The 54,565-nt window shown below is 60.6% G+C and carries 61 protein-coding genes, 2 tRNA genes and 1 other RNA gene (1 of these 64 cut by a window edge); 52 read left to right on the top strand and 12 right to left on the bottom strand.

Translation table 11 applies throughout. The features are described from left to right. The 6 genes from HMPREF3227_RS11475 to HMPREF3227_RS11450 form a co-directional block, all read right to left on the bottom strand. A protein-coding gene (locus HMPREF3227_RS11475; protein WP_066513212.1) for a tyrosine-type recombinase/integrase crosses the window boundary here: on the bottom strand, positions 1-385 show its 5' end (the start). Its footprint begins 842 nt before the window's first position; 385 of the gene's 1,227 nt are visible here — the first part of the coding sequence; it begins with the start codon at positions 383-385; the stop codon falls past the left edge of the window. 117 nt (positions 386-502) lie between these two features. Beyond that, positions 503-1,354 (bottom strand): hypothetical protein, encoded by an 852-nt coding sequence (locus HMPREF3227_RS11470; protein ID WP_066513208.1) that lies wholly within the window; start codon positions 1,352-1,354, stop codon positions 503-505. A 1-nt stretch (position 1,355) separates the two neighbouring features. Further along, positions 1,356-2,162 carry a HipA family kinase gene (locus HMPREF3227_RS11465; RefSeq protein WP_066513205.1) on the bottom strand — a complete coding sequence of 269 codons (807 nt, stop codon included), beginning with the start codon at positions 2,160-2,162 and terminating at the stop codon, positions 1,356-1,358. Between the two features lie 115 nt (positions 2,163-2,277). Next, a complete protein-coding gene (locus HMPREF3227_RS11460) occupies positions 2,278-2,586 on the bottom strand; it encodes a hypothetical protein (protein WP_066513203.1) in 309 nt (102 codons plus the stop codon). Between the two features lie 104 nt (positions 2,587-2,690). After that, the gene (locus tag HMPREF3227_RS11455) at positions 2,691-3,110 is read right to left on the bottom strand and encodes an ImmA/IrrE family metallo-endopeptidase (protein WP_066513198.1); all 420 of its coding nucleotides are present in this window, start codon (positions 3,108-3,110) and stop codon (positions 2,691-2,693) included. A 21-nt stretch (positions 3,111-3,131) separates the two neighbouring features. Beyond that, positions 3,132-3,629, bottom strand: a complete 498-nt coding sequence (locus HMPREF3227_RS11450) for a hypothetical protein (RefSeq protein ID WP_066513196.1) — start codon at positions 3,627-3,629, stop codon at positions 3,132-3,134. 151 nt (positions 3,630-3,780) lie between these two features. On the opposite strand from HMPREF3227_RS11450, the gene HMPREF3227_RS11445 reads away from it, so the two are divergent. Beyond that, positions 3,781-4,020, top strand: a complete 240-nt coding sequence (locus HMPREF3227_RS11445; RefSeq protein ID WP_066513194.1) for a helix-turn-helix domain-containing protein — start codon at positions 3,781-3,783, stop codon at positions 4,018-4,020. A 74-nt stretch (positions 4,021-4,094) separates the two neighbouring features. Further along, positions 4,095-4,721 (top strand): hypothetical protein, encoded by a 627-nt coding sequence (locus HMPREF3227_RS11440; protein WP_066513193.1) that lies wholly within the window; start codon positions 4,095-4,097, stop codon positions 4,719-4,721. Here HMPREF3227_RS11440 and HMPREF3227_RS13420 read toward each other — a convergent pair. Further along, entirely contained in the window at positions 4,718-5,164 is a 447-nt protein-coding gene (locus HMPREF3227_RS13420; RefSeq protein ID WP_141759165.1) for a hypothetical protein, read from the bottom strand. The two genes, HMPREF3227_RS11440 and HMPREF3227_RS13420, sit on opposite strands and share 4 nt — an antisense overlap. 119 nt (positions 5,165-5,283) lie before the next feature. On the opposite strand from HMPREF3227_RS13420, the gene HMPREF3227_RS11430 reads away from it, so the two are divergent. Next, the gene (locus tag HMPREF3227_RS11430) at positions 5,284-5,565 is read left to right on the top strand and encodes a hypothetical protein (RefSeq protein WP_066513191.1); all 282 of its coding nucleotides are present in this window, start codon (positions 5,284-5,286) and stop codon (positions 5,563-5,565) included. A 156-nt stretch (positions 5,566-5,721) separates the two neighbouring features. Here HMPREF3227_RS11430 and HMPREF3227_RS11425 read toward each other — a convergent pair whose 3' ends face one another. Further along, positions 5,722-6,057, bottom strand: coding sequence for a hypothetical protein (locus HMPREF3227_RS11425; protein ID WP_066513189.1), 336 nt, complete (start codon positions 6,055-6,057; stop codon positions 5,722-5,724). A 158-nt stretch (positions 6,058-6,215) separates the two neighbouring features. Between HMPREF3227_RS11425 and HMPREF3227_RS13415 the strand changes: the two genes are divergently transcribed. From HMPREF3227_RS13415 to HMPREF3227_RS13410, 7 genes are all read left to right on the top strand, one after another. Then, positions 6,216-6,398: a hypothetical protein gene (locus tag HMPREF3227_RS13415; protein ID WP_141759164.1), complete on the top strand. Its 183-nt coding sequence runs from the start codon at positions 6,216-6,218 to the stop codon at positions 6,396-6,398. Further along, a complete protein-coding gene (locus HMPREF3227_RS11415) occupies positions 6,391-6,597 on the top strand; it encodes a helix-turn-helix domain-containing protein (RefSeq protein ID WP_066513185.1) in 207 nt (68 codons plus the stop codon). The genes HMPREF3227_RS13415 and HMPREF3227_RS11415 overlap by 8 nt, the downstream gene beginning before the upstream one ends. 2 nt (positions 6,598-6,599) lie before the next feature. Next, positions 6,600-7,262 carry a hypothetical protein gene (locus HMPREF3227_RS11410; RefSeq protein ID WP_066513183.1) on the top strand — a complete coding sequence of 221 codons (663 nt, stop codon included), beginning with the start codon at positions 6,600-6,602 and terminating at the stop codon, positions 7,260-7,262. A gap of 2 nt (positions 7,263-7,264) precedes the next feature. Then, complete coding sequence (locus tag HMPREF3227_RS11405; protein ID WP_066513179.1) at positions 7,265-7,510, top strand: hypothetical protein; 246 nt, start codon at positions 7,265-7,267, stop codon at positions 7,508-7,510. A gap of 103 nt (positions 7,511-7,613) precedes the next feature. Next, entirely contained in the window at positions 7,614-7,817 is a 204-nt protein-coding gene (locus HMPREF3227_RS11400) for a hypothetical protein (RefSeq protein WP_066513177.1), read from the top strand. Between the two features lie 156 nt (positions 7,818-7,973). Then, positions 7,974-8,753: a hypothetical protein gene (locus HMPREF3227_RS11395; protein WP_066513175.1), complete on the top strand. Its 780-nt coding sequence runs from the start codon at positions 7,974-7,976 to the stop codon at positions 8,751-8,753. 451 nt (positions 8,754-9,204) lie between these two features. Continuing rightward, positions 9,205-9,405, top strand: coding sequence for a hypothetical protein (locus HMPREF3227_RS13410; RefSeq protein WP_070710761.1), 201 nt, complete (start codon positions 9,205-9,207; stop codon positions 9,403-9,405). Between the two features lie 490 nt (positions 9,406-9,895). Here HMPREF3227_RS13410 and HMPREF3227_RS11390 read toward each other — a convergent pair whose 3' ends face one another. Continuing rightward, positions 9,896-10,105 (bottom strand): hypothetical protein, encoded by a 210-nt coding sequence (locus HMPREF3227_RS11390; RefSeq protein WP_066513171.1) that lies wholly within the window; start codon positions 10,103-10,105, stop codon positions 9,896-9,898. Between the two features lie 132 nt (positions 10,106-10,237). Between HMPREF3227_RS11390 and HMPREF3227_RS13405 the strand changes: the two genes are divergently transcribed. The 25 genes from HMPREF3227_RS13405 to mgtE all read left to right on the top strand — a co-directional run bounded on the left by HMPREF3227_RS13405 (position 10,238) and on the right by mgtE (position 36,884). Next, on the top strand, positions 10,238-11,479 hold the full coding sequence (locus tag HMPREF3227_RS13405) for a hypothetical protein (protein ID WP_141759163.1): 1,242 nt from the start codon (positions 10,238-10,240) through the stop codon (positions 11,477-11,479). Between the two features lie 1,426 nt (positions 11,480-12,905). Continuing rightward, positions 12,906-14,399, top strand: coding sequence for a terminase TerL endonuclease subunit (locus tag HMPREF3227_RS11385; protein WP_066513170.1), 1,494 nt, complete (start codon positions 12,906-12,908; stop codon positions 14,397-14,399). Continuing rightward, positions 14,399-15,811, top strand: a complete 1,413-nt coding sequence (locus HMPREF3227_RS11380) for a phage portal protein (protein ID WP_066513169.1) — start codon at positions 14,399-14,401, stop codon at positions 15,809-15,811. Before HMPREF3227_RS11385 ends, HMPREF3227_RS11380 begins: the two co-directional genes overlap by 1 nt. A 47-nt stretch (positions 15,812-15,858) precedes the next feature. After that, on the top strand, positions 15,859-16,965 hold the full coding sequence (locus HMPREF3227_RS13400) for a VG15 protein (RefSeq protein WP_168167180.1): 1,107 nt from the start codon (positions 15,859-15,861) through the stop codon (positions 16,963-16,965). After that, entirely contained in the window at positions 16,955-17,209 is a 255-nt protein-coding gene (locus HMPREF3227_RS11370) for a hypothetical protein (protein WP_066513165.1), read from the top strand. Before HMPREF3227_RS13400 ends, HMPREF3227_RS11370 begins: the two co-directional genes overlap by 11 nt. Before the next feature lie 119 nt (positions 17,210-17,328). Next, positions 17,329-17,829 (top strand): hypothetical protein, encoded by a 501-nt coding sequence (locus HMPREF3227_RS11365; protein ID WP_066513163.1) that lies wholly within the window; start codon positions 17,329-17,331, stop codon positions 17,827-17,829. Between the two features lie 36 nt (positions 17,830-17,865). Further along, on the top strand, positions 17,866-18,807 hold the full coding sequence (locus HMPREF3227_RS11360; RefSeq protein ID WP_066513161.1) for a phage major capsid protein: 942 nt from the start codon (positions 17,866-17,868) through the stop codon (positions 18,805-18,807). A gap of 20 nt (positions 18,808-18,827) precedes the next feature. Further along, positions 18,828-19,298, top strand: coding sequence for a hypothetical protein (locus HMPREF3227_RS11355; protein WP_070710770.1), 471 nt, complete (start codon positions 18,828-18,830; stop codon positions 19,296-19,298). A gap of 26 nt (positions 19,299-19,324) precedes the next feature. Continuing rightward, positions 19,325-19,633 carry a hypothetical protein gene (locus tag HMPREF3227_RS11350; RefSeq protein WP_141759161.1) on the top strand — a complete coding sequence of 103 codons (309 nt, stop codon included), beginning with the start codon at positions 19,325-19,327 and terminating at the stop codon, positions 19,631-19,633. A gap of 3 nt (positions 19,634-19,636) precedes the next feature. Beyond that, on the top strand, positions 19,637-19,807 hold the full coding sequence (locus HMPREF3227_RS13395) for a hypothetical protein (RefSeq protein ID WP_156452995.1): 171 nt from the start codon (positions 19,637-19,639) through the stop codon (positions 19,805-19,807). Positions 19,808-20,057: 250 nt separating this feature from the next. Further along, on the top strand, positions 20,058-20,417 hold the full coding sequence (locus tag HMPREF3227_RS11340) for a VOC family protein (protein ID WP_066513154.1): 360 nt from the start codon (positions 20,058-20,060) through the stop codon (positions 20,415-20,417). 42 nt (positions 20,418-20,459) lie between these two features. Then, positions 20,460-21,044, top strand: a complete 585-nt coding sequence (locus HMPREF3227_RS11335; protein WP_066513152.1) for a phage tail tube protein — start codon at positions 20,460-20,462, stop codon at positions 21,042-21,044. A gap of 166 nt (positions 21,045-21,210) precedes the next feature. Further along, on the top strand, positions 21,211-21,480 hold the full coding sequence (locus tag HMPREF3227_RS11330; RefSeq protein ID WP_066513150.1) for a hypothetical protein: 270 nt from the start codon (positions 21,211-21,213) through the stop codon (positions 21,478-21,480). Beyond that, positions 21,447-22,109 (top strand): helix-turn-helix domain-containing protein, encoded by a 663-nt coding sequence (locus tag HMPREF3227_RS13390; RefSeq protein ID WP_141759160.1) that lies wholly within the window; start codon positions 21,447-21,449, stop codon positions 22,107-22,109. The genes HMPREF3227_RS11330 and HMPREF3227_RS13390 overlap by 34 nt, the downstream gene beginning before the upstream one ends. Before the next feature lie 15 nt (positions 22,110-22,124). Next, entirely contained in the window at positions 22,125-27,932 is a 5,808-nt protein-coding gene (locus HMPREF3227_RS11320) for a tape measure protein (protein WP_066513147.1), read from the top strand. Continuing rightward, on the top strand, positions 27,933-28,688 hold the full coding sequence (locus tag HMPREF3227_RS11315; protein ID WP_066513145.1) for a hypothetical protein: 756 nt from the start codon (positions 27,933-27,935) through the stop codon (positions 28,686-28,688). Further along, a complete protein-coding gene (locus HMPREF3227_RS11310) occupies positions 28,679-29,554 on the top strand; it encodes a hypothetical protein (protein ID WP_066513143.1) in 876 nt (291 codons plus the stop codon). The genes HMPREF3227_RS11315 and HMPREF3227_RS11310 overlap by 10 nt, the downstream gene beginning before the upstream one ends. After that, positions 29,551-31,881, top strand: a complete 2,331-nt coding sequence (locus HMPREF3227_RS11305) for a hypothetical protein (RefSeq protein ID WP_066513139.1) — start codon at positions 29,551-29,553, stop codon at positions 31,879-31,881. The genes HMPREF3227_RS11310 and HMPREF3227_RS11305 overlap by 4 nt, the downstream gene beginning before the upstream one ends. Before the next feature lie 54 nt (positions 31,882-31,935). Continuing rightward, on the top strand, positions 31,936-32,286 hold the full coding sequence (locus HMPREF3227_RS11300; protein WP_066513137.1) for a hypothetical protein: 351 nt from the start codon (positions 31,936-31,938) through the stop codon (positions 32,284-32,286). A gap of 51 nt (positions 32,287-32,337) precedes the next feature. Beyond that, entirely contained in the window at positions 32,338-32,937 is a 600-nt protein-coding gene (locus HMPREF3227_RS11295) for a hypothetical protein (protein ID WP_066513135.1), read from the top strand. 58 nt (positions 32,938-32,995) lie between these two features. Then, entirely contained in the window at positions 32,996-33,844 is an 849-nt protein-coding gene (locus HMPREF3227_RS11290) for a peptidoglycan recognition protein family protein (protein WP_082750351.1), read from the top strand. Beyond that, on the top strand, positions 33,792-34,091 hold the full coding sequence (locus tag HMPREF3227_RS11285; RefSeq protein ID WP_369814883.1) for a holin: 300 nt from the start codon (positions 33,792-33,794) through the stop codon (positions 34,089-34,091). Before HMPREF3227_RS11290 ends, HMPREF3227_RS11285 begins: the two co-directional genes overlap by 53 nt. Positions 34,092-34,534: 443 nt before the next feature. Continuing rightward, positions 34,535-34,885 (top strand): hypothetical protein, encoded by a 351-nt coding sequence (locus tag HMPREF3227_RS11275; protein WP_066513129.1) that lies wholly within the window; start codon positions 34,535-34,537, stop codon positions 34,883-34,885. 382 nt (positions 34,886-35,267) lie between these two features. Then, positions 35,268-35,456 (top strand): hypothetical protein, encoded by a 189-nt coding sequence (locus HMPREF3227_RS11270; protein ID WP_066485986.1) that lies wholly within the window; start codon positions 35,268-35,270, stop codon positions 35,454-35,456. Between the two features lie 57 nt (positions 35,457-35,513). Next, positions 35,514-36,884, top strand: a complete 1,371-nt coding sequence (mgtE, locus tag HMPREF3227_RS11265; protein ID WP_066485989.1) for a magnesium transporter — start codon at positions 35,514-35,516, stop codon at positions 36,882-36,884. A 10-nt stretch (positions 36,885-36,894) separates the two neighbouring features. Here the strand turns inward: mgtE and HMPREF3227_RS11260 are convergent, their stop codons facing one another. After that, entirely contained in the window at positions 36,895-37,911 is a 1,017-nt protein-coding gene (locus HMPREF3227_RS11260) for a prephenate dehydrogenase (protein WP_066513124.1), read from the bottom strand. A gap of 38 nt (positions 37,912-37,949) precedes the next feature. Between HMPREF3227_RS11260 and HMPREF3227_RS11255 the strand changes: the two genes are divergently transcribed. From HMPREF3227_RS11255 to tgt, 6 genes are all read left to right on the top strand, one after another. Further along, positions 37,950-38,438 (top strand): tRNA adenosine deaminase-associated protein, encoded by a 489-nt coding sequence (locus HMPREF3227_RS11255; RefSeq protein ID WP_066513121.1) that lies wholly within the window; start codon positions 37,950-37,952, stop codon positions 38,436-38,438. A gap of 73 nt (positions 38,439-38,511) precedes the next feature. Further along, entirely contained in the window at positions 38,512-38,973 is a 462-nt protein-coding gene (locus HMPREF3227_RS11250) for a nucleoside deaminase (protein WP_066486076.1), read from the top strand. Between the two features lie 35 nt (positions 38,974-39,008). Then, positions 39,009-39,218 carry a CsbD family protein gene (locus HMPREF3227_RS11245; protein WP_066486004.1) on the top strand — a complete coding sequence of 70 codons (210 nt, stop codon included), beginning with the start codon at positions 39,009-39,011 and terminating at the stop codon, positions 39,216-39,218. Between the two features lie 83 nt (positions 39,219-39,301). After that, positions 39,302-39,389: transfer RNA gene (locus HMPREF3227_RS11240), tRNA-Ser, on the top strand. Positions 39,390-39,477: 88 nt separating this feature from the next. Beyond that, positions 39,478-41,877, top strand: coding sequence for an MMPL family transporter (locus tag HMPREF3227_RS11235; RefSeq protein WP_066513115.1), 2,400 nt, complete (start codon positions 39,478-39,480; stop codon positions 41,875-41,877). A 182-nt stretch (positions 41,878-42,059) separates the two neighbouring features. Next, the gene (tgt, locus tag HMPREF3227_RS11230) at positions 42,060-43,325 is read left to right on the top strand and encodes a tRNA guanosine(34) transglycosylase Tgt (RefSeq protein ID WP_066486088.1); all 1,266 of its coding nucleotides are present in this window, start codon (positions 42,060-42,062) and stop codon (positions 43,323-43,325) included. Between the two features lie 42 nt (positions 43,326-43,367). Here the strand turns inward: tgt and HMPREF3227_RS11225 are convergent, their stop codons facing one another. Continuing rightward, on the bottom strand, positions 43,368-44,078 hold the full coding sequence (locus HMPREF3227_RS11225; RefSeq protein ID WP_066486096.1) for a queuosine precursor transporter: 711 nt from the start codon (positions 44,076-44,078) through the stop codon (positions 43,368-43,370). A gap of 62 nt (positions 44,079-44,140) precedes the next feature. On the opposite strand from HMPREF3227_RS11225, the gene gluQRS reads away from it, so the two are divergent. From gluQRS to HMPREF3227_RS11200, 5 genes are all read left to right on the top strand, one after another. After that, entirely contained in the window at positions 44,141-45,031 is an 891-nt protein-coding gene (gluQRS, locus tag HMPREF3227_RS11220) for a tRNA glutamyl-Q(34) synthetase GluQRS (RefSeq protein WP_066513111.1), read from the top strand. Positions 45,032-45,106: 75 nt separating this feature from the next. Next, a complete protein-coding gene (locus HMPREF3227_RS11215) occupies positions 45,107-46,669 on the top strand; it encodes a cation:proton antiporter (RefSeq protein ID WP_066486016.1) in 1,563 nt (520 codons plus the stop codon). Positions 46,670-46,679: 10 nt separating this feature from the next. Beyond that, the gene (locus HMPREF3227_RS11210) at positions 46,680-47,051 is read left to right on the top strand and encodes a hypothetical protein (protein WP_066486018.1); all 372 of its coding nucleotides are present in this window, start codon (positions 46,680-46,682) and stop codon (positions 47,049-47,051) included. Between the two features lie 33 nt (positions 47,052-47,084). Beyond that, the gene (locus HMPREF3227_RS11205) at positions 47,085-47,312 is read left to right on the top strand and encodes a hypothetical protein (RefSeq protein ID WP_141681470.1); all 228 of its coding nucleotides are present in this window, start codon (positions 47,085-47,087) and stop codon (positions 47,310-47,312) included. A 63-nt stretch (positions 47,313-47,375) separates the two neighbouring features. Further along, positions 47,376-48,206, top strand: coding sequence for a Cof-type HAD-IIB family hydrolase (locus tag HMPREF3227_RS11200; protein WP_066486023.1), 831 nt, complete (start codon positions 47,376-47,378; stop codon positions 48,204-48,206). 40 nt (positions 48,207-48,246) lie between these two features. On the opposite strand, the gene HMPREF3227_RS11195 is transcribed toward HMPREF3227_RS11200, so the two are convergent. Continuing rightward, a tRNA-Ser gene (locus tag HMPREF3227_RS11195) sits at positions 48,247-48,335 on the bottom strand. A 152-nt stretch (positions 48,336-48,487) separates the two neighbouring features. Between HMPREF3227_RS11195 and ffs the strand changes: the two genes are divergently transcribed. From ffs to recR, 6 genes are all read left to right on the top strand, one after another. Then, an RNA gene (gene ffs / locus HMPREF3227_RS11190) (signal recognition particle sRNA small type) lies at positions 48,488-48,582 on the top strand. Positions 48,583-48,656: 74 nt separating this feature from the next. Beyond that, a complete protein-coding gene (locus HMPREF3227_RS11185) occupies positions 48,657-49,928 on the top strand; it encodes an aspartate aminotransferase type Ic (protein ID WP_066486026.1) in 1,272 nt (423 codons plus the stop codon). Next, positions 49,929-50,438 (top strand): suppressor of fused domain protein, encoded by a 510-nt coding sequence (locus tag HMPREF3227_RS11180; protein WP_068801402.1) that lies wholly within the window; start codon positions 49,929-49,931, stop codon positions 50,436-50,438. 76 nt (positions 50,439-50,514) lie between these two features. Then, entirely contained in the window at positions 50,515-53,352 is a 2,838-nt protein-coding gene (locus HMPREF3227_RS11175) for a DNA polymerase III subunit gamma and tau (RefSeq protein WP_066513109.1), read from the top strand. Positions 53,353-53,399: 47 nt separating this feature from the next. Continuing rightward, on the top strand, positions 53,400-53,777 hold the full coding sequence (locus HMPREF3227_RS11170) for a YbaB/EbfC family nucleoid-associated protein (RefSeq protein ID WP_066486030.1): 378 nt from the start codon (positions 53,400-53,402) through the stop codon (positions 53,775-53,777). Positions 53,778-53,839: 62 nt separating this feature from the next. Then, positions 53,840-54,499, top strand: coding sequence for a recombination mediator RecR (gene recR / locus HMPREF3227_RS11165; protein WP_066513107.1), 660 nt, complete (start codon positions 53,840-53,842; stop codon positions 54,497-54,499). The last annotated feature ends 66 nt before the right edge of the window (positions 54,500-54,565 follow it).

Below are 54,565 nucleotides of genomic sequence, written 5' to 3'. Positions count from 1 at the left end.
TCACCATCGAGCGCTGCACCGTAGCGCACGCGTGCTCACCCCACGTCGGCCGTACGTGGGTTTCCCACACCGACAGATAGTCACGCCGTGTCTTCTCGGAGATACCGGCCTTTGAGGCGTACCAAGGCTCCCATAGGTCCTCGAAGGTGATCGCTTTCTTCTCCTTGGTGATCCACGTCCCTTCGTCCTGCCCCACCTCCACGCGCGAGCGGTGCAACTCGGCAGCGTCCTGGGACACGAACGTCTCCGAGACCCACTCACCGCCTTCTTGCCAGCGCACCTGCCAGCGCCGGCCAACGCCCCACCGGGCACTCGGAATCTTCTTCGGCGCGCCGGGGCTTTTATCGGGGTTCTTCTTTGTCCAGAGGTCTACAACGTAGGCCATGGGATACACTTCTTTCTTGTCAGAGTGAACTCATGCGAAAAACGTAAGAGTTGCTTTGATGGAGCCTCCCTTCACCTGGTCCGCGACCAAACTTTCCAGGTGAGGGGAGCGTGCTTTTTAAGAGGCTAAGCGCCTATTGAGTGAGGCAGCATGCTGAGGAATTTCTTCCATCGTCAGCATCGAGATATTGAGATCGCCACAGAATTCACGGAACTGCTGGAAGTTCTTCTTCTGCGCTGACGAGTTCGGCGATGTGGTGACAGCGACGATATCCAATTCGCGAGGAACAAAGATTAAAGTCTCACCAGCAGTAAGCTCACCGCCCGCCTGCTGCAACTTGTCCACCTTGAGCGTCCAAGAATCAATGGCCGCGCGCGTGATATTCGCATCAGAAGACCGGAAGTTAAATGCCTGATTAAGCTCGATAACTTCCTCATCATCGACAACCGCCAAAGTTAGATCCAGCTCGCGCCGGGCAACTTGGACGTCGGCGTCAAAGATGGTTGCTTTTTCCAGGCTTGGGAGTTGCTCGTATTCTCTGCGGATAAAGCGTCGTACCTGTCTGACGTCTTGTTGATGCTTGCCGGTGGGGGCTTCGCCAATGAGGGTCGAAAACAGTAGGTCGGTGGCCTCGTTGAGGTTTGCAGCGTCCATGCTTTGCATGGGGTGAACTTTGATGAGGTTGTTCCAGTGCCCGCTAGTGAATTCGAGATAGCTCGACAGCGTATGTTGCCCGTCAAGGTTGAGCGGTTCCGTTGTCGTTGTCAGCTTCTTGAGATCGACTTTGAAATGTTGCAGGGCTCGCCGGATGGCCTCGGGAAAGTCGGAATCGTGGTGGATACCGCGGTCGGCGCGGAAACGGTTCTTTGTTTCGCCTGTTGCAGCATCGATGACGATGACACCGACGCCGATCGTGGTGATGCCCATGGGGCGGGGAACCACGCTTACGGTCCAGTAGTCGAATCTCATGTCATTGTCCTTTGCGGTGTTTGTACGAGCGTAGGAGCTCCCGAGCGTAGTCCTTGCGAGAGAGGACGTAGTTCATGAGTTTGTCAGTCTCATGCGCAGGTATTGCCCATTCTATTGGTAGTGCTTCTTGCAATTCTTCTCGTAGGGTGGTGTCGAGGTTGTCGAGTGCGTTGATGGCTTTGTCCCACGAGCTGTTGGGAATTTCGGTGCGCAGTAGGGGAATGCGTGCGGTGCCGCCTGCGCGTTCTGGTGGGGTTAGTTGCCAAGGGTAGGGCTCCGAGTCGAACCAGAGCCCGTGGTCGATGGACCAGATGGAGTTATCGTCATCGTTGTCCGTGAGGATTTGGAGGTCTTCCTGAACATTGCACAACAACCACAGTGCTATCAGCTTTGGGATGTGGTTGTAGTTGGCGTCATCGTTAACGTAGGGGATGACTCCGAACCCTTGGTGCAGTGTTGCGGTGTGGAGATTGAGTGAGCCGAAGAGTGGAGTCCCGGTGAGCCTGTATCTCCATATTGATTCTCCGATCATGTATCCGTGTAGTGACTCGGGGACGTAGATGATTTTCCAAGGGCGGATGTGGGCACCCAGGCGCAGGCCGACGATGCTTGCAGCTACTTCGTTGACTACTGCTTCGCGCCCATGTTCGCTTTCTATGCGTTTGCACCAGTATTCGTTGCCGTCGTCGGCTTTGCCGAGGAATGGCCGGGTGCCAGTGTGGAAGGCGACTCTTCCTGGGATTTGTAGGTAGGTCTTTTCTTCACGGCTGCGGCGGGCATCGATAGAGATGACGTTGTTGGAGTTCATTGCAAAGCCTTTGTGAGAGGGTAGAGCGGTTGCGGGTTGTTGGTGGCGCTGGGGGTTGATTCGGACTTAGAGAATCATGCAGCTGTATGGGCTGTGGGTTGGGATTCGGCCGGCTTCAGCCCACGGCCATAATGGCGTCGAGATTGTAGTGGTCAAGGGAACGTCCCTGTACGCCTTGACCTTGTACCTTTCGGAATTTCCGAACAACCTCTTTGCGCTGTAGCTCGCCAGAGTTAATGATGGCTTTTATATGTTCGCTAATGCTTGAACGTGAGACTGCGAAGAGTTCCGACATTTCAGCTTGGGTCATCCAAACGGTTCCATCGATGACACGGAGGTGAATTTCCGTTTTTCCGTCTTCGGTGGAATACATGACAAACTCATTTGAGCCGTCATAAATAGGCTCTAATTGCTGGTTATCCATAGTCGTCCTTACTCGAATTGCTTATGCTGTTTGACCTGGCAGTTGTAAAGGTTATTTACCTCTAGGCGAGGGGTATTAGGCGGTTCCTTGTGGTTGCTGAAAGGTTAGAGAATCATGCAGCTGTATGGGCTGTGGGTTGGGATTCGGCCGGCTTCGTAGAGTTGCATCCAGATTCGTAGCAGTCGTGGGGTAATACCTAGTTCGGCGGCGATGGCGCTTGGTGCTCCGCCGTTGTCTGCGGCGGCGTCTTCGACCAGGTCGATGTCGATGAGGTTTCGCGCGGCCCATTCATCTGCGAGGCGCTCGGCCCGCGCGGTGGAGCAATCATCACCGTTGGCGGCGTGGCCAAGCTCGTGGCCGATGGCGCAGATGCGGGTGGCGGGGTCTAGTCCGCTGCGCACGATGATTGTGCCGGTGGCGTGGTGGTAGCAGGCGTTGTAGCGGACGTCGAGTCTGCCTGTTTCTACGAGCTCCACGCCGGCCTGGTCGAGCAGGTCGTGTAGACGCTCCTCGATGGGGGACATCGGGCGCTCCTTTCTGACTTCCTACGGATGGTGTTCCTCTAGCGGCTCCGTCGCTTCCTGCGCGGCTACCGGTTCAATTCCGGCGTTGATTCGTTCAATCAGGTCGTCGTGAGAGCGGCTGTCCAAATCGTAAACGTCTGCCTGGACATCAGCCTTTTCGGCTGGGGAGGCGGTCTTCGATGTTTCGTTTACAACCGTTCCAAATGCTTGCGACCAGATTTCTTCATCCGGATTGATGCGTAGTGCCAGGGCCCGTATGAGTTCCTGGTCTGAAAGCAGCTCAGCTATTTCCCGGCCATTGCCAGCGGCCTCTTCGGCTGTGATGTATCCGGTTCTTGCCAGTGCATCGACGGGGTTTGCTCCGTATGCGCGTGCAATGGCAATGACATTTCCTTCTGATAGGTGTCCTTTGGCCAGCTGACGGTTGAGGGTGCTGGTTGTGATGCCGGCGCGGTCGGACGCCGCTTTTTCAGTATCGGATCCAACCAGCGATTTATACCAACTGATGTGATTGCTCATGCAACCCATTATGCACAATGCGTTAACTGATTGCAATATGCGGACATGTAATTAACTGGGGCAATAACGGATTGTGCAAAACGAGTTGTGCATTCTGCTTTGCGTGTGCATAATGGGATTTGTAAGCAAATTGCACAGGAAGGAGCTGGGTATGGAGTACCGCATCAAACCAGCACTAATCGACCAGATTCGGGAAGCGCGGGGAGTTAGTTCAGATGAAGCGGTTGCGGCTTCGGTGGGCATCTCTCTTGGAACGGTAAGCCGCGTTCGACGCGGTTTTGACGTCAAGTTGGCAACTGCGATCAAGCTCATGGAGGCAGCGGGAGTCACGGACATTAAATCTGCAGTCCAAGCCATAGCTGAAGAACCGACAGAAGAACCCGCCGCCTAGGCGCGCCGGGAGTTTCAGAAAGGCCGGCGCAGAGAAGCACTCTTAGGGAGCGCCAGGAATGGAGAGGAAAGCAAATGAAGACTGATATCAGACGGTTGCGTGAGAATGACAACCGGCAGCCTTATCACCGGAGGCGCATGATGATCCCGTCCGGAGATGATGGCGGGAGCATTCACCGCATGGTTGGGTTCTGGATTGGGAGCAGGGTGTATTCGGCGTCACTGAACGTCCTGCGCTCTGGGGAAGCCAATTTCATTGGAGTGGATATCGACGAGCCGGTAGACATGCTTCTCACCCGAGTCGAAGTAGTCCATAAAAAGCTGGTAGTCGGCATCGTCAAGCTCCTCAACGAGCTGGACATCCTGCCCATCGACTACGAGGAAGTTAACGTCCGATTCGATGTCCACCCGCAGCGGGTCCCTGTTATCAATTCGAAGCTCGAAAGGTACACCGTCTTTCTGGAGCTGACGCCAACACTCCCGCAGGAAGGGGTAAGCCCAAGAGTCCATCTCGCAGCGGTGACCATTTACCTCAAGAATCCACGTTTCGCACATGCCAGAAGCGTACTTCGACGCTGGAAGCGCCGCCGGAAAATCAAGAAGCTCATTGCCCAGCACAAGCGCGCAGCATCGGCTGGGAGCCCTAGAAGCCCGCTGGTTGAGCGAGACGGGTATCGGAACATAGACGAAGAGGAAAGCTAATGCCCTGGCGTAGGAAAGATGACGTCTTCGTAGAGGTTGATGCGCCGAGCGCCAGTAAGCAGAGCTTTTGCGCGCTGAGGAAGAAGTACGGGTTTGTCCTCGGAGTCGAAAACGATGCAGCCATCGGTTTCTTCCATGACTTCAAGCAGTTGCTCGACAAGCATGTCATCAACGGGAAACTCAACGTCACCAGTGGTGACAGGACTAATCCACATTGCATGTGTGTCATCGACGAGATTCTCGCCTTTCTCGCTTCGGACCTCGGGCACGAACAAACTCACATCAACTTGGAGATAACCCCCGTTGTCTCCGTCAATACCAGCAAGGGAGATGAACATCCCTTTGTGCAAGCCCTGGCGCGCAGCTTCAGCTACCGAAGCGACAACCTCGTCGGAAACTCCGAAAGCGACATCGGAGAGCGGACCAAACATCAAAACACCCATGACAAACCTTCCGAGAAAACGGGATGAATCACAGATTTTAATTCCCGCCGCTTAGTCGTGCTGGGAATTGGCAAGTCATGGAGAAACACAGGCACGAAGAAAGAAAAGGAGCCCACAGGATGGATGCCTTGAGTTGGGAGGAGCTGCAGTCACGCTCGATCCGGGACATGATGCGCGCCGGAATTGATGTGCGTTGTCGCATTGAGTTCGGTTTCGAGCCGGGCTGGCAAGACCAGGCGGAATGCTTCACCGAAATGATTATTGACGGCATTTACGGACAGGGATATCGGACAGCGCGTGAAGTGCCGTCTGAGGCCTTCGCATCGCTGGTTCTGTCGAGTTGTATGAGCTTGACCGCGGCCCAGAAGGCTGTGTTGGAACAGGCCCTACTGGTGCCGTAACGGATAGCAACCCTCCTGTGGCAGGGGATACCGCAGGAGGGAATCAAGAGAGGAAAAACTATGAGTAACCACGAAGAAACCCCCGGCGCTGGCACGCCGGAGGTGACCGTGAATCTTCCGGGCAAGAGGTACTACACCGCGAAAGAAATTGATGACCTACTTCGAGAGGTCACCGCCGGGGTTAAGGGACTCGCCGTCGGGCGTGGCACTCGGATTGATGCTCGCAGCCGGGTCGCCGAAGCGGAGGCCGCTCTCAACGAGACGCGTCTCAAGGCCAATGACGTAGAGCTGCGTCGACTCCATCCGCTCTTCCAGGTCGGCAATCGACTTCTTCGCCGTCTCCAACTCGGCAATCGCCTTAACCAGCGCAAGAGCTAACCCGGGTGCCGGGTCGCCGCCCTCAGCAAGGGCTTCCCGAATGGAATCAATCAGATCTTCGGCCGGGGCGACACCCTCAACATTCAATCCGGTTATGTGCTCGAACTTCAACATTTAAATCACCTCACTTTCCAGGGCGGCAGCCCTGAAGAAAGTGAACCACATTGTTAACCCCACAGCAGTGGAAAATCAGCACAAAACGAAAGGAGCCCCGGATGTGCCCCGGAGCCTTAACCCAGCTTATCAGGCGGGTATGCACTATTGGCCCAAACATGTGGCAGGTCACTGCCAACGGTTGTACGTGGATTGCTCGTCTTGAGGACGGCGCCCTGGTCGTCGTCGGCAAGCACAGCGGCCTTGAGCTGCCGCCCACCGTGCCACTGCACCGTACTATCACCACTCTCATCGGCGACTATGTTCGCCACCCAGCCCAGGAGGAGGCTGCTCATGTCTAAGATTCCAGAGCCTGAAAGGCTGCTGACCGTGGCTGAGTTTGCGAAGTATGTCGGCTACTCAGAGTGGTCTGTTCGTAAGTTCTGCCGCCAGGGGCTTATCCGCTGTCGGCGCCGGCCAACTCATAAGGCCAATCAGAAGGGGCTGAAGATTTTCATCCCGATTTCTGAGCTTGACCGGTTTATGCAGGAGGTGGCCTAGCCATGGAGATTAAGCACATAGTTCCGCAGGGCGTTGAGATTGTCATTGGCCAGTTGTATCTCAAGGTTATTGAGGCCGAGTATGCGTTGACTGAGCGCGAGGCTGAGCCTGCGAACCTCGAAGAGGTTGAGCAGTTGAGGAAGGATTATGCCGCTTGTAAGGGCCGTGTTGCGGAGTTGGAGAGCAAGCTGGCGCAGTGTCTTGAATCTACTGCTGATGACTCTGCTCGGGCTAAAGCTGAGCTGGCCCGGCTGAATAAGAATCTTGATTATTCGGAGAAAGCTCTGGCTGATGCGCGCAGGGCAACCGCGCGCAAATCGAATGAGGTTGATGAGCTCCAGGACAAGCTCGCCGAGACGATTAAGCGCTGTGAGGAGTATAAGGCTCAGCTGGTTAAGACTGCGCAGTCTGCGAGCCAGTCGCGTGATGCGGCTGGGAAAGCTGAGGAAACCGCTAATCAGCTGGATAGTCACGGTGTTCTGGCGGAGCGTGACAAGCTTCGCAAGACCGTGGAGCGCCTGCAGGGATGTATCACGACCTCGTCGAACCACCTGCGGCGCGCATCAATGCATTGGGAAAGCGGGGACGACGAAAAGGCGTACCGCTCAGTTGCTGCGGCTTGGAAGCTGCTTTCTAAAAACACCACTAAGGAATCGGAGAAGTAATTGTGAGCACCTTAACCATCATTGTTTACGGCATCGCCATTGTCTTCACCATCATTTGCGTAATGATCCTGAAACAGACTGTCTGTCAGCTCCAGGAGGTTGTTGCAGACCTTGACCGTGACCTCACCGTTGTGGAGGTTGTTCTGGAGGAGCGGGAGAAACGCGCGGTGGAGGACTCTATGTCTGCGCGCTGGTTAGACCCGTTCGGTGACTTCGGGATGGGGATTGGCGGGGCCGGTGTTGACTAAGGATCCGCGTTGTCCTGAGTGTGGGGATCGCATCAAGTGGGTGTGGACTCCGGCTAGAAAGCGGCTTGCACTTGAACCGGGTACTGATCCGAATGGGCGCATCATGCTGCGCCATACAACGGATTACCAGTCCGGCAGGCGCGTTACTGTCGCGGTTCAGCTGGGGCAGTATGACGCCGAAGAGGTCGCCGCCCGCGGTATCAAGCTGTGGATTGCGCACGCTGCTAAATGCTCGGCGCAGCGTCCGGATACAGAGTTACCTGCCAGCATCCTCAAGCGCATTAATCGCGCTAAGGACAAGAAGTAGCCGTATGGGGGCTCGTGACCTTGAAGACGCCGAGGTGTGGTGGGAGCGCCTGGAGCCGCAGCGCAAGATTCAGCTTCATCGCTGGATTGAGACACCGCAGAAGCTTGGCCAAATCCCTGGGCAAATGGAACTTGAGATAACCGAAAGGAGCAAATAATGGCAGGATTAACCACTGTGGGGCAGCCGCGTAGTACTGCTGTGGTCTACCTATGGGGATTCATTAACGCTATCCGTGCTGCAGCAGTTTTCACGGATAAAGATAACCCGAAAATCCGTCTAGAGTTCGTCCCTGAGCGCAATCATGTTGTCGTGACTGCCATGACAGTTGGCCAGCTTGCGGCGGTGACCGTTGAGGCAAGTTGGATCAAGTTAAGCACTGATGAAGATGCTTGCATTGAATTAACTGGTGCACAGGTCAAAGAGTTGAGGATGCTCTTTCCTTTCCGTTCTGTGAAGGACGTTGACTTAGAGGACCAGCCGATTCTTGCAATTGAGCTCACTGATTTCCGTGCGTTTTTCTACGACGCGACGGGCCTGGACTTGCATCTTTACCGGCATCAGATACACCGAGGTGAGCTTGAAGTAGCACCCTCGATTGCCAAAGTCATCACTACTCACGAAGACAGGCAACGTATGACTTCTGGAGTCTTGGAGCCGGTGATGATGAAGAATATCTTCTCTGCCTGCACCATCCTCAAGAAGCACCCGGATGTTCACTTCCTGGCCACGCAGGATAAGTGGGTAACTACCAAGGCGTTGACGTACGCCGGGGACCTGCGCGTGCTCTCTACGGTCATGCACGATGATGATCGCGACGGCAAGCTTGATGCTAAGCCGGGAGAAACTCCTTCGCCGGAGCTTGACGCAGAGGAAGCAACTGGCTCTAGTGCTGGGACCCGTCTGGTGACTGCTCGACCACCGCAGGGGGTCGCGTGAGTCTACGGGAACCGGCAACACCAGATGTTCGCCATGTGTGCAGGAGGCCTGAGCATCGCGCGAGGCCTGGTCATCCCAATGTGTGGGAGACTCCGCCGCGTGAGATGGCAAAAGACCGCACAGTGCGCGTGCACCACGCGCGCATTCTGTGTCTTGGCTGCCCTGCCCTTGATTGGTGCGAGGACCGTCTTGCCAGGCACGAGACTGCCGGTGTCTTCATCGACGGGGTAGTTGCTGCTCGTTACTGTGACGTCACACCGAGGCAAAACGTTCAATGGCAGTCCACCTGCCTTGGCTGTGGCTGCAAGCTTGTAGCGATGCGCACCTGGAAGAACCAGAGCCTGCAGTCCTCCCGAGATCATCTGGGGGAGGGGTTGTGCCGTGAGTGCTATCCGTTTCTCTCCCGCACGAGACGTCCCAACCGCTTTTCTACGTTCTTTAAGGAGGCCTAATGTCATCAACCAGGTCAGTTACTGCGATTTCCCCGGACGGGACACGAGTAACCCGTACTTTCCGTGACACTGTCATTACCAGTGTTGTCGGCACCACTAACCAGCTCATTACTACTAGCCGCACCGCTGAGCAGCAGGCTGAGGATTATGCCGCTGCCCGCCGTGCTGCAGGCTGCACTATCGAAAAGAGCTACGAATGAACCAAGAACTCCGGCAGCGAGCCGAGACTGAGATCGTTACTGCCATCTTCGACTACGAAGAAGATCCGCATAAGCGGGCTGAGAAGCACGCGGCGCGGGCACTCAACCGTCTTCTTCGCCTCCTGGCGGCACATCACCACTCCACAGGCGCGAAATCTTCCGCGGTGTCACCGTGGTGCCCGTTGATGGAGATTGGAGGGCTGCTGGCATGAAAAATACGTGTAAAGACTGTGGAAAAGAGCTTTCGAGTCGCCGCGCTGTTCGCTGTCGTGCCTGTGCGGATGCGTACCGCCATGCATGTAGGAAGAACATCTGTGCTGATTGCGGAAAATCCTTAGGGTCAGGAAAAACCCGTTGTCGTGACTGCTATGTCGGCTATCTTCGGGCCACCGAGAACCACTGTGAGGACTGTGAAACACCGATTCGCCGCGGTCAGGTGCGCTGCCGTGCTTGCTACGTCAAGCACTGCGCAGCTCATGAGCTGCCGGCTTCATTTTGCGCCCGGTGCAAAGAGCCCCTTGCTAAACGCAGCGCCAAGCACTGTAAAGAGTGCTCGATGATAGCCCGCGATGAGCATTACCGCGCGGAAAGTCAATATCTTCTTGAGGAGTACCGCTTTTTCCGGGGATTTGGATACGCCGAGGATAAAGTACACGCCTTGCTGGCCAATAAGCTCGGGCTCACCGTCAAAACTGTTCATCGTCGCCTTACTGATGCCCTCGTTGCCGCATAAGCAGCCATTACATGAAAGGACAGGCCACCTATTAGCCCGCCGAGACCACCGCCTTAGACCACCACGACCCTTAGGAGCCACAGAAAGGAGGACCACACCATGGCATGGTTGCGCATTGGTGACAACATCGTCACGCACCCCATGATGTCGAGGCTTCTTGTGGCTACCGGGCTAGACCATCAACAGAAAAACGAAGCTTTCGGAGTACTTGCCCAGATTGCTGCGGGCTCTGCTGCTCACCTGACTGACGGCATTGTTGAAATGGGTTCACTTGCCCAAGTCGCACCAGGCCGCGAGCGTGCAGTCCTCGATGCTCTGAAAACCGCCGGCATCGCAGAAGAAACCAAACTGGATGATCGCTACGTCATCCGCCTTGTCCTCAATGATGAGGAATTTGTTCACATGCGCCGCCGGGAGGAAGTCGAACAAGACCGAAACCGCGCCAAAGACAAACGCACCCCGGGCCTACTTGCCCAGGTGCGTGTCCGCGATGGAGATGTCTGTCGTTGGTGCGCCAAATCTGTATCCTGGTCCAACAGGCGTGGAAGGAGAGCCGCTACCTACGATTCACTAACAAAGCACAAGAACTCGACCGTCGACACTCTCGTGGTCTCCTGCAAGACGTGTAATTCGCGCCGCGGAAACGGCGAGGAACTACACCTTAAACCAGAGCCCGAAAACCCAATCTATAGTCAGAAAACCGTCGACTTCGTCAACAAGGATCAGTGGTGTATCGACCACGGAATCCGCATCGAGCTATCCGCCCCACAATTGCCCCTCGACATCAGCCAGGACGCAGACGGTCAAGGCAGCGCCTTATCGGCAGCACACCTTGATTCCGGAGCGCCGGCCGACGTCCAGGAGCGCAACGACGAGGCGGCTACTGCAGCACACTCAACCGGTTCGAGCGCCTTACCGGCCGGCTCATCGGTTGCAGGAGCGCGGGCCCCTCTCGATGATGAGATTCCCGAGTGGGTCACCGCGAGCCCGGAAGAAATGGAGCGCATCATGCGCACTGCAGCACACTCAACCGGTTCGAGCGCCTCAACGGCCGGCTCATCGGTTGCAGGAGCGCAGACCACGACACCGGAGAGCGCGACTACTGGTCCCCAATCCGCAACAGGCTTGAGCGCCTCAATGGCCGGCTCGCCCGCTGCAGATGACGATCCACCTAAAAACCTGGGTCGCGATCTAGGACGCTCGGGTGACGCGCCTGGGATCGTCGGGTCGGGTAGGGACGGGACGGGTCGGGTAGGGCCGGTTAGGGCAGGGCACGAGTCTGTCAAACGTCGCCGTAGAGGTTCTCGAGGTGGAAGAAGAAGGAGGTCAGTGGATGGATGATTACTTGATGGATGCTTGTGGTCGTGCCTTGGTGCGTCTGGCGTTGGATGGTCCTGGGCTTGATGAGCTTATGGAGCCGCGTCAGCCGTCGAGCGGGGAGAACGCGGGTAAGCCTCCGTCGAGGCGGGAGTCTAGGCCGCCGGTGTCTTTGCCGCTGCTTGATTTGAAGCTGAATGCTTTGGAGGTGCTGGGCTATTGGTGCGGGTGTCTGGTTCGTGCTGTGCCTGAGTGCGGTTCGCTTCCGGCTGAGGCGTCGTTAGCTCAGCGCGCGGAGTGGTTGCGTCATCGCTTGCCGTGGCTAGAGCAGGTGGCGTGGGGTCAGCGTTGTGCTGAGGAGGTCATCGCGGTTGCTCGTGTGGTCTCGGATGTGGTGTCGCCGCCTGCGGGTGTGGGTGATCCGGAGCCGTTGGAGTTTGGGACAGCTCGTCAGATCGCAGCATGGTCAGCGTTGTTGGGTAGGCCTGTTTCTCGCGCGTCGATTCGGCGGGCCGTAGCGGATGGCAGGATTACAGCTGAGATAACACCGGATGGTCGCATGCTTGTACGCCTGTCAGATGTGCTTGGTTTGTGCAGGTCAGGGAAAAGTGTTTACGTGGCCCACCCAGGGTGCTAAGCTTACGCTTGTAAGAGTTGGGCGCTCGGACTGGAATAGTTCGGGTGCCTTTTGTTGTGCTCGGGCACAAAGGGGGTGCGTAGTGTCGCGTACCGGTGATAGGGCCTACCGCAGGAAGCGTGCACGCCTGCTAGCTCAAGATGAACTGGTGTGTGCGTGGTGTGGCCTGCCGATTGATAAGACGATGAAGGCGCCGCACCCAATGAGCCCATCGGCTGATCACATTGTTCCAGTGGCTGCGGGTGGCTCCAATCTCGGAAGTCTGCAGCCGATGCATCTAGGGTGCAACAAATCAGCTGGCGCTAAAGGTTCGCGGCGTGCGCCGAAGAAGAACCAGCATGTGCGTGCGTGGTAAGCCCTGGGGAGGAAACCCTCGGCGCGCCAGGCTCGCGAGGAGGGCAGCCATGCTGCGATCCCCCTCCGAAAAATAGGGTTTAACTGGGACTTTAGCGTAATCGAGGGGGTGAATCGTGAGATTTTGCGTTGCCTGCCGCACACCTCTGAGAGGGCGGCAGACGAAATGGTGCTCGGATAGGTGCAAAAAACGTGTTCAGCGCCATCCAGAGCGCTACCCAGAACTACAGACCGGGACTGGTGGGGTACATGCCAAACCACAGGGTTTAGCTGGTGTTTTTGCTGCTGCCTCCACCAATAAGGCGCTCGAGACCTACCAAGCACTGCGCGACCGCCTGGCCCTTGAAATTGATGAGTGCGACCAACCGCGCGACGTTGCCGTCTTAGCTGCACGCTTGGCCGACATCGTGGAAAAGATTGAGCTTCTCACCGACGTAGAAAAGGAGGGCAGTGCACTTGATGACCTTCGACAGCGACGACAAGCACGACAAGACCGCGCCGGGTGAGTTGCTGGGTGCCCAGACACCTAGCTTCTTGGCCAAGCCCTCAAAGCAGGCGGTAGACCACTTCGATGGCGCCGATTTCATTGACCTGGCCGCGGCGTTTGGCTTGGAGGCGGATCCCTGGCAGGAGGGCATGGTGACTGCTGCAATGGGGCGCGATGCCGCCGGCGGGCTTGCAGCCTTCAAGGTAGGTGTCTCCGTGCCGCGCCAAAACGGCAAGAACGCCATTATCGAAATCCTTGAGCTAGGCCAGGCCGTACTACTCGGACGCCGCATCATCCATACTGCTCACGAGGTGAAAACCAATAGGAAGGCGTTTCAGAGAATCTCGGGCTTCTTCCTGAACCACAACGAGCTGAAAGCTCACATCACCACGCTTCGGCAGACCAACGGGCAGGAAGCTATCTTCCTTGATAACGGCGGTTCCATCGAGTTCATTTCTCGCTCAAAGACATCAGGCCGTGGTTTCTCCGGTGACACGTTAATTCTCGACGAGGCACAGCATTTAACCGATGAGACGTTGGAGTCATTGCTGCCGGTCATCTCACCATCGAGTGAGCCACAGCAAATCTTCACCGGCACACCGCCAGCACCCGATGACCTCTACGGCGATGTATTCCGCCGCCTCCACGACGCCGCGCACGCAGGCACTGATCCCACCCTCCTATGGGCTGAATGGTCAGCCGCCTCCACCCCGGACACCGTCGAGGTCGACGCTGACGACGAGACACTATGGCTGGCTGCGAACCCCGCACTGGGCAAGCGCATCACCATCGGTGCCGTACAAGCTGAGCGCTCAGCACTCTCAGACGCTGGATTCCGCCGCGAACGTCTCGGGATGTGGGAGCAGGAGCGCACTAGCCGAGTCCTTCCCCTTGAAGACTGGGATGCATGCGCCGACTCCAACCTCGTCGACGACGGCCAGCCCGTCGTCTTGGCCGTGGACATCGCGCCGGGTCGTGATGCTGCTTCGATTGTGGCCGCTGGTACTTCTGTTGACGGTCATCTCTGGGTGGACGTTATCGAGAACCGGCGTGGGACTCCTGATTGGGTGATTCCGCGTCTGAAGGCCATTTTGTCTAAGCAGGAGGTCAGTGCGCTGATGATTGATGTCCTTTCTCCGGCTGGTTCGCTTATCGAGCCGCTGGAGGCGCAGGGAGTGAAGGTCTCGAGGACAGGGTCAAACATCATGGCCGCTGCGTGTGGCCAGCTCTACGATGCCGTGATGTCGCACGACCTTCGACACCTTGACCAGATTTCGCTCAACCTGGCGGCTGCGTCTGCCCGTAAGCGCAAGCTTGGTGATTCGTGGGCGTGGAACCGCGCTAACGAGGACGCTGACATTACCCCGCTCGTGGCTGCCACGCTGGCGCTCACGGGGCGGACATATTCCAAGAAGAAGCGGCCGGTGCGTCCGGCCCGTCCGAAACGAAAGGTGGTGGTGTGGTAGTGAATATTGCACTTAGCGATGATGAGCAGCGCCTGGTGGGCCGGTTGGAAGATCAGTTGGTTTGCCATCTGCAGGCCAACCGCGTCCATGAGGCCTACTACGATGGGTCTTTCGCTGCCCGCTTGCTTAATATCTCCACCCCGGAGCATGTGCAGCGCATGCTTAAGACTGTGTGCGGGTGGGCTGGTACAGCTGTCGATGTGCTTGAGGAGCGCCTGGACTTTCTTGGGTTTAGTGATGAGGGGCTGCTGGATGTCTTCGACGCTAATGCGCTTGATGAAGAAGCTAGTCAGGTTCACCTTGATGCAATGATCTACGGCATTAGCTTCGTGTCTGTAACGGCCGGCCGGGAAAGCGAGCCCGCGCAATTGATCCGCGGGCATGATGCTAAGAGCACTACGGGCATTTTGAATTCACGCACACGACGGTTTGATTCCGCGCTAACGATTACCGAAAGCCGGGAAGAACACACGGTTGCCGAGTTGTGGTTGCCCGACCAGGTCGTGACGATTGAGAAGCACTTCTCGCAACCCTGGCGTGTGCTGGATCGTCAGTTTCATGGGCTGGGAATGGTGCCGCTGGTGCCTTTTGTTAACCGTCCTCGAACGGGTGCGCGCGGCGGCAAATCAGATATCACGGCAGCGTTGCGTCGATATACAGACGCCGCGGTTCGAACATTGATTTCGATGGACGTTAACCGTGAGTTCTTCTCCGCCCCACAGCGCTATGCCATTGGTATGGACTCAAATGATTTCGTCGGCCCGGACGGTGCTCCGATGTCTCCGTGGCAGGTTCTCACTGGTCGGGTGTGGACTACTGGCCCGGTGGATGAGACAGAGCGTGAGCCAAAGTTGGGGGAGTTTGCCCCGCAACCAGCTGGCCCGTTCTTGGAACAGATTGAAGGGCTAGCGCAGCTCGCGGCTGCCGAAGCTGGCCTACCCGGGCATTACTTTGGGCTGCGAGGTGATCAGGCTACGTCAGCAGATGCTATTCGCGCGATGGAAGCACGCTTGGTCAAGCGCGCGGAGCGACGGCAAAAGTCGTTCGGGCGTTCATGGTCTCAGGTGGGTCGTCTTGCCGCTGCTGGTCGTGCTGGCCAGTCTGTTGATGAGCTATCAGCTGTGGGTGTTCGCTGGGGCAATCCGGCTACACCAACGGTTGCGGCCACGACAGACGCTGTGGTCAAGCAGGTTCAGGCTGGTGTCCTTCCGACGAATTCACGTGTGGGTTGGGACAGGCTCGGCTACACCCCGCAGGAGCAGCGCATCATGTTGCAGGAACTAGCGCAGCAGCAAGCAGTCCAGCGAGTGTCACTGTTGGCAGGTGCAGCCCAAGCAGACGAGGGACCGCCTGCACAGTCTGATGACGTTGTGGCAGCTGCTCGTGCTAACCGTGTGCCTGGGGGTGAGTAATGCCAAACTATCGGCGTGATTATGCGGCGTCCTTGGATGGGCTGCGCATGTTGGCTCAGCGTGACCTCTTGGCCTGGTGGAAGCGCACTGAAGGGCTGGGATTCATTGCCCAGAAGGAGCTACTCGTGGAGCCATTTGCGGCGGTTGTGCAAGCATACGGCGAGCAGGCGGCGTATTCCGCGGCAGATTACCTGTTTCTAGACCGATCCCTAGATGACACGCTGCGTGAACTGGAGTATCCGGAGGTCGCTGACCCCGTAGGGTTTGCGCAGGCCCAGGCCGCGTATAAGTCGGCAATGTGGGTCGACGATGTTGATGATGCCGAGGCGCGAGCCTTGGCATTGCAGAAGCTGCAGGGGATTACGAACCGGCTTGTGGTGGCACCGGCGCGGGAGACCGTAGCGCGTGCGGTAATCACCGCGGGCACCCGATACGCGCGGGTTCCTGAGCCGGGGGCCTGTGCATTTTGTCTGATGCTGGGCTCGCGTGGCGCGGTCTATAGCAAAGACAGCGTCTTGGGCGAGGTTCGGCGTTATCACGACAACTGCCGCTGTCTTGCCATTGAGGTGAAAGAAGATTCAGACTTGCCACAGATTAATCGTGACCTGGCGCAGCTATCGCAGACATTGAATAAAGAGTTCGGGCGCTCTGCGACGGTGAATGATTGGCGGCAGTGTATTACTGCTCGCCGCCAGCAGGCCGGTCAAGACGTGGAGTGGCCACGGCTGCAGTACTGCCGGATTCCGCAGTACACGGGCGATGGGATGTCGGCAGTATTTCCTGGTGAGAAGTTGCCTCCCCTGGGCAAGATGCCGGGGCATGTGCTGTATGGGTGGCGAGACCATCCAGGTCGAGATGGGCAAGGCTGGCCGCATGATGAAAGCCTGGCAGACGGGCATCGCTGGGACTCACAGCGCCCAGGGGCGTCGACATTCCCCAAGGAATGGACTGATCAACAAATAGTCGACGCTGTCAGAGATACGCTCGAGCATCCGACTCATTTTCGAGCCGCTACAGTTCGACGAACCGTGTGGCGAGAGATTGACGGACTGACTGTCAGGGCGGAATATAACGTGAGGCCTGATGGTAAAATTGCCTTTAGGACTGCTTTTCCAGTCGAAGACGTACCGAAGGGGGCTGAAGTTGCTAAGTGACGAAGAGAACTACCGTCAGCTCGATAAGCTAATTTCGCCGTCGGTGGGCAGAGTCTTTGCTGAAGAAAATCTTAAGGCTGGCGAGCCCGAAGAAGCCATTGCGACGTTGCTCGACGAAGCGTTTACAGCAGGTTGCTTAACGGATAAAGCTGTGGAGTTTATCGAAGAAAGATATGACGACGGCCCTGTCTATGAGATGCTCGAGGCTCTCCACATGTATAAGAACGAAAATAGCGTCGCCTAGTCGGTAGGCTCTCGCGCCGGGTTCGAGTCCCGGTCGGCGCACGAAACCCCAATTCTGTCCCTGGTGGGCAGGTTGGGGTTTTTCTATGCCCTTTTACTTGAATTCCCAGGAGGAACAGTATGAATGCCAAAAAGCTAGCCGAAGTTACCGAAGCCCAGGAGGCTAAGGAAGAACAGGCCCCTAATGCAGCTAATGCTGGTGGGGACGCGTCGGAGACTTTTGACCGTGCTTACGTGGAAAAGCTGCGCAAGGAGGCGGCCAAGTACCGCAATCAGGCCAAAGAGCTTGAACCGCTAGCGCAGAAGATGCGTGAGCTCGAGGAGTCGAAGAAGAGCGACCTTGAAAAGGCTCAGGAGCGAATCTCCGAGTTGGAGGCGCAAGCTCGTGCTGCACAGGCCCAGGCGGTGCGCTCGAAGGTGGCAGCTGCCACCGGAGTGCCCGCCGATCTTCTACCTGATAGCGGGGATGAGGAGGCTTTAACTGCAGCGGCAGACGCTTTGGTGTCATGGGCGCATTCGCAACTCCCTGAGAAGAAGGCGATGCCGGAGTCTAATGCGGCTGGGCGTGATGCGAGCGTGTCTGACAAGGATGCGGTTGCTCGCCAGATTCTGGGGATTTAACAACACACATACTCGACAGAAAGGAAGGTGCCGTACATGGCTACCTTGACTGAAAAGACCCTCCTGGGCGGCGACGGCGGACAGTCCCTGCTGCCTCGGAGCGTGTCCGATGAAATTTGGAAGCTGGCGACCGAGGAGGCAATTGTTCCGTCTCTGGCTAAGGCCCACCCGGTGATTCTGGGGGAGAACCTGGTGCCAGTCCTCACCAAGCGACCAGCCGCCTCGATTATTGGTGAAGGCCAGAACAAGGTGGACTCCTCCCTTGAGGTAGGGGCTAAGGCAATCAAGCCGATTAAGGCAGTCGTCGGCCTTGAGTTCACGATGGAGACTGTTCACAAGAATCCGGCGGGCGTGCTGGATATGATCTCTTCCGAACTGTCTGATTCCTTGTCCCGACAGATTGACCTGGCTGTGTTGCACGGCCGCCAGGCCTCCGATGGTAAGCCTTTGTCTGGTAACCCAGAGTTCCTGGCCCAGACCACGAAGAAGGTCGCACTGAGCGGCAAGCCCGAGGAAGTCGACAAGGAACTGTGGGATGGATACAACCAAGTAGTTGGCGGGGATAAGCCACTGGGCTTTAACGGCTTCGCCCTTGACCCCCGCCTGGTTGGCCAGCTGGCCAACGCCCGCGATAAGGAAGGCCGTCGTACCAACCCGGATATTCCAATGGGTGGATCTGTTGCCACATACTCTGGCCAGTCCGTGCGAGTTTCTCGGAGCGTGTCCGGTCAGGTTGACGCTTCTGCTGACACCAACATCCGTGGCTTCGGCGGCGATTGGACAGCACTGCGCTTTGGCCGCGCTCTTGATATTGGACTTAAGCGCATTGAATACGGCGATCCGTTCGGCAATGGTGACCTGCAGCGCCGCAACTCAGTGGCGTTTATGACTGAGGTCATCTTCGGCTGGGGCATCCTCGACCTGGACGCGTTCGTTAAGTACGAGGTCGCCTCCACCACCAGCGGTGCTACTAGCTAACAGGTAGAGGAGGATACGCCATGACGCTTACGCTCTCTGCCCAGGACATCCTCGCATTCAACACGGACCTCGACGCCAACGTCGTCAACATCCTTATCAAGGACGCCCTTGCCATGGCGCGCCGGGTAGCCCCTTGCATTGATGATGATGACTTCGAGTTCGCTGATGCCGCTATCGCGATTATTCGTGGAGCAGTACTTCGGTGGGCGGAGTCGGGATCGGGCGCTATCTCTAGCCAGCAGAATACGGCCGGGCCGTTTGGACAAACGGTGTCTTTTGACACCCGTCAGACTCGCCGGTCGTTGTTCTTTCCATCAGAGATTAAAGAGCTCGAGTCTTTGTGCAGCAGTAGCCGGCGTAGTGGCCCAGGCGCGATTGATACTCTGCCGCAGATGGATCGACGCTGCCAAGGATGCTTCTACCTCGTCGGGTCAGTGAATTCACCCTGCCCGGATTGTGGCGGCACGCTACACGAAGGGCTGTGGTGGTGATGTCATTTATCCCGTTGAGGCACACCGTGGAGGTCTCCGAGGTAGAGATGGTCACTGACCGATTTGGAAACCAAGTGCCACACCAAGGGAAATTCCGGCCGGTGCAGGTTGCTGGCTGGGCTGTCACCAAGGTCGATGAGTCTCGGGGAAACTCTGTGCTGCGCACTGTTGACCAGCTCGATATCTACGCCGCGGAACCGTTCGCGCCGGGCTCGTCGGTAAAGCTTCCGGATGGGAATGTGTGGCAGGTCGAAGGAAACGCCGAGGATTACAACCATGGTCCGTGGTGGTCACCTGGTCTGGTGGTTGTGCACGCAAAGAAAGTAGGTGGATAACCCATGATTGTTGTGGATACTCCTTTGGCTGAGGAACCCGTGAGAATCGACGCGCCAGCCTGCGAGGTACTCGATAACGGAACTCTGCTCATCTTTGCGAACCGTGATGCAACCGCGGTGCATTCGGCGTACGCGCCGGGAGCGTGGGCACACTTTGAGATGACGGGTGCGTGATAGCTGTGGCTAAGCGGATTCGGATTAAGAAGTGGAACGTGGACGGGTTTCGCGAGATTCGCTACAGTCCCGGGGTCAAGTCATTGGTCCATGAGCATGCGCAGGCCATCACCGACAAGCTGCCTGATGGTTATGGCTGGTCAGCTCGGGAAGGCAAGACCCGGTACCGCGGGTTGGTGTTCCCCCACACCTATAAGGCCCGCATTGACAATGCTCGACATAACTCGTTGCTGAAAGCGATGTGGTAGCTATGGTGACTCCGATTGAAGTGGTGCAGGCGGTGCTTGTCGACGCCGTGCAGTGCGATGTGGTCACCAAGGTGCCAGTTGATCGTCCAGAGTTGTTTGTGCGGGTGGATCAGTCAGTACCGCAGGTGCTGTCTCCGATTCACCAGCGCGCGCAGGTCTTCGTCCAGGTCTATGGGCCGACAAGCGAGGCTGCGCTTGATATGGCGTTTCGGGTGCGTGAGCGCCTGATGGATGCGCCGAGCGTCCACCCGAAGTGTTTCGGCGTGGATGAGATTACAGGGCCTAGTGAGTTACCAGACCCTGTTATTCCGCACGTTGCCCGGTGGCAAGTCACCGGGATTGTGTACATGGCCATCGGATAGCCCGGTGGCCTTTTTCTATGCCTTAAAGGAGGGCAAAAGATTATGGCTGATATGCGCAACCGTAAGAACATTCTGGTGGGTGCTCCCGATGTAAAGGCCTCTGGTGGCATGCTCATCGGCGATGTAGTCACCTCGGAGAAGGTGCCTACTGATGCGACAACCCCGCCGACTATTGGTCAGCAGAAGCCGGTGGGTTACATCTCCGAGGACGGTGTGACCAAGACCGTTGACCGCTCGGCGGAGAAGATTAAGGACTGGAATGGTGACATCGTGAAGGTGATTACCTCCGAGCACTCCGTGGTCATCAAGTTCACCGTGATGGAGGCAGCTAACGCCGATCTGCTCAAGGCAATCTACGGCAAGAACAACGTCACCATCTCCGAAGAGGGCGCCAAGATTAAGACCGTGGATAACGCTGACGACCTGCCGCACATCTCCTGGCAGGCCGACATCAAGGGAGATGAGGACTCCAAGATCCGCCTCTTCGCCCCAGACGCCCAGGTCACCAGTGTCGGCGATGTGTCGTTCGTGAAGTCCGACGTCATCAAGTACGAGCTGGAGCTTGAGTGCTTCACCGACGACGCGTCCAACAAGTTCTACCAGTTCATTGACCGCCCAAAAGCGTAACCGCTGAGGAATCTTCCACCGGTGGCCCCACTGGTGAAGATAGCCCCAGCGCAGAAACCAGCTAATCAAATGACCCCGGGGAACAAGGGGAGACGCCCCGGGGCCATAACCGTTTTGTCTCCCCCTAGTTTTGCTCAACACACATTCATAGAAACGAGGTCTCCCCATGGCTTTGGAAAAGTTCCACTTCACTACCTGCGACGACGTTGACATCGTCGTCCCGTACTACCTGGATGCAGTCAACCGCAAGGGAATGAAAAAGATTCAGAAGCTGGCGAAGGAAGCCGGCGGCTTTGAGAAACTGGACGATGACGTGCTCTTCGAGCACGCCAACATCGGCAAGGACACCATGGCCAAGATTGATGAGATGAGTATGCGCGACTATCTCAAGTTCCTCGACCAGTGGATGGAGGAGTCCACGGTGGGGGAATCCTAGCGCTCCTCGATGCGCTAGATAATGATCCCGCACTGCGCCAAGCACTGTCCTATGACCTCATTGGCCTAGGACTTCGTCTTGGCCAGGCGGGAACTAGCACACTGTCCTGGCGGGATGTCTACATCATCGTTGCTCAGGCACCGCGCGATTCAGCCGTCGTGCGCCACCTTGCCCCAGAGGCCCGCGAGTGGGGCATTAGTGAACAGCTACAAGCAAGCATCGTCGACCTTTTGGCTGGTATCTCATGGCAACTAGGCGGCGGCAAGGGCAAACGCCCTGAACCGATTCCCCGCCCAGGCGTCGACAGCGCCGACACCACGCCGGCACCTGCGCCTTCCAAAAAGGAGACGGCAGCTGCCGATACCCGCGATCCGTGGGACAAGGACGGCACCGGAGGAACATTCCGGGGCGTGGCCACCCCACTCGATGAACTCAACGAGTGGCTCGGATGGGCCAACACCTCCGACGACACCAGCCAGCCAACTACCCCGGCAGATATCGCTTCTCGTAATGAACGCATTGTTGCCGCCTACACAGCCGGCGGTGTCACCTACGCACAACTGGCGACCGAGTTCAGCGTATCCGCATCCACCATCGGGCGCATCGTGCGCGCAGCCCGCACCACCTAGAAGGAGGCACCCACCATGCCAGAAATTGCAAATGCTTGGATATCGATTGTCCCCGAGACGTCGAAAATCGCGCCGGGTATTAAGTCTGCTCTTGGGCAGGCGGAAGCACCTGCGGCGAAGACCGGAGAGATGATCGGATCCAAGATGTCATCGCTGATGGGCAAGACGCTTAAGGCAGGTGCTGTTGGTGTGGGCGCCGCCGCTGGTGGTGTGTTGGCAACCTCTATGGCAAAAGGCTTTAAGCGCCTTGATTCTCTTGACCAGGCGCAGGCGAAGATGCGCGGGTTGGGCTACGACGCCTCTGAGGTGTCGTCGCTGATGGACTCGGTGTCTCAGTCGGTCAAGGGAACAGCATTTGGCCTTGATGAGGCAGCGGGCTCAGCCGCGAAGCTGGGCGCAGTTGGCGTGGCCACGGGCCACGACATGGATCGTGCCATGACGTTGACGGCAGACATTGCCGCCCAGGCTGGCACGGGCATGGATGATATTTCCTCGATCATGGCCAAGGTTGCCGGTGCTGGCAAGGTCACAGGTGAGACGCTGGCTCAGCTGGATGACCGCGCCACTGGTGCCGGTGCAGCTTTGGCAGAGCACCTTGGTGTGTCCATCGAGGAAATGCGTGAGAAGGTTTCTGCTGGCGAGGTGTCTTTCGAAGACTTCCAAGTTGCGATGGAAGAGCATCTTGGTGGTGCAGCGCAGAAGACCGGTGAGACGTTCAAGGGTGCTTTTGACAACATGATGGCCTCTACTGGCCGCCTGGGCCAGAAGCTGCTTGACCCTGTGTTTAAGGCTGCACCGGCTCTATTCGGGTCGGTGGGCACAGCATTTGATGCCGTCGGTGAGGCTATTGCCCCAGCCTCAGAGAAGCTGGGGCAGGCATTGATCCCGGCGATGGAAAAGCTCGGCGGGGTCATCGAAAGCAAGCTCGCCCCGGCTGCGGGTAAAGCAGCTGGAGCAGTCGCTGACTTCATTGCCGGGTTGGTTACTGATGGACTTGATTCTGGACTGTGGTCAAAGCTGGGGGATAGCTTCAGCAAGATTGCTGGTGCTGCTGCTCAAGCGTGGCCCTCAGTGTCGAACCTACTTGGCTCTTTCGGCAAACTCTCGGCCACGGTGAGTGTGGCCACCTGGCAGGCATTGGTTGACGTCCTCAACGCGATAGCGCCGCTGATTTCTAATGTGCTGGTTCCTGCTTTGGACAAGCTCGCGTCGGCAGCAGCTGAGCACCCCGGTATGGTGCAAGCACTGGTTACCGCGTTCCTCGGGTTTAACGCTGCTAGCCGCGTGGTTGGTCCCGTGGGCAAGCTCGCCGGTGGCTTAAAGAACCTCACTGGTGCGGCAAAGATTGCGGGCGGCGCATTCAAGACCGGAAAAGGTCTAACTGGTGGACTGGTCGAACTAATGGGTAAAGCCAACTCGGCCACCCCAATCATTGCCAAGGTTGGCTTGACCATCGGCAAGATGACCGGCGGGTTGGCGAAAGGCTCGATGGGCTTCTCGAAGTTCGCCGGCGGCATCTCTAAGGTCGCCTCGGTGGTCGGCGGTGGCCTGTCTCAGGCCGCGCGTATCGCCATGGGGGCTTTCAAAGGCTTGACTGCAGTGATGATGGCTAACCCGGTTGGTGCGATTATTGCTGGCATTACCGCAATCGTTGCGGGCTTGACTTGGTTCTTTACCAAGACTGAGACCGGTAAACAGATGTGGGATAGCTTTACCCAGGCTTTGGCTGCCGGGTGGGAGTGGGTCAAGCAGAAGATGCAGCCGGTCTTTGACTGGATCGGCACTGCCTTCAATGGGCTTAAAGCCTTGTTCGTCGAGGGTAACTTCACCTCTGCTCTGCAGACCGCGTTTGGAGTGGAGGAAGACTCCGCGTTCGTGCGCGTGCTGTTTAAGATGCGGGACGTAGGCCTTGTGGTCAAAGACTTCCTTATCCAAGCTTTCCAAGTAATCAAGGACAAGTGGGCCGAACTCAACACAGGTTTCGGACAGTTCTACCAGACATGGATTGCACCCGTGTGGGAGGCATTTAAGGCAGCTGCAGCCTTGCTGGCTGACTTCCTTGAACTTGTGTGGGAGAAGGTCAAAGTCGGTGTCCAGTCTCTGGCGGACTTCTTTGTCACGCACTGGGAGTCCATCAAGACGGGGCTGTCCGCTGTTGGAGAATTCTTCTCTATGGTGTGGGACGGGGTCAAGATTGGCTTTGAGCTTCTAGGCCAGGCCCTCCAAGCGGTGTGGGACGGCGTGATCAAACCGGTGTTCAACTTCCTCGCCCAGGCCGTGAAAGCGATCGCTGACGTTGTCATCCCGATATTCCAGGTGGTTATCCCTGCTGCCTGGAATTTCCTGGCAGATATTATCCAGTCCACGTGGAATAACATCATCAAGCCGACGTGGGACTTGCTGAAATCTGCAGTAGGTTTGGTCGCGGATGTTCTGACCGGAAACTTCGACAACATCGGTAATCGGTTTGGTGAGCTCGGCCAGGCGATTATGAACCTTGTTCAGGGAGTTTTCCAGCAGGCTTGGGACATACTCAAGGCTGCAGTGCGCGCTGCCGTGGACATCTGCCGGGGCCTCTTCGATGTTTTTAAGGGCCATGTGCAAGCTATGGTCAGCGCGGTCAAGGGCAAGATTGATGAGCTTGCTAACGGGTTCCGCCAGCTGCCGGGCAAGATTAAGTCTGCGTTTGCTGGGGCTGGTTCATGGCTACTGGATGCCGGCAAGGCGATCATCCGCGGTCTGGCAAATGGTATCCGTGCTGCCGCCGGCATGGTGGAAAACGCCGTCCGCGCAGTTATCCCTGATAACTTGGAAAGGTTCGTTCCAGGATTACACATTGGCGGCATCGTGCCGGCGTTTGCTCGTGGCGGTGTCCTACCGAATGTGCCCGGAATTCCCCGCAGTAAGCGTGACCCTATTCTGGGTTGGTCGACCGAGCGCAAACAACCTGTCGCCCGAGTCGAACCAGGTGAGTACATCGTCAACCGTGCTTCAACCAGGAAGTACTTGCCGCTCTTGTCCGCAATCAACGCTGATCGAGTTAATCCGAAGCTGGGCGATCTTGGCGGGTTCGCAAACTTGCCAGGCTACGCCGACGGAGGCATCGTCGGTTACGACGAACTGCTGCGATTCTTCAAGGGCCAGCGCGTACGCGGTCAACAGGCATCCCGCAGCCTCGAGGGCGCGCCGTACGTCTTTGGCGGCTCGAACTGGGGAGACTGCTCGTCTACTCAGGGACAAGGCGCACTGTTTACGGTAGGCAAGACCGCTACCCGCGGGCGATTCATGGCCACGATGAACGCAGCCTCACAGCTGGCCTCCATTGGATGGCGCCGCGGGCGTAGCCCAAAGAAGGACGCTTACGAGATCGCCTTCTACAACGGCGGCGTCGGTGGCGGACACGCAGTCGGCACCATGTTCAACAACGCAGGCCGAAGCCTGAACATCGAAATGGGAGGAGCCCGCGGAAACGGACAAATCGGTGGTGGCGCTGCAGGGACTGCAAGCGGACCATACACAGACCACTACTGGCACCCGCTAAAGTCCGCAACGGCTAAAGCCGCCAGCAAAATCGCCGCCGGAGAGGTTGCCTCCACCTCGAATGAAGGCATCACCTTGACCTCGGGACGCAGCATCGACTGGGGCGAAGCCTCGAACCTTGCTAGCGAGGTCACTAAGGAACGCAAGCGCAACGCGAGCCTGGCCCGGTGGCGCAAAGGCGCTTTCGACTCCGGAGGCTTAGCCCGCGGCATGGGCTTTATGCCCAAGGCCACCATCAAGCCAGAGCGCGTGCTCAACCCCTCCAACACACGCAGCTTCGACAAGATCCCCGGAGTCATGGCTGATGTCGCCAACAAGCTCGGCATGTCGGCCGAAGCACAAGGCATGGCTGCCCGCGCCATGAACAACGTCGAATCCGCACTATCCAACATCACTGCCAAGGATGCCCTGGCCCTCGGCGACAAACTCGGCCTTGACGGAATTACCGGACTGTTCAAAGGCGCGGTCAGCGCCTGGGACGATATGGAATCCTCATTCGCCGCCCAAGTCGATGCGTCAGATGCTGTCGAACAAGCAGAGAAAAACCTTGCGGATGCGCGCCGGGAATATGCCGAGGCTATGACTGAGGATACTGAGCTGACCGTCAAGCAAAAGCGCCGTCTTGATGACGCCACGAAGGCAGTCGAGGCAGCGAAGAAGCCTGGCAAGGACGGCAAGGTAGATTCAGACAAGGTCGCTAAGGCTGAGCTGAAACTGTCTCGTGTTCGCGAGGACATCACAGCTGAGCAGGAGAAGGCAGGAAAGAAGCAGTCGGAGAAAGCTCTGCAAGCCGCAGAGAACCTGGCCAAGGCCGAATCCGACTTGTCAGATGCGCGCTCAGTGGTGGCTGCTGCGGCTAAGGCCGCTGGCCACGCTGAGATTGCAATGGCCATTGAGGTAGCTGCAACAGGTATCAAGGTCATCGACAAGATCGTTGGAGCAGTGATGCAAGCTAAAGCAGCTGTCGCCGATGCCTTCGCGTCGATGATGTCCGCAGTAGCAGAGCTGGCCAACATGTCCGATAAGCTGCACGACCAGTTGCTAACAAGCCAGGTTGAGGCAGCTTTGGCCCAGGTCAAGATGCAGGCCGCAGCGCGTGCCATGCGCATGGCCCAGGTCGATGGCGTGCGCACCCAGCTCGAAGCAGTCAAAACGGTAGCTCAGGCACAGGCTGCATTTGATGCACAGCGCAAGGCTGATGCGAAGGCCGCCTTGTCGAACTACGAGGACTTGTCCTTAGCGTTTGACCGGTGGCGGTGGGCCACGCGCGCCGGGGTGGATGAGGCTTTGGGTGCGATGGCGCAGTGGTCGGATGAGTCGCATGCGTTGTGGGCTGAGCTGCAGGCTGCACAGATTGGCAAGCAGATTGCGGAGTTGGAGGCACAGCGCAGTGTGACTGCCGCGCTGTTTGAGCACCGTAAGGCTGCTCTGAATTTAGAGTCGGCGACGACGAGCTTGAATATTGCTGCGGCAAAGTTTGCAGCGATTGCTGGTAAGTCGTTTGGGTATGACAGTGTTCAGGCCACGGTCGGTGAGCGCTATGCACAGCTGCAGGCTGAGAAAGCGAAGCTGAAGGCTGAGCGGGCATCTGTTAAGACCTGGTTGAATCCAGTCAATTGGTTTACGAGCATGCCGGCATCGAAGCGTCGTATCGCGCAGATTGATGAGGAGCTCGCTGGACTGGCAAAGATGAACGAGTTCAAGGCGCTGACTGCTAGCCAGTTGAAGGAGCTGGAGAGGATCCAGGCAGCGGCTGGGGCGATGGGATTCTTTGGCGCCGGTGACAAGGTCGATGAGATGATTCGCAATTCCTGGCTCGGTGATGCAGGACGCGCGGTAGAGAAGGCGAAGTGGCAAGAGCAGCTTGTTGATGCCAAGAATGCCGCGGATATTGCAAAGCAGAACCTGGATGCGAAGAAACTCGAGGTTGATCAGGCTAAGAAGCTTGAACCAATTGATGAGTTGCTGGACAAGTTGAAGACTCAGCAGGCGTCGGAGAAGACGTGGGCTGAGTACTGGCGCGAGTCTGATCCTGGGGTGCGCGATGCGCTGTCAGCCTTGGCGCAGTTCCAGTCGGATGCTGCAGACGGCATGGCCAAGCCCCAGGCGGTGGTGAATATTGCGCTGCCTGCTGGAAAGTCTGCGTACTCACCTCAGGAAGTAGAAGACATGCTCGAGGCCGTGAGCGCTGGGCAGGATGCGCTGGATGTGCGCGTTAGGAAGTTGGAGCGTCCAGCTCGGTCCGCCGCGGTGGTGGCCGGGAACAGAAAGGTGGTGATGTAAATGGCCCAACGGGTACACCTGGAGTATGTCTCCCCGTCTGGGGTGAAGATGACGCTCATTAGTCCGTCTTGGCGCGACTACGAAGTCGCTTTTGTGGTCGCAGATGGAATCGAGGGGCTGGTAGGAGTTATCGAAGACCCGGTGGTGAATCTGCCGGGGATTGCTGGCGCTGTGTTTCGTTTAGCGGATCGTACGGTGCAGGCGATGACGGGCACGTTGACACTGGCCATGGTTAATGAGCAATCGTGGGCAAAGCTGTCGGCGGCCTGGTCGACGATTCGACCAGGGGTGCTGCGGTTGACTGTCGATGAGATGCTGCATGTTCTTCCAGTGAGGTTGGCGGCCCCGCTGCCTCAACCTGTTACTCAGATGAAGACCGGGAGTCAGGTGGCGGTGTCTCTGGTGGCTGATGGCGGGGTGTGGCTGCGTCCGAAATCTGGTGCGGGAACAGTGCGCATTGCTAACTCTGGCGATGTGCCTATTTCCCCGGTCATCACCTGGACTAAGGCAGGGTCATTGACTTTGCCGTCAGGTGCTCGGGTGGCGTTGCCCGCAGTAGATTCGCCGCGGGTGGTGTCGATGGGTCCAGCTGATGGACAGGTAGTGCGTGATGCCGCTGGCGCTATCGACAAGAAGTTGACGAAGGCGTTGCCATCGTTGACAGAGAGTATCCCGGTGGGCGCCACAGCGACGATTACAGCCCCTGCTGGGGCAACCATCGAATGGGCGGAAGGAGTGCTTTCCCCATGGACGTAAAGGATTTTGCTGAGATTCGCAAGCGTATCGACTACACGGTGTCCACGCGCGGGCAGTGGGTAGGTATCTGCAACGAGGATGGCTGGCCGATTATGGATATCACTGCGATTGCAAATGTGTCAGCGTCGGAGACCCGCAGGGAAACCGCATCGTGCGAAGTTGCAGTTGAGGTTCCGGAAGGCTCTCGGCTTATCGACGAGCTTGTTGGGCCAGATACCGGGATCAATAAGACTGGCGAGTTAGAGATTGCTGGTGCCGCGGCGAGGCTGTTGGTTGTTCAGCGGGCTGGCATGCGCATGGCCTATACGATTACGCATACCGTGGCTACTGGTAAGACCGCTCCAACTCAGTTGACTATTCACGGGGTGGATCTCATTGAGTCGCTGGCAGCGTGGCCATGCCCCACCATTCCGCTGCTGTGGCAGAACGCCTCTTTCACGCAGTGGACAACAGATGCGTCGGGCCAGGAGTACACCACCACTCGGGAGCTTGCGCGCGTGGAGATGGGAACGGCAGCTGACGGCTACACCGTCGACGGGCCGGCCGCCGCCACGGCGCGCACCCTTATCCAGGATTCTTTGGATGCGGTCAACACAGCAATGGGGTGGGCGGATAGCCCACACATGGTGGTTGATTTCCCGAAGGGTGAAGACACATCACCCAGGCTGGTAATCCGTACCAATGATGACACCATCTGGGAGACTATCGCAGCTCCAGCGCATTCTGCCGGGCTGACTATCAGCGTTGATTTGTGGTGGCCCGGTGACCAGCCTCTGCGAAGGCGCGTTAGCCGTGAGCCAGAAGAATTCACGTCCTGGTCGCCAACTGTTCCGATCCAGCTTGTCACGGTGGAGGTGTCGAAATGACGGTTCGTTTGCTCGCCACTGACGGTGAGCTCACAGTGGTGCGTCGGTTGGCGGCAATTGCGTATGGAACGTGGAACGTTGAGTGGCCAGAATCGGTTCCTGAGCAACAACGCCCCCAGCTTGCCGACGACCGTACCCACGGCTATATCTCTCGCCTGCCGGGAGACTCTGGCCGAATGGGGCGCCGGTTCGTGCGTGCCGATGTAGATATCACTGCTGCTGAGTACAACGACAAGGGCGTTCTCATCCCACACACGGGCTACTCGACGGTGGAAACGGTGCTGGATGCGGCTGCTTCGCAGACCAGTGAAGACGCGGTATTAGAGCGGGATATCACCCGGGATGGTCTGGGGAGTTTCGTTCCAGGTGAAGACTTCGATGTTGGTGACGTGGTCGATGTGGTCATCTGGGGCAATTCGCTGCGTTTGCCGGTTACCGCGATTGAAGCTGTCACCCAGGCTGGGGCAGTCATTGACTGGTCAGTCAAGGTTGGCGGCCAGCTAGTCGCGGATGATGCTGAACGCCGTCGTGTCAATCAGGAGCTTGAGCGCACCATCTGGCAGGAGCGCCGAGAGATAGCCGGTGTGCACCGCGTGGCTACGTCAGCGAAAACCACGGCTGACTCTGCAAGTGCCACTGCCAAGGAAGCCATTGATGCTGTTGGAGATGTCGCAGCGATGGTGGAGGGGCTGGATATTGAGGGCAGCATTCAGCAGGCGCGGGATGCTGTCGATGCGTCTAACGCGATTCTGCAGCTTGTCCGTCAGCTCACTGGCGCCGCGGCGGCGCAGGGAGCGCAGGCTCAAGCATCAGCCTCTCTCGCGATCGAGTACGCCCGCCAGGCGGAGGAGGTGCTCGACAAGCTAGACCCACTCCGCGACGATGTTGTCGCGGCGCACGCCGAGGTCGCACGCCTGTCGGGCGAGGCAGCTAAGGCAGCGCAGCAAGCTGCCGCCTCAGTAGCCCGTGGCGAGCAGCATGTAGTGGCAGCCCAGCGCGCGGCCAATGCCGCCGCAGCCGACGCTGCCGAGTCGCAGCAGCTCGTCGATGAGGCACAGGCGCTGCTTGCAGAGCTGGCTCCGCTGCAGGACGCGGCGCGGGAGTCCCTCAAAGATGCGCAATCCCTGCTGGATAACGCTGGCGGGACGGGGCGAAGCCTCGCGGATGTTCTGCGTGAGGTCGCCGCGAAGCACCAGGCCGTTCTTTCCGCCCATGATGACATTCTGGCTACGCATAGCGAAGTACTGGAAATCCATGGCGAAGCGATCAAATACGCCGCTATGGCCGCTGCCCAGGCGGGTGCAGCGGCGATGCAAGCATCCCAGGCGGCGGCGGAAGCTCTACGCGCTGCTGACCTCAACTCGCAGGCTATCGCCGCGCTCGCGGAAGCGGACGAAAAACTTGCGGAAGCGGACCGCAAGCTTCAAGAGCAGATTGATGTCCTCGAAGAATCCCAGCGCCTCCTCGCCCAGGCGATTCGCTACGTCGCGGCGGCTGCCGCGCAGGCTGCGCAGGCCGCTATGTCTGCAGCCCAGGCCTCGGAAGAAAACGCCAATGCGATCGCACAAACAAACATCGCGGTCGATGCGGCGACGGATTCCGTGGAAGCCCTGCAAAAAACATCTGCTGCGCGTGATGAGGCCATAGGAAGCTTGGCAAAGTCTCAGGCCGCTTTCGAGGACACGCTGCTTATTCAGCAGAATGCGATCTTTTGGGGAGAGGTACACCGTACCCGAATCTTCGACAAATACAGCATGACCACCGTCACTGATAATGAGCTGATGACGATGACCCCGATTGAATCACAGCGGAAACTCCGATTAGATTTCAAAGGTATCTGGGCAGGCCGCGTTCAGGTTATTGGGCGCATGGTGGACGCGTTCGGAGGGAATTCACGTGTTGATTTCTTCGCGTATGGTGCCGGGCCTGGGAACCGACAGATGACTGTTGCGCCGGAAGTGGCGAATTACGGCGTCGATAAAGTGCACATCGTCGTGGATATGTGGTGGCCAAATCGGGCTTTGGAGTTCGTGTTCATCCCGAAAGCCGTCGGTGGATGGGAGATACCACCGTATGAGGATTCAATTCAAGGTGGCGTGAATCTTGGTCTCATGCATGAGGGCACGATGATTGTGTACTGGCCTCGGGGGAAGGGGTATCGCACCAGCCGTGCGGTGCAGGTAACCCCTGATGATGGAAAGACGTGGAAAACATATTCGGCGGGTGCACTGCTGCCCGCGTCAGCGAGCGTTGGCGGTTATCAGGTGACGGGGATTCGTCCTGTCCGGGGGGATACCCGCCCTGTCAATCTGACTGAACAAATTTAGTTTCGCCGATTGCCGTGAGGCTATACGGCCTTTTTTGATTCTGAAAGGAGAAATATGACCACCCCGCTTGATTTTGAAAAATTCATGCCTCGCGGCTACACGCTCGTCCGCACTGATGATTGGGCGCTCACAGACCCTGCGGTCGGCACGAATATTCCGATTGGTGTCGCCGGGCCGGTCGATATTTACGTGACGTGGGAAGGCGAGACGGAAATGGCTCTCGTCCTCGTCACCTCGGACGGCTCGCGGCGCACGCTCGCCACTGGCAAAAAGGCCATCCGTTACACGCTGGGTGCCAGGGACGGCGACATGCTCACCATCACGGGCGCGTCCGCTTTTCCCGTGTCTGACTCGAAGCTGCGCGGGACCCTCAAGATACTGCCCACGGCCATCTTTAACCTGTAAATCATTCCCTGCCCCACCTTGGTGGGGCTTTACTGCTCAAGGAGTTTTTATATGTCGTTTGATTTTGATGCCTGGGTGGAGGGCCTGCGCGCTATCCCCGAGGACCGGCTGATGGACGCCGCTGCCGCCGTATCCCGCGAACGCCGGGAGCGCCCCGCCCGCGCTGCCGAGGATAAAGCGCGTGCTGAAATTGTGGCTGGTCTCGCGGAAACCGCCCCGGATTTGGTCTCCGCTCACGTCACCTTAGAGGACGCTAAAGCCGACCCCGGCAAGGTGCCAGCGTGGAAGAACCCCGGCTCGGACTTCCTCAAGGCCTCCCGACAGGGCGCCGTTGTGAAGCACGCGGATAAGTACTGGCTTTCTGAAACTGGGAATTTGAACACGTGGGAACCAGGGGCCGAGAGTGTGCATTCAACGATTTGGCGGGATGTTACCCATGAGGTCCTGCCTCCTGCGCCGGCCACCGATGAATCCGGAGCGGTCATCCCTCAAGGCGACAGAGATAATCCCTTCCCGTTCATTGATGGCATTCAGGTTGAAGACGGGCAGTTCGTATTGTTCAACGACGAAATCTATAAGGTGCGCAAAGCCCACACCCTGGCAGCCTATTGGCCACCGAATGCAGCGCACAGTCTCTTTTCCAAAGCCTAAACCAACAGCCCTCTAGCCCCGCTAGAGGGCTTTGCTCATAAAGAAGGAGGTACACGGTGTGAAAGATTGGCTCAACGTCCTCCCTGACCGTGTCCGATTAATACCCCGACACTTCACGCCGGGGCGCGCCGGGAGGAAGATCCGGCATGTCACTATTCACCACATGGCCATGGTTGGCGGCACCGATGAGTGCTACAACGTGTGGCTTAGTAGGCCAGCGTCCGGCCATTACGCGATCTCCCCGAGTGGCGAGGTAGGACAGCTCGTTTGGGATAGGGATACGGCCTGGGGCAACGCGAACCTTGTCTCTAATCAAGAGTCGCTCATCATCGAGCACTCAAACGAGGCCGGAGCCGCTGCCGACTGGCCTATTGGAAAAACGACGTTGGAGACCGGGGCGCGCTTGGTGGCTGCGCTTTGCCGCTTCTATGGCCTCGGCCGCCCGGTCTCCGGTGTAAATGTGCGTTTCCACAGCATCGAATCAGGCGGGCGCACCGCATGCCCCTACCACTTGCGGCCGGGGCATAAATATCACGACCACTACATCGCGCGTGCCCAGCATTGGTACGACGAAATGACAAAGCCTGCTGTGCAGGCACCCAAGAAAGAGGAGGATTTTCTCATGGCACTTACCGCCGAGGAGCAGAAGGAACTGCTTGTTAAGACCCGCGCTATTCACAACGCGCTCTTCGCTCCGGAGCCGTCCCGCGTCACGGGCTCCAAGTTCAAGGCTCCGTTAACCGAGTACATCATGCAGACTGACCGCAAGGTGGAGGAACTGCATGTGGAGTATCGAGGGAAGGGTTCCCAGACGCAGGAGGCTCTTGACCAGCTTGCTGAAGCCGTTGAATCTCATGATGAGAAGCATGAGGTCTGCGCGCTGCCGGGGGAGGACAATGAGGAGTAAACAGTTTTGGCTCGACCTGTTTGAGCGGGCTGCGAAAACATTCGCTCAAACCTTGCTCGCCTGGATAGTGGTGGACCAGGCCGTGTGGGAGATGGATTGGAAGCAGGGCCTTGGGCTTGCAGCTACCGCGACAGTGGCGTCCATCCTCACGTCATTCGCCTCGCTCAAGGTATCGACTCCTGAGACAGCCAGCTTGGTTTATGTTGGCCGGCACAGAGCAGGTGAATCACATGGCCCCGTGGAATGATCCAAGCTGGAAGGCCAGAGTGCTAAGGCGCTTGCTCTCGGATGAGATGGGCCTGCTCATCCTTGGTGTACTCGGCACTGCGCGCGGTATCAGCTACTTTCCGCCTTTGGTGAATCCTGACCGGTCTCCGGCTCACTTGCTAGAGATGGTTGCTCCGCCACCGGTATGGGGAGTCGTATGGGTCCTAGCCGGGGCGGGATGCCTGGTCGCCATTGCTTGGCGACGGAGCCAGCCCCTTGCAGTCGGAACCATGGTCGGAATGCACTTCCTCTGGGCCTTCACGTTCGTCACGAACGGGGGCCGAGGATGGGTCACATCAATCATCTACCTGTCAGTATTCGGATTGGCCTTCTGGGGCTTTGCACGCGGCCGACGAGAGCCAGAGCTAGTCCCCCAGGAGATTCCGGAAAGGGCACGCGCAGACCCGAGAAAGGAGTAGCTACATGCTTGCAAACCTTCTCGGTGGAGCCATCGCGGCCCTGCTGACAGGACTCTTCGCATGGCTCGCGGCTAAAGCAACTGGCCGCGCACAGGTCGACGCGAAGAAAGTAGAGCAGGTAGGGCCGCAGTGGGAAAGCTTCTCGCAGAAGATCATGGAGCGCATGGACGCGCAGCAAAAAGAGATTGACGGGCTCAAGGAGGAGGTCGGGACGCTAAGAGAGAAGGTAGAAGCTATCTCCCAAAAGTACTGGCGCGCCGTCTTAGCTCTCCGGCGAATCTTTGATCGCCACCCAAAGGCCGTTGATGATGCCCAACTACCACGAGACATCCATGAGGACGTTTTCGAGGGCTAGGCTCCGACTTCGTCCTTGAAGTGTGAACCACGTGTGAACAAGCCTTGTGAACGTACTGGTCAATCCCCATTGTGTTCTTTCTACGGATCAGAAGGTTGGGGGTTCGAATCCCTCCGGGCGCACAGCACAAACCCGCTGGCCGCAAGGCTAGCGGGTTTCTTCGTGTTCCATCCGCCCGTGCTGCAGCGTGGGGGTAGGGGCGCTTATATTTCGGGCGCGTTATCAGGAGTGTGACGCTGAAAATGAGGCTAGTGCGCCCGATAGTGCCCGCCGTGTTCAATAATGACGGGTCTTATGCTGGTGGCCCAGCGCCGTCGGGTAAAAGCATGGGGCATTAGGATAAAGCCAACAGGCGTGCCCGGCGGGCAGAAGGAGACGAGCAATGAACAAGTGGACCCCGGGCCTCATCGGTGGCGCCGTGCTGGGCGGCATTATGTGGATTGCCACGGGAACGTTCTGGTGGCTGCTTGCAGGCATAGTCGTGGGGCTGGCTGTCGTGCCGCTCGTAGGACGCGAGGACCGGCAGAAGAATTACGCGCGCAAGAAGCGTGATGATAACTTTCGTGACTAACTACTAACGCGGGGTAAGGTGAAGGCGATTAGTTCGCGGTGATAAACGGTGGTGCGCATGAATAACGAACAGCAGGTTCTCGACAACGTAGACAAGCTCGAGGTTATGCTGCGCAGCGAGGATGAACTCGACCCCGGTCAGGCACAGGAGCTCAAGACCTTGGCCACGGGTCTGCCCATTCGGGATGTCATCGCTATTGTGGAGCGTTGCAATGCGGTGCGCGCGGCGCTGGTACTGCGCCTGCTGCCGCGGCGCAAAGCCATCGAGGTATTCGACGCCATGGACTTCGCCCAGCAGGCGGACGTTATCGATGAGTTGGGCAACGCCGAGGTCTTCGAGTACTTCGATGCACTTGAGCCCGAGGACCGCGTGGCGCTGCTCGATGAGCTGCCCGTGGAAATTGCGGACCGCCTGTTGCGCTCGCTTAATAAACCGGACCGTGACATTACGGGCGTGGTGTTGGGCTATGAGAAGGGCTCAGTGGGCCGCCGCATGTCGCCGGAGGTGCCCACGCTGCATCCGGAGATGACTGCGGCTGCAGCGCTGGCGCAACTTAAAGAGACCGCGCAGGACTTGGAGACGATCTACACGCTGCCCATCGTGGAGGCGGACCGCCGGCTGGTGGGCGTGGTGAGTTTCCGTGAAGTATTCCAGGCGCCGGATACAACCCCGCTAGGTGAGCTCATGCGGGAGGCAGTGTTTGCGACGGCCACGGATGATGCGGAGGAGGTCGCGCGTTGGTTCCTGCCGCTGGACTTCCTGGCGCTGCCCATCGTGGATGCCTCGGGGCGCCTGGTGGGACTGCTCGCCTGGGATGACGCTATGGATATCCAGGAAGAAGCAGATAACGAGGACACCGCGCGTGCGGGTGGTACGAATCCACTGCATCAACCGTATCTGTCTACGCCGCTCATGAAGCTGGTGAAGTCGCGCATTGTCTGGCTGCTGGTGTTGGCGGTCTCCGCGCTGCTCACCGTGCAGGTGCTGGCCATGTTTGAGGAAGCACTTGCAGCCGCGGTGGTGCTGTCCTTGTTTATTCCGCTGCTCACCGGCACCGGCGGCAATACGGGCAATCAGGCTGCCACCACGGTGACGCGAGCTCTCGCGATGGGCGATGTGCGCGACCGTGACTTGTGGGGCGTGTTGTGGCGCGAGTTGCGTATTGGCATGGTGCTTGGCGCCGTGCTGGGCACTGTGGGCTTTATCCTTGCGACCCTGGTCTATGACGTGAAGATCGGCACGGTCATCGGAACCACGCTGTTCTTGGTGTGCACGATGTCTGCCTCCGTGGGCGGACTCATGCCGCTGGTCGCGAAGAAGGTGGGAGCGGACCCAGCAGTCTTCTCCAACCCGTTTATCTCGACTTTCTGCGACGCGACCGGCCTTATTATTTACTTCCTCATTGCCAAGTCCGTGTTGGGAATCTAACGCCAGGGAGCTAGAAGACCTCGATACGTCCACCCATGGACTCGGCCTGACGCAGCTGGGAGACCCAGCCGTGGGAGCCGGGGGACAGGCGCAGGACGGGGCGGGAAGAAATCTTCACGGGGGAGACGGACTCCTTGCGGGCGCCGGTGCGCGCTTCGAGGCGGGTGCGGGCGGCATAGCCAGCCTCCGCGAGGTCCGCGATGGTGGGGTTGTCCGAGGCCAGCGCGTCGCGCGCGGCGGTGACGTAGTTCAGGAACTCGTCGAGCGCCTTGACCACGGCCGCGGAGTTGGTCTCACACATCTGCTGCACGAGCTCCGGTCGGGTGCCCGCCACGCGGGTGGCGTCCTTGAAGGAGCCGGCAGCCAGCGACTGGGAGAGGATTCCGCCGTGGTCGCCGACGACGGCGAGGGACTCGGCGATGACGTGCGGCAAGTGGCTCACGCGCGCGACGGCTTCGTCATGCGGGGCGACCCGCACCGGCATGGCCTCGGCCTTGGCCATGGCGGCGAGGCGCACGACGTCGGCGAAGAGGTCGATCCAGGACTGAGGCAGCTTCTCCACCTCCAGGGCGTAGTCATAGGTCACGGCCCACGCCGCACCGGCGAAGAGACCGCGCTGCGAGTTATCCCAGCCGGACTGGGAGGTGCCGGCCATGGGGTGGCCGCCCACGTAACGGGACTCGAGGCCGCGTTCCTTGACCAGATCGTAGACCTGGGTCTTCACGGACACGACGTCCGTGATGCCGCACGTAGGGGCGTGCTCCACGATGGCGTCGAGGACGGAGGCGACGGCCTCGAAAGGCACGGCGAGGACGATGAGTGCGCCTTCTTTCTCTGCGCGGGCGAGAACGCCGGGCAGGTCATTGGTGACGTCAAAGCCCTGCTTAGCGGCGCGGCGGGCGCCGGAGGTGGAGTGGTTATAGCCGAATACGGCATGTTCGCGTGCGGTCAGATCGCGCAGCAGCGAGCCGCCGATGAGGCCGAGGCCAATAATGCAGACAGGGCGGGAGACGGTATAAGGATTCACATGACAATCATGGCACAACCCGACTAACCTGACGAGGTATGAGTCAGGATGAATTGCTCTCCTTCGCCGTGACGGTCGCGCGCAGCGAGGGTGCCTGGGTTGTCCGTTCCTTCGCGGATGATTTTGAAGACCCCCAGACGTCCATCGCCGCAGTGCGTGCGCTGCGCAGCGAGGGCGCAGCGTTTGCGCTGCTGTGCGTCGACGATGACTACTTCGTCATCGTCCGCCCGGTTCCGGGCGATGTGCGCATGTTGCTTTCCGATGCCACCATGGCCGTCGATGATGATTTCGCGGCAGGTTTCCTGGAGTTGCGCGACCTTGAGATCCCCGATATTGCCCCGGAAGACCTCGATGACGCGGCCCCCTTCGGCGACGGCGACTTCGACATCCTGGCCGACCTCGGCATGGACGAGTATCAAATCGAGGCCATCATCGACAATGACGAGGACTATCCCTCGGACATGCTGCTGCGCATCGCGGGCGAGCTGGGCTTCGGCGACGAGCTGGAAGATGCCCTCGATCTCTAGCACCCCCGCCGCGCCCGACCAGCCCGAGCGCGTCCTGCCCCGCGAATCCGGTCTCGCCCGCGCCGAGGAACGCATGCGCCGTGCCCTCGCGGTCGCGCGCACTACTCCCGCCGGTGACGTGCCCGTCGGCGCGGTTATCTACGGCCCCGACGGCCGCGAGCTTGCCACCGGCGTTAACCGCCGCGAGCAGCGCCAGGACCCCACCGCCCACGCGGAGGTCGAAGCCATCCGCGCTGCCACGGCTGGCGCTGCGGCGAAAAGCAATGATGGATGGCGGCTCACCGATTGCGAGCTCGTCGTCACCCTCGAGCCCTGCGCCATGTGCGCTGGCGCCCTCGTCGGTGCGCGCGTCGGCTCCATTGTCTTCGGCGCGTGGGAACCACGCACCGGCGCCTGCGGCTCCCTCCTCGAGGTTCCTCGCGCCCCGGGTGCCCTACACGTCCCACAGGTCCGCGGCGGCGTCCTCGAGGACGAATGCGCCGAGCTGCTGCGCGGCTTCTTCGGCGACCTGCGCTCAATCGTTACGTCGCTGTAACCCACACAGCTGTGTCACGCCGTTAGGGTGGGGATATGAGCGATTTTGAGAACAAGAAAGACGAAGTACTCGGTTCTGCCAAGGAGAAGTTTGGTCAGGCCACGGATAATGAATCCCTCGAGAACGAGGGTAAGGCGGACCAGGCCAAGGCAGGCGTCAAGCAGAAGTTTGAGGACGCCAAGGATGCCGTAAAGGAAAAGGTCGATGACTCCATCGCCGCTGTGAAGGACGCTACGGAAGACTAAACCGCAACCACACCGCAGTGACGGACGCGCCCGCGGGGCTAGTGATTTTGTTCGGGCCCTAGGTCTGCTTTAAGCTGTTTCGCGGTGGCGTGTCCGAGCGGCCGAAGGTGCTCGCCTCGAAAGCGAGTGTTGGGTAATCCCCAACCGCGGGTTCAAATCCCGCCGCCACCGCACTGAGCCCCAACCTGTTTATGCAGGTTGGGGCTTTATCTTTTGTGTCGGCTACACTTGGGTGAGTTTTCAACCGAGAGAGGACGACATGGCTAAGTTCCTGTACCGCGTGGGACGCTGGTCTTTCCTGAACAAGTGGAAGGTCATTATCGCGTGGCTCATCCTGGTCGCTGCTGCGGCCGGCGCGATGGCCACACTCATGAAGCCGATGACGAGCGAGTATTCCATTTCGAATACCCCGGCCATCGACGCCACCCACCGCGCGTCTGAACTCTTCCCCGAAGCGGGCAACCTCGCCAACGCGCCGAGCGTCAACCTTGTGTTCCAGGCGCCCGAGGGCGAGAAGCTTTCGGATCCGGAAAATATGGCTGCGATCCAAGACGTCGTCGACTACATCAAGGACAACCTCGGCGTCGAGGGCCAGCGCTTCGGCAACCCGCTTGAGGTCTCGCCACAACTTCAGCAGAGCGTTATTGACCAGTTCACGTCCATGGGCCTGCCCGAGGAGACCGCGCGCGCGGACGCGGATAACCTCGCGATGGTCAACGAGGACGAGACCATCGCGTACACGACCTTCGACTTCGACGCGGACTCCGCGAACTCCGTGAAGCAGGAGGATAAGGACGTCGTTACCGCCGCGATGGAACTCGGCCGCGAGCAGGGGCTCACCGTCGAGGGCGGCGGCGCTGGCTTCGGCGACGCCATCGCCGTCGAAGAAATGTCCGAGATCATCGGTCTCGCCGTCGCGTTCATCGTTCTGGTCTTCACCTTCGGCTCGCTCGTCGCTGCGGGCATGCCGCTCATCACCGCCGTCGTGGGCGTGGGCCTGGGCGCTATGGGCGTCATGATTGCCACCCACTGGGTCACCCTCAACTCCATTACCCCGGTCCTCGCCCTCATGATCGGCCTGGCCGTGGGCGTGGACTACTCGCTGTTTATTATCTCCCGCTACCGGCAGGAGCGCGCCCGCATGGAGCCTGCCGATGCCGCCGGTATGGCCGTCGGCACTGCCGGCTCCTCCGTGGTCTTCGCTGGCGCCACAGTGTTCACTGCGCTCTTCGCGCTGCTCGTTGCCAACATCGGCTTCCTCACCGCCATGGGCCTGTCGGCTGCGGGCACCGTGGCCGTCGCGGTGCTCGTCTCGCTCACGCTTGTCCCGGCGCTACTCGGCCTGTTCGGGAAGAAGGCCTTCGCCGGCCGCATCCCGGGCATCGCCGGTAACCCCACGCGTCGCGGCAGGGTCCGCCACGGCGAGACCATGGGCAGCCGTTGGGTGCGCTTCGTCCAGCGCATGCCGGGCCTCGTCATGGCCGTCGCGGTCCTCGGCCTCGGCGCGCTCACCACGCCGGTGCTCCACATGCAGCTCGCGCTGCCCACCGACACGACCTCGGACCCAGACACGACGCAGCGCAAGGCGGCCGACCTTATGGCCGAAGGCTTCGGCCCCGGCATCAACGGCCCCTTCCTCGTCATCGTTAACGGTCAGGACGCCAACCCGGATTCCGCGGCGCTCGCCCCGTACATGGCGGCGCAGGCCGAAGGCACGGATCAGGACAAGGCGACGCTGAGCTCCTTCCTCTACACCGCCTCGCAGCTCAACCAGGTGGGCGGCGTGAAGCACGCGCAGCTCGTGGGCCTCAACGGCGAAGGCACCGCCGCGCAGGTCATGGTCACGCCCGAGACCTCGCCGTCTGACGCGCGTACCGAAGGCACGGCCCAGGCCCTGCGCACCGCCACCGAGGAAATCGCGGACTCCACTGGCGCCGACATCGGCATGACCGGCCTTACCGCCGTCCAGCTCGACATCACCGAGCGCCTCCAAGCCGCCATGCTGCCGTACCTGACCATCGTCGTCGGCCTCGCCATTCTCCTGCTGCTCGTGGTCTTCCGTTCGCTACTCGTTCCGCTCGTCGCCGGCCTGGGCTTCCTGCTCTCCGTCGGCGCGGCCTTCGGCGTCACGGTCCTCGTCTGGCAGGACGGGCTCACCGGCCTCGTCCCTGCGCCGGGCCCGCTCATCTCGTTTATGCCGATCTTCCTCATCGGCGTGACCTTCGGCTTGGCGATGGACTATCAGGTCTTCATCGTCACCCGCATGCGCGAGCACTTCATCCGCAATCCCCGCGGCTCGCAGGCCTTCCACGGGAAATACAACGCCGTTGAGGAATCGACCATCGTGGGCTTCGCCCAGGGCGCCCGCGTCGTCACCGCCGCTGCCATCATCATGATCGCCGTCTTCGTGGCGTTCATTGGCCAGCCGCTGCCGTTCATCAAAATCTTCGGCTTCGCGCTCGCCGCCGGCGTCCTTTTCGACGCGTTCTGCATTCGCATGGCGCTCGTGCCCGCAACGATGTTCCTCACCGGCCGCGCCACGTGGTGGATCCCGCGCTGGCTCGACAAGATCCTGCCCACCCTCGACATCGAGGGCACCAAGCTCGAGGAAGAGTGGGAAGCCCGCCACGCCGCAGAGCCTGTAGACACGAGCCACTAGTGCGAGGTGGTGCATTCAAGGGAAACCTGTCTTAGTATGGACCTTGTATTCCTCCTCGCATTGAGGTCTTCCGTTCAGCGGAAAGGCCGCGAGGGGGTCTTTTGTTTGCTAAGAAGCCCTGGAGCCCAGTGTTGTTGTACCGCGGGCAGCTCCTCGCGCGGGCGACCGGTACGCTGGTTCTCATGACAAAACCACTTCTGGATACCGACTTAAGCTTCGACGTGCACACGCGCCTGCCCGAAGGCACCGGCAAGCACGGCCGCACCGGCGTGATTCATACCCCGCACGGCGATATCCAGACCCCGGCGTTTATCCCGGTGGCGACGAAAGCGACGGTCAAGACGCTGACCCCGGAGCAGATCCGTCAGACGGGCGCGCAGGCCATCCTCTCCAACGCGTATCACCTCTACCTGCAGCCGGGCCACGACATCGTGGACGAGGCAGGTGGCGTCGCGGAGTTCGAGAACTGGCACGGCCCCACGTACACGGACTCGGGCGGATTCCAGGTCATGTCGCTGGGCGTCGGCTTTAAGAAGGTCCTCGCCATGGACGTCGCGAACCTTACTGAGGGCGATATCCGCGCGGCGAAGAAGGAGCGCATGGCGCAGGTCGACGAGGACGGCGTGGACTTCAAGTCCATCATTGACGGCTCGAAGCACCGCTTCACGCCGGAGGTCTCCATGCAGATTCAGCACTCCCTGGGCGCGGACATCATGTTTGCCTTTGATGAGCTCACCACGCTCGTCGACACTCGTCAGTACCAGGAGGAATCCGTCGCGCGCACGCACCGCTGGGCCAAACGCTGCCTCGACGAGCATGACCGACTCACCAACGCGCGCGCCGGAAAGCCCCGCCAGTCCCTGTGGGGCGTGGTCCAGGGCGCGCAGTACGAGGACCTTCGCCGCCAGGCCACCCGTGGCCTCGTGCAGCTTTCCGATGCCGCCGTCGCCGCCGGCATGCGCGGATTCGGCGGGTTCGGCATCGGCGGAGCGTTGGAGAAGGAAAACCTGGGCACCATCGTGGGCTGGGTCTGCGACGAGCTGCCGGAGGACAAGCCGCGCCACCTGCTCGGCATCTCTGAGCCGGACGATCTTTTCACCGCCATCGAGGCCGGCGCCGATACCTTCGACTGTGTTGCGCCCACGCGCTTGGGCCGCCGCGGCGGCGTGTACACGCTCGACGGCCGCCTCAACCTCATGGGCGCCAAGTTTAAGCGCGACTTTAAGGGAATCGACGAGGAGTTCGGCGGCTACGTCTCGGAGAACTACTCGCGCGCATACATCCACCACTTGCTTAAGGCTCACGAGTTCCTCGCGGGCACGCTGTGCACCATGCACAACCTGGAGTTCATGATTCGCCTCGTCGACAATATCCGGGCCTCCATCGACGGCGGCTACTACGAGGCCTTCCGCGACGAGTTCATGGGCCGTTACTACGCGAAAAAGTAGTAAAGCCCCTGGCGGGAAGCCAGGAGCAAGGGACGCGGGAGATTAGGCGGCACGGTCAAGCGGCACGTAATCCTCGCGCTTCTTCACCCACTTGATGACCTGCGTCGTGATGGGCAGCATGACCACCTCGCAGGCGGTCTTCCACAGGAAGCCCACGATGACGTAGTTGAGGAACCCGCCAACGGTAGCGACACCGATGACGGGCGCGGCGATGGCGCAGAAGATGACCGTGTCGCCCAGCTCGCCCACGACGGTGGACGCGATAAGGCGGCTAATGAGGCCCTTCTCGCCGGAGCGGGCCTTCATGCGCACGAGCGTGAACGAGTTGAGCAGCTGGCCCACGACGTAGCCGGCAAGCGAGGCGCCGAGGATCTGCGGCATGAGTCCGAGCGTGGCGGCGAAGGCCTCCTGGCCCTCATAGAAATCTGCGGCCGGCAGCCAGATCGCGATGTAGAAGGCGATGGCTGCGAGGATCGCCATCGCGAAGCCGATGGCCACGGCGCGCCGGGTGGACTTGAAGCCGTAGCACTCGGAGAGCACGTCGCCCACGATGTAGGCGAGCGGGAAGAGGAAGAACGCGCCGTCCGTGATGAGCGGGCCGAGCTGTACGCCCTTCGTGGCGTTGATATTCGAGATGAGGAACGTGACGACGAAGAGCGTGACCAGCCACGGATACAGCGTGGACTGTACCGGGATGAATCGGATGCTCTCGCCACGTGAATCCGTGGTTGCGGTTGCCGATTGAGTTGTCATGAGCATCAACTATGCCGCATGCGCGCGGTCTGCGCGAAACGCGCGCGATAGACTGGGCAGCTATGACACCAGCCGGACGTTATGCCCCTAGCCCCAGCGGCGACCTGCACTTTGGCAACCTGCGCACCGCGCTCATCGCGTGGCTCGCGGCGCGGGGCTCGGGGCGGCGCTTCGTGCTGCGCGTCGAGGACGTGGACACGCAGCGCTCTTCGGCGGACTCCGCGCAGCGCCAGCTCGAGGATCTCGCGACGCTGGGCTTGGACTGGGATGAGGTGCTCTACCAGCACGATCGGGACGCGGCCTACGAGGCGGCGCTCGAGACGCTGCCGTACTACGAGTGCTACTGTTCGCGCAAGGATATCCAGGAGGCCTCCCGCGCGCCGCATGCCATCCCGGGCCAGTACCCAGGGACATGCCGTGAGCTTTCGCGTGCCGCCCGTGCCTCCAAGCGCGCCGAGCTCGCCGCCCAAGGCCGGGTCCCGGCGCTGCGCCTGCGCGCGGAGGTCTCCGAGTTCACCGTGCACGACGCGCTGCACGGCGACTACACCGGCGAGGTGGATGACTTCATCCTGCGGCGCGGGGGCCAGGCGCCGGACTGGGCGTACAACCTGGCCGTCGTTGTCGATGACGGATTCCAGGGCGTGGACCAGGTTGTGCGCGGCGACGACCTACTTACTTCGGCGCCGCGGCAGGCGTACCTCGCGACGCTCCTGGGATTACACGTGCCCGAGTACATCCACGTGCCGCTCGTGCTCAACGCGGAGGGCAAGCGCCTGGCTAAGCGCGACGGGGCAGTGACGCTGCGCGAGCTGCTCGAGACCCGCAGCGTGGGCGACGTCGTGGAAGCGATGGCCGCAGGCCTGGGCTACGAGGGCGTGCGCTCCGCAGATGAGTTCCTCGAGGTCTTCGAACTCGGGCGGTTGGGCACGGAACCCAGCGTTTTCGAAGGATAATCTCGACCGCATGACAGTAGGGCGGCCTACACTGGTTTGAGTTGTTTCTTGAACTTGAAAACTGGGGAGTGCCGCGTGGAAGTCCTGTTGATCTTGGTCGCCTTGATGCTGCTGACGGTGGTTGTCGCCGCTGTCGGCGACAAGATCGGACTGCCCTGGCCGGTGCTGCTCACCATCCTCGCGACCGTCGCCGCGCTTGTGCCGAGCATACCCACCGATCTGGAGATCCCCGCCGAGCTCATCCTGCCCATCTTCCTGCCGCCGCTGCTGTGGTCGCTCGCGCGCCGCACGTCCTGGGGTGTCATCCGCGAGCAGTGGATGACCATCGCGTTGCTGTCCGTCGCGCTTGTGGTCGTCACCACCTTCACGGTGGGCTTTACCGCATACGCGCTGCTGCCGGGAATTGGCATCGCCGGCGCCATCCTCATCGGCGCGGCCATCGCCCCGCCTGACCCCGTGGCCGTCGACGCCGTCGCCGAGCCCGTCGGCATCCCGCGTCGTATTATCTCCGCCCTGCAGACCGAGGGCCTGTTCAACGACGCCGCGTCCATCGTCGCCTTCCACCTCGCGCTCGCCGCGGTCACGGCGCAGGGCGAGCTTTCTTTCGCAGAGGGCCTGGGGAACTTTGCCTACTCGGCGGTGGTGGCGACGGCGCTGGGATGGGGCATCGGCAGGCTCGCAGCCTGGTTTATTCGCGGCGTCCACGACTCGACAACCCGCAACGCACTGACCTGGGTTATTCCTTTCGCGACCTATATCGCAGCGGAGGAACTCGGCGCCTCCGGCGTCATCGCCGTGGTCATCGCGGCCATCGAGCTGCACTCGCGCGCGCCGATTCATGCGGAGGACCGCCTCTCCGGCCAGGGCTTCTGGGAGACGGTGGAGATGCTCTTTACCGGCGTCGCCTTCGGCCTCATCGGCCTGTCAGCCAATAACGCCATCAGCGCGGTGGGTGCGGATATCCTCCATTCCATCCTCGTGGGCGTCATCCTCTCCCTCGTGGCGTTTGCCGTGCGCGGGGTGTGGATGTACCTGTTTTACCTCATTAATCGCCGCTCGGGCCGCCCGCACCTGGCACCCCTGCGCCTCCAGGAGGTCCTGCTCATGACGTGGTCCGGCATGCGCGGACTCGTCACCCTGGCGCTGGTCCTCTCCGTGCCCTCCGGCGCATTCCCGTTCCACCACGAGCTCGCCGTCATCGCGCTCACCGTCCTCCTCGTGACCATGGTGATTCCCGGCCTGCTCCTGCCGTGGCTCATGCGCCAGCTGGATCTCACGACCACGGCCGAGGCCGCACACGACAAGATGCGCACCGCGATTACCGAGCGCGCCCGCAAGGCCGCCCTCTCCGCCTTGCGCCGCCACTACGCGGACGCCGACCCCGAGATCGCCGCCACCATCGACGACTGGTTCACCGACCGCCTGGGCGATGAGCTCGACGACGAGCAGAACCCCGACACCCGAGCCTGGAAGATCGAGAAGGCCCGCGAGAAGGCCACCGAGGCCCAACGCGTCGCCTACACCGCTGCCCAACAGGCCCTCGTGCGTATGCGCGGCGAGCGCGGCCTCAACCCACACATCGTGGACGAGGTCTTGGTCGAGGTCGACCGTATGGTTCTCGTGGCGGAGCACCGCTAGGCTGGCTTTCATGGATGCGCCTTCCGATGCCGCCGCTGCCGCCTTCGAGTACGCCGGGGCCGACGCCGCGATGGACTACCTTTACGACTTCTTTGACGCGGACCTCGCCGATCGCGTGCGCGCGGACCGCGCGCTCGTGCCCGAGGGCATGGAAGACCTGCTTGCCGCGCACTCGCTGGAAGACTACGTGTGGCTGTGGCTTAAGGACACCGGCCCCAATAGCTTCTGGCAGTTCCTCCTCGACGGCGCCGCGGACGAGGACTATCAGATTGAGGATGCCCGCTGGGCGCTGGGCATGAGGCTGAAAGAATGGGCGATGGATTCGCCGCCGCACATCGCGTGGTTCAAGGAAGACGGTTCTGAGCTCCCCGTGATCGCCTAGCCGCCGGGCTGGCGCTTATCCGACACGCAGATCATGGATGTTGAAAAGCGCACCATGGGCGCAAGCATGAGCACCGGCACGTACGTCGAGCCCGACTGTACCTTCGACGTCACCCTCCACCGCTCCAATCCCAACACCACGCGTGTCTGGGCTGAGGGCGCACCCGTGTACGGCGACGACGGGCGGATTGTGGGCATCATTGTCGGCCCGGCTGATAATGGCGGGGATAGTGCGGTGACGCCGTTGGGTCGGTTGGGATAGCCCGGTCCTGTTTCCTTCCTGAAACAGGACCGGACTTTCCGCGTTTTCCGTAGCCTCGGAACCATGATTATCTTCCTCGACGTCGATGGAACCTTGGTCAACTACTCCAACGAAATTCCCCCGTCGGCCGCGGCGGCCGTGCGTGCCGCCCGTGCGAATGGGCACGCCGTGCTGCTCAACACGGGTCGCTCACGCGCGGAGATTCCGCAGTTCCTGTGGGACTTGGGCGTGGACGGCCTCGTGGGCGCGAATGGTGGCTACGTGGAGCTCAACGGGACGGAAATCTACCGGCATTCACTCAGCGCGCAGCAGACCGCAGAAATTGTGGATTGGCTCACCGCGCGTGGCTGCGAGTTCTACCTCGAGTGCAACGCGGGGCTCTTTGCCAGCCCGGGCTTCGAGGAGGCCGCACAGGGGCCCATGGCCGCGTATCAGGCAGCCAAAGGGCGTGAGCCGGTGCCCGTCACCGTTGCCTTCCACGGCATGGTCTTCGGCGAGCAGCTCGCGCGTCTTCAGGCGCGCGACGACGTCAATAAGATCAGCTACATCCTGGGCAGCTACGCGGACTTCGAGGAGACCGCGCAGCGCTTCCCTGAGCTGGAGAATCACACGTGGGGCGGCGCCGGCGCCACCGCTCTTTTTGGCGACCTCGCGCCGGCGGGCGTGAGCAAGCAATCTGCCGTCGCCGCCGTGCTGGACCATCTGCATGCTCAGCCTTCCGATGCCGCCGCCTTCGGCGACGCCGCCATCGACCTCACCATGTTCGCCGCGTGCGGCACCTCCGTCGCCATGGGCAACGCCCCAGCAGACGTCCAGGCTGCCGCCACGATGGTCACCGACGACGTCGACGAGGATGGCTTGGCTCACGCCTTCGAGAAGCTCGGGCTGGTTTAAGATCCAAAAATCCCGACTCTAAAAGAGCCGGGATTTCCTTTGGCGGAGGATAGGGGATTTGAACCCCTGAGGGATGTGACTCCCGCACGCGTTCCAGGCGTGTGACATAGGCCGCTAGTCGAATCCTCCGCTGAGAAACATTATCAGGCCGTAGCAATCACGCAAAATCGCCAGCTCAGGCGAAGCTTTGGGGAGGGGAGGCTGCGGTGGGGTGGAGGGGGCATCGGAAGGCTGGGGCAACCTAGTTTGGAACGGACGCGGGGCAGCGGTTAAAGTAGGCAGCAGGATTCCGCGTGGCGTTTATCCTCTGAACTCCCCCAGGGCAGGAATGCAGCAAGGGTCAGGAGGCTCTGGCGGGTGCGCGGGGTCCGTTAATCGTTTTTCGGGGCGGGGAGTCGGCTACACTGTGTGCGGCATAGCAATTTGTTCATCACGTTAGGGAAGGCCACCATGTCGCTGCTATCACTCGATGCTGATCAGCTCAAGGAACTCGCTGAGCGCATCCGCAAGGACTACGCGGAGCTCAAGGCCAAGGGCCTGCAGCTCAACCTCACGCGCGGCAAGCCCTCCAAGGCACAGTCGGACCTGGCTAATGACCTGCTGTCCCTGCCGGGTGAGGACAACTACACCGACGCGGCGGGCAACGACCTGCGCAACTACGGCAACCTCGACGGCATCCGCGAGGTTCGCGAGCTGTGGGGCAAGCTGCTGGGCATCCCGGCGGAGAACCTCGTCGCGGCGGATAGCTCCTCGCTCAACATCATGTTCGACCTCATCTCGTTCGCGCACACGTGGGGCACGAACGACTCCGAGCGCCCGTGGGGCCAGGAGGACAAGGTTAAGTGGATTTGCCCGGTGCCGGGCTACGACCGCCACTTCGCGATCACCGAGAAGTTCGGCTACGAGCTCATCACCGTGCCTATGCTTGAGGACGGCCCGGACATGGGCGCTATCCGCGAGCTCGTCCAGGACCCACAGGTTAAGGGCATGTGGACGGTGCCGATGTTCTCCAATCCGACGGGCGTGACCATCTCGGAAGAGATCGCTCGCGAGCTCGCTTCTCTGGAGACCGCCGCCCCGGACTTCCGCGTCGTGTGGGACAACGCGTACGCGGTCCACACGCTCACCGAGGATTTCCCGCAGATTCTGCCCATCCTCGACTACGCGCGCGAGGCTGGCAACCCGAACCGTTTCTGGGTGATGTCCTCGACGTCGAAGATCACCTTCGCCGGCGCGGGCGTCGCGTTCTTCGCGTCCTCGCTGGAGAACCTCGAGTGGTACCGCTCGTTTGCGGGCATCCGCGGCATTGGCCCGAACAAGATTAACCAGCTCGCGCACTACGAGTTCTTCGGCTCGGCTGAGGGCGTGCGTTCGGTCATGCGCCGTCACGCAGCGCTCCTCGCGCCTAAGTTCGACGCGGTCCTGCGCATCCTCTCCGAGCGTCTCGGCGAGTACGAGGTCGCGCGCTGGACCGAGCCGAAGGGCGGCTACTTCATCTCGCTGGACGTCATCGACGGCACGGCGACGCGCGTGTGGGAGCTCGCCAAGGATGCCGGCATCGTGCTCACCAAGGCCGGCTCCGCGTACCCGCACGGCGAGGACCCCAACGACCGCAACATCCGCTTGGCGCCGTCCCTGCCGCCGCTGGCCGAGGTCGAGACGGCCATGGATGGCGTGGCCACCTGCGTCCTGCTCGCGGCGCTGGAGAAGCTCGGGGCGTAAATGAACGCCGCGGAGACCCAAGCCTGGTTGGCTAATATCATTCCGGCGCAGTTGCGCTTTGAGAATGACTTGGCCTACGCGTCGCTGGACAATGACGAGAACCTCGTCGCCACGACCCGCTTCGCGGAGGTCTCCACGGGGCTTTCCGCGGAGGGCATGGACGTGCGCGCGGAGATTCTCACCGTCGCCCGCGCCCCCTTGTCCTCCCTCGCCGCTCTTATCACGGAAGCCACTGAGCTTCTCGATGCCGCCCGCGTCATCCCCGCCCAGCCGGGCACCCTCCTGCCCAAGCTGGGCCCGGGTCGCCACGGCGTCCTCGTTGCTCCTTGGCTCTGGGGCGGGCCCACGCCACAGGTCAAGCTGGATGGCCGCTGGACGCTCATGCTTCAGCTCGTGGCGCTCACGGATTCCGAGTACGCCTATGCCGTCGAGGAAGGCGTGCCAGCGCTCCAGGACGCCGTCGCTGAGTCTGAGATCGACCTCCTCGACTGGTCGCGTTTCGAGTCTTAACCCCGCGTCTTTCCTGGCGCCTTTCTGGTCGCCGCCCGGCTTTGCCCGCGCGCGCTAGACGGTAGACTGTGCAATCGTGGCTCTTTACCGGAAATATCGTCCAGCAACCTTCGCCGAGGTGGTAGGCCAAGAGCAGGTCACCCGGCCCTTGTCCACCGCGCTCGACGCGGGGCGTATTAATCACGCCTACCTGTTTTCCGGCCCGCGCGGCTGTGGCAAGACCTCCTCCGCGCGCATCATGGCCCGCTCGCTCAACTGCGAGCAAGGCCCCACCTCGACGCCCTGCGGCGTGTGCGATTCCTGCGTCTCGCTCGCCCCCGGCGGCCCCGGCAATCTGGACGTCACGGAGCTCGACGCCGCTTCGCATAACGGCGTGGACGACATGCGCGATCTGCGCGACCGCGCCTACTTCGCGCCTGCCGAGTCGCGCTACCGCATCTTCATCATCGACGAGGCCCACATGATTTCGAATGCGGGCTTCAACGCGCTGCTCAAGGTCGTCGAGGAGCCGCCGGAGCACGTCATCTTCATCTTCGCCACCACCGAGCTGGAGAAGATGCTGCCCACCATCCGTTCGCGCACGCACAACTACCCGTTCCGCCTGCTCACCCCGTCCGCGATGAAGGGCCTGCTCCAGCGCACTGTCGCCGCTGAGGGTGTCACGGTCGAAGATTCCGTCTACCCCATGGTCATCTCCGCGGGCGGCGGTTCCCCGCGCGATACCCTGTCCATCCTCGACCAGCTCCTCGCCGGTGCTGGCCCCGATGGCCTCACCTACGATCTCGCGCGCCCGCTCCTCGGCATCACGGACATTTCGGTCATCGACGACGCCGTCGCCGCCCTCGCCGCCGGTGACAAGGCCGCGTTCTTCCAGCTTATCGATGCCGTCGTCGAAAGCGGCGAGGAACCCCGCCGCTTCGCTACCGACCTGCTCGACCGCCTCCGCGACTTGCTTGTGCTCCAAGCCGTGCCCGATGCCGTCGCCGCCGGCCTCGTCGCCGTGCCCGAGGATCGCGCCGAGGCCATGACCAACGAGGCCGCCGCCTTCTCCAACGCGCAGCTGGCCCACCTCGCCTCCGCGCTCAACGAGGAGCTGCCCAAGCTCCGTGGCGCCAGCTCCCCGCGCCTGCTCCTGGAAATCATGGGCGCGCGCTTGCTGTCCGCCCCGGCCCCCGCCGCTGCCCCCGGCCCGGCCCTCGGCCCTTCCGGCGCCACGGCTGGCGTTCCCGCGGCATCCGCCGCCGCCTCGGCCGCTGGCCCCGGCGCCCCCGCGGCCTCCGTGCCGTCTGCCACCGCCGGCGCGCAGACCGGCGCCCAGGCCGGTGCCGCGCTCCTCGCCGCTCGCCGCGCCGCCTCGGCCGCGGCCGCCACTCCGCCGGCCCAGCCCGCGCCCCAACAGCCTGCCCAACAACAGCCCGCGCAGCGACAGGAACAACAGCAACCCACGCAGCCGCAACAGCCCGCCCCGCGCCAGGAGCAGCAGCCAGAGCAATCCCAGCAGCCTACGCAGCAGCGACAGGAGCAGCCTCAGCCAGCTCAGCTTGCCGCGCCGCAGCCGGAGCAGCCCGAGCAGACCCAGCCCGCGGCCGAGACTCCGCAGCAGCAGACCGCCCCGGGCCCCGAGCTTCTCGAGCAGATTCGCGCCTCGTGGGCCGAGCTGCGTGCCGCGATTGGCCAGCGCAACAAGGTCGCCGAGATCATGCTCACCGAGGCGCGTGTCCTCGGCCTGCGCGATGACACGCTCATCCTTGGCCACACGACCGGGGCGCTTGCGCACCGCATCAACGATGAGGCGAAGAACAAAGACATCGCCGCCGTCCTCGCGGAGAAGACGGGCACGACGCTGAAGGTCGAGTGCATCGTCGGCACCTCGCCCGAGGCCGCCGGCCTCCCGCCGCTCGCGCAGCCGCGCCAGGCGTGGAACCCCAATCAGCCCGCCCGTGAGACGGACGACAAGGAGGCAGAGAGTCCTAACGAGCCCCAGCCTTCCGATGCCCCCTCCACCCCCGCGCCGACGTCGGCATCGGGCTGGGGCGCCCCACGCCCCATCGGCGAGGAAGCTGAGTCGGCTGAGCCGGCCCAGGAGTCTGCGCCCCAGGAGTCGGCTGAGTCATCCCCGCAGCCGACCGCCCGTGAGGGCTGGGGCTCGCCGCGACCGATCGGCGAGGAAGCACAGCCTGCCCAGCAGGAGACGCACCATCACCTGCCGCCGCGTCCCGACCCGACGCCGCACCTGCGCCGTGAGGAGGCCGCCGAGGCACATCCTCAGCAGCCACTGCCGTCATCAGCGCCCGCGTCGCAGCAACAGCCGCAGGACGACAAGCCCGATTGGCGCAGTCGCATCGCGCAGGCCGCGGAGTCCAAGCGCCAGGCCTACGAGGAGTGGAACAAGCACACGCCGTCGTTTAGCGACGGCGTGCCGCTGCCGCCGGACCCGGGCCCGGAGGAAGACTTCGCACCGCCGGAGTTCCTGCCGCCAGACCCCGAGGCCGGCCAGGCGCCTCCGCGTCCCGACATGCAGCAGCTGCAGCAGTCGGCGCCGCAGAACGCCGCCCCGGCGCAGCAGCAGGCCCAGCCAGCTCAACCGGCCCAGACTTCCCAGCCTGCACAGAACACGCAGCCTGCTCGGCCTGCCCCACAGCAGCCGCAGCGCATGCCGCAACGACCGGCTGCAACGCAGCCGGAGTCCGCGGCGAGCGCGGCGCAGGCGCGCATGGCGGCGGCGAGGGCTCAGGCGACTGGAGGCGTGGGGGCATCGGCAAGCGAGGCAGCGCCTGGGGCGCCGGTGGACCGCGACGAGGAAGAACGCATGATGGCCGAAGAAGCCCGTACCGCGGGCCAGCATGACCACCGCACCGCGATGGAAGTCGCCGTCGAGTTGCTCGAGCAAGAGCTCGGCGCGCGGCGGGCCTGACGGGTACACTGGTTCGAAGTAAAATTCACCCTACGAAAGGCACTACGATGACCACCCCGGATCCGCAGCAGCAGGGCTTCGACATGCAGGAACTCATTAACCAGGCGTCCCGCGTGCAGGCCGAGCTGGCGAAGGCGCAGGAGGAGATCCTGGCCACCAACGTCACCGGTACCGCCGGCAACGGCCTCGTCTCCATCACCATGACTGGCGGCGCGGAGCTCGTCGACCTGCAGATTGACAAGTCCATCGTGGACCCAGAGGACGTCGACACGCTCAAGGACCTCATCATCGGTGCTTACAAGGAAGCACACGCGGCAGCCGGTAGGCTGGCACAGGAGAAGATTGGCCCGCTGTCGCAGGGCATGGGCCAGTCGCAGCAGAACTATGACGGTCCGAACTTCGGTGACGTCTTCGGCCAGCAGTAAACTTGGCCCCTGAAAGCCGCGGTTCTGCCGCGGCTTTTGTGCGTTTTATATAAGGAGTTTGCGTGTTCGAAGGACCGCTGCAGGACCTCATCGATGAGTTTTCGCGTCTGCCGGGAGTGGGGCCGAAGTCGGCGCAGCGTATCGCGTTCCACGTGCTGCACATGGAACCGGAGGACATCACGCGTTTGCAGGACGCGCTGGGGGCGGTGCGCGACGGTGTGACGTTCTGCCGTATTTGCTGCAATATCTCGCGCGAGGACGTGTGCCGGATTTGTATCAACTCGCAGCGTGACGCGTCGACGATTTGCGTGGTGGAGGAACCCAAGGACATCCAGGTCATCGAGCGCACGGGTGAGTACAACGGGCGTTATCACGTGCTGGGCGGGGCGCTTGACCCGCTGGCGAATATCGGGCCGAAGAACTTGAACATCGCGCAGCTGCTCCAGCGAATTGGCGGGGTGCTCGAGGACCGCGAGCTCGCGGATTCCACGCCGGAGCACCCGCTTTACGATGCCGCCCCCGACATCAAGGAGGTCATCCTCGCCACCGATCCCAATACGGAGGGCGAGGCGACGGCGTCCTACCTCGTGCGGTTGCTGCGGGACTTCCCGGATTTGAAGATCACGCGACTAGCGTCGGGTATGCCGTTGGGCGGGGACTTGGAGTTTGTGGATGAGTTGACGTTGTCGCGTGCGCTGTCGGGGCGTCTGGCTGTGCGTTAGTTTTGGGGGCCTGTCCGCGTGCGCGCGACAGAGTACCGGATTCCTGGGTGGGGTGCCAGGATCCCG

Source organism: Corynebacterium sp. CMW7794, from assembly GCF_001563605.1.
Taxonomy (GTDB): domain Bacteria; phylum Actinomycetota; class Actinomycetes; order Mycobacteriales; family Mycobacteriaceae; genus Corynebacterium; species Corynebacterium phoceense.
This window is presented reverse-complemented; position numbering and strand designations above follow the sequence as displayed.

Excerpts from the sequence above, each read along its gene's own strand:
- HMPREF3227_RS11295 (WP_066513135.1), top strand. The coding sequence starts at position 32,338 with ATGTCGTTTGATTTTGATGCCTGGGTGGAGGGCCTGCGCGCTATCCCC.
- HMPREF3227_RS13395 (WP_156452995.1), top strand. The coding sequence starts at position 19,637 with ATGATTGTTGTGGATACTCCTTTGGCTGAGGAACCCGTGAGAATCGAC.
- HMPREF3227_RS11170 (WP_066486030.1), top strand. The coding sequence starts at position 53,400 with ATGACCACCCCGGATCCGCAGCAGCAGGGCTTCGACATGCAGGAACTC.
- HMPREF3227_RS11300 (WP_066513137.1), top strand. The coding sequence starts at position 31,936 with ATGACCACCCCGCTTGATTTTGAAAAATTCATGCCTCGCGGCTACACG.
- HMPREF3227_RS11315 (WP_066513145.1), top strand. The coding sequence starts at position 27,933 with ATGGCCCAACGGGTACACCTGGAGTATGTCTCCCCGTCTGGGGTGAAG.
- HMPREF3227_RS11225 (WP_066486096.1), bottom strand. The coding sequence starts at position 44,078 with ATGACAACTCAATCGGCAACCGCAACCACGGATTCACGTGGCGAGAGC.
- gluQRS (WP_066513111.1), top strand. The coding sequence starts at position 44,141 with ATGACACCAGCCGGACGTTATGCCCCTAGCCCCAGCGGCGACCTGCAC.
- mgtE (WP_066485989.1), top strand. The coding sequence starts at position 35,514 with ATGAATAACGAACAGCAGGTTCTCGACAACGTAGACAAGCTCGAGGTT.
- tgt (WP_066486088.1), top strand. The coding sequence starts at position 42,060 with ATGACAAAACCACTTCTGGATACCGACTTAAGCTTCGACGTGCACACG.
- HMPREF3227_RS11360 (WP_066513161.1), top strand. The coding sequence starts at position 17,866 with ATGGCTACCTTGACTGAAAAGACCCTCCTGGGCGGCGACGGCGGACAG.
- HMPREF3227_RS11330 (WP_066513150.1), top strand. The coding sequence starts at position 21,211 with ATGGCTTTGGAAAAGTTCCACTTCACTACCTGCGACGACGTTGACATC.
- HMPREF3227_RS11185 (WP_066486026.1), top strand. The coding sequence starts at position 48,657 with ATGTCGCTGCTATCACTCGATGCTGATCAGCTCAAGGAACTCGCTGAG.
- HMPREF3227_RS11335 (WP_066513152.1), top strand. The coding sequence starts at position 20,460 with ATGGCTGATATGCGCAACCGTAAGAACATTCTGGTGGGTGCTCCCGAT.
- HMPREF3227_RS11430 (WP_066513191.1), top strand. The coding sequence starts at position 5,284 with ATGGATGCCTTGAGTTGGGAGGAGCTGCAGTCACGCTCGATCCGGGAC.
- HMPREF3227_RS11355 (WP_070710770.1), top strand. The coding sequence starts at position 18,828 with ATGACGCTTACGCTCTCTGCCCAGGACATCCTCGCATTCAACACGGAC.
- HMPREF3227_RS11235 (WP_066513115.1), top strand. The coding sequence starts at position 39,478 with ATGGCTAAGTTCCTGTACCGCGTGGGACGCTGGTCTTTCCTGAACAAG.
- HMPREF3227_RS11320 (WP_066513147.1), top strand. The coding sequence starts at position 22,125 with ATGCCAGAAATTGCAAATGCTTGGATATCGATTGTCCCCGAGACGTCG.
- HMPREF3227_RS11210 (WP_066486018.1), top strand. The coding sequence starts at position 46,680 with ATGGATGCGCCTTCCGATGCCGCCGCTGCCGCCTTCGAGTACGCCGGG.
- HMPREF3227_RS11275 (WP_066513129.1), top strand. The coding sequence starts at position 34,535 with ATGCTTGCAAACCTTCTCGGTGGAGCCATCGCGGCCCTGCTGACAGGA.
- HMPREF3227_RS11250 (WP_066486076.1), top strand. The coding sequence starts at position 38,512 with ATGCGCCGTGCCCTCGCGGTCGCGCGCACTACTCCCGCCGGTGACGTG.
- HMPREF3227_RS13415 (WP_141759164.1), top strand. The coding sequence starts at position 6,216 with ATGTGGCAGGTCACTGCCAACGGTTGTACGTGGATTGCTCGTCTTGAG.
- HMPREF3227_RS11450 (WP_066513196.1), bottom strand. The coding sequence starts at position 3,629 with ATGAGCAATCACATCAGTTGGTATAAATCGCTGGTTGGATCCGATACT.
- HMPREF3227_RS11400 (WP_066513177.1), top strand. The coding sequence starts at position 7,614 with ATGCTGCGCCATACAACGGATTACCAGTCCGGCAGGCGCGTTACTGTC.
- HMPREF3227_RS11205 (WP_141681470.1), top strand. The coding sequence starts at position 47,085 with ATGGATGTTGAAAAGCGCACCATGGGCGCAAGCATGAGCACCGGCACG.
- HMPREF3227_RS11255 (WP_066513121.1), top strand. The coding sequence starts at position 37,950 with ATGAGTCAGGATGAATTGCTCTCCTTCGCCGTGACGGTCGCGCGCAGC.
- HMPREF3227_RS11305 (WP_066513139.1), top strand. The coding sequence starts at position 29,551 with ATGACGGTTCGTTTGCTCGCCACTGACGGTGAGCTCACAGTGGTGCGT.
- HMPREF3227_RS11365 (WP_066513163.1), top strand. The coding sequence starts at position 17,329 with ATGAATGCCAAAAAGCTAGCCGAAGTTACCGAAGCCCAGGAGGCTAAG.
- HMPREF3227_RS11285 (WP_369814883.1), top strand. The coding sequence starts at position 33,792 with ATGATGAGAAGCATGAGGTCTGCGCGCTGCCGGGGGAGGACAATGAGG.
- HMPREF3227_RS11425 (WP_066513189.1), bottom strand. The coding sequence starts at position 6,057 with ATGTTGAAGTTCGAGCACATAACCGGATTGAATGTTGAGGGTGTCGCC.
- HMPREF3227_RS13410 (WP_070710761.1), top strand. The coding sequence starts at position 9,205 with ATGTCATCAACCAGGTCAGTTACTGCGATTTCCCCGGACGGGACACGA.
- HMPREF3227_RS11390 (WP_066513171.1), bottom strand. The coding sequence starts at position 10,105 with ATGAACAGTTTTGACGGTGAGCCCGAGCTTATTGGCCAGCAAGGCGTG.
- HMPREF3227_RS13400 (WP_168167180.1), top strand. The coding sequence starts at position 15,859 with ATGTTGGCTCAGCGTGACCTCTTGGCCTGGTGGAAGCGCACTGAAGGG.
- HMPREF3227_RS11470 (WP_066513208.1), bottom strand. The coding sequence starts at position 1,354 with ATGAGATTCGACTACTGGACCGTAAGCGTGGTTCCCCGCCCCATGGGC.
- HMPREF3227_RS13420 (WP_141759165.1), bottom strand. The coding sequence starts at position 5,164 with ATGGGTGTTTTGATGTTTGGTCCGCTCTCCGATGTCGCTTTCGGAGTT.
- HMPREF3227_RS11465 (WP_066513205.1), bottom strand. The coding sequence starts at position 2,162 with ATGAACTCCAACAACGTCATCTCTATCGATGCCCGCCGCAGCCGTGAA.
- HMPREF3227_RS11395 (WP_066513175.1), top strand. The coding sequence starts at position 7,974 with ATGGCAGGATTAACCACTGTGGGGCAGCCGCGTAGTACTGCTGTGGTC.
- HMPREF3227_RS13405 (WP_141759163.1), top strand. The coding sequence starts at position 10,238 with ATGGCATGGTTGCGCATTGGTGACAACATCGTCACGCACCCCATGATG.
- HMPREF3227_RS11415 (WP_066513185.1), top strand. The coding sequence starts at position 6,391 with ATGTCTAAGATTCCAGAGCCTGAAAGGCTGCTGACCGTGGCTGAGTTT.
- HMPREF3227_RS11270 (WP_066485986.1), top strand. The coding sequence starts at position 35,268 with ATGAACAAGTGGACCCCGGGCCTCATCGGTGGCGCCGTGCTGGGCGGC.
- HMPREF3227_RS11410 (WP_066513183.1), top strand. The coding sequence starts at position 6,600 with ATGGAGATTAAGCACATAGTTCCGCAGGGCGTTGAGATTGTCATTGGC.
- HMPREF3227_RS11385 (WP_066513170.1), top strand. The coding sequence starts at position 12,906 with ATGACCTTCGACAGCGACGACAAGCACGACAAGACCGCGCCGGGTGAG.
- HMPREF3227_RS11200 (WP_066486023.1), top strand. The coding sequence starts at position 47,376 with ATGATTATCTTCCTCGACGTCGATGGAACCTTGGTCAACTACTCCAAC.
- HMPREF3227_RS11455 (WP_066513198.1), bottom strand. The coding sequence starts at position 3,110 with ATGTCCCCCATCGAGGAGCGTCTACACGACCTGCTCGACCAGGCCGGC.
- HMPREF3227_RS11440 (WP_066513193.1), top strand. The coding sequence starts at position 4,095 with ATGAAGACTGATATCAGACGGTTGCGTGAGAATGACAACCGGCAGCCT.
- HMPREF3227_RS11445 (WP_066513194.1), top strand. The coding sequence starts at position 3,781 with ATGGAGTACCGCATCAAACCAGCACTAATCGACCAGATTCGGGAAGCG.
- HMPREF3227_RS11460 (WP_066513203.1), bottom strand. The coding sequence starts at position 2,586 with ATGGATAACCAGCAATTAGAGCCTATTTATGACGGCTCAAATGAGTTT.
- HMPREF3227_RS11310 (WP_066513143.1), top strand. The coding sequence starts at position 28,679 with ATGGACGTAAAGGATTTTGCTGAGATTCGCAAGCGTATCGACTACACG.
- HMPREF3227_RS11340 (WP_066513154.1), top strand. The coding sequence starts at position 20,058 with ATGGTGACTCCGATTGAAGTGGTGCAGGCGGTGCTTGTCGACGCCGTG.
- HMPREF3227_RS11180 (WP_068801402.1), top strand. The coding sequence starts at position 49,929 with ATGAACGCCGCGGAGACCCAAGCCTGGTTGGCTAATATCATTCCGGCG.
- HMPREF3227_RS11245 (WP_066486004.1), top strand. The coding sequence starts at position 39,009 with ATGAGCGATTTTGAGAACAAGAAAGACGAAGTACTCGGTTCTGCCAAG.